At 58.0% G+C, this 57671-nt stretch carries 50 protein-coding genes and 2 pseudogenes (1 of these 52 running past the window's edge); 27 read left to right on the top strand and 25 right to left on the bottom strand.

All coding sequences use genetic code 11. The features are described 5' to 3' along the window. A protein-coding gene (locus KRR23_RS27975; protein WP_216745076.1) for an NRAMP family divalent metal transporter crosses the window boundary here: on the top strand, window positions 1–1061 show its 3' portion. The gene continues 235 nt to the left of window position 1, outside the view; only the last 1061 of its 1296 coding nucleotides appear in the window; its start codon lies off the left edge, out of view; it ends in the stop codon at window positions 1059–1061. Between the two features lie 86 nt (window positions 1062–1147). On the opposite strand, the gene KRR23_RS27970 is transcribed toward KRR23_RS27975, so the two are convergent. Beyond that, entirely contained in the window at window positions 1148–1585 is a 438-nt protein-coding gene (locus KRR23_RS27970) for a YciI family protein (protein WP_216745075.1), read from the bottom strand. Window positions 1586–1833: 248 nt separating this feature from the next. On the opposite strand from KRR23_RS27970, the gene KRR23_RS27965 reads away from it, so the two are divergent. The 4 genes from KRR23_RS27965 to KRR23_RS27950 all read left to right on the top strand — a co-directional run bounded on the left by KRR23_RS27965 (window position 1834) and on the right by KRR23_RS27950 (window position 3853). Beyond that, entirely contained in the window at window positions 1834–2127 is a 294-nt protein-coding gene (locus KRR23_RS27965) for a DUF6124 family protein (protein WP_216745074.1), read from the top strand. Between the two features lie 35 nt (window positions 2128–2162). Then, the gene (locus KRR23_RS27960; RefSeq protein ID WP_216745073.1) at window positions 2163–2420 is read left to right on the top strand and encodes a hypothetical protein; all 258 of its coding nucleotides are present in this window, start codon (window positions 2163–2165) and stop codon (window positions 2418–2420) included. 441 nt (window positions 2421–2861) lie between these two features. Beyond that, entirely contained in the window at window positions 2862–3449 is a 588-nt protein-coding gene (locus tag KRR23_RS27955; protein WP_216745082.1) for a DUF433 domain-containing protein, read from the top strand. Next, window positions 3446–3853, top strand: coding sequence for a hypothetical protein (locus KRR23_RS27950; RefSeq protein ID WP_216745072.1), 408 nt, complete (start codon window positions 3446–3448; stop codon window positions 3851–3853). The genes KRR23_RS27955 and KRR23_RS27950 overlap by 4 nt, the downstream gene beginning before the upstream one ends. A 213-nt stretch (window positions 3854–4066) precedes the next feature. On the opposite strand, the gene KRR23_RS27945 is transcribed toward KRR23_RS27950, so the two are convergent. Beyond that, window positions 4067–4993, bottom strand: a complete 927-nt coding sequence (locus KRR23_RS27945; RefSeq protein WP_216745071.1) for a YeeE/YedE thiosulfate transporter family protein — start codon at window positions 4991–4993, stop codon at window positions 4067–4069. Window positions 4994–5225: 232 nt separating this feature from the next. Between KRR23_RS27945 and KRR23_RS27940 the strand changes: the two genes are divergently transcribed. Further along, window positions 5226–6635 carry a DUF2252 domain-containing protein gene (locus KRR23_RS27940; RefSeq protein ID WP_216745070.1) on the top strand — a complete coding sequence of 470 codons (1410 nt, stop codon included), beginning with the start codon at window positions 5226–5228 and terminating at the stop codon, window positions 6633–6635. A 167-nt stretch (window positions 6636–6802) separates the two neighbouring features. Further along, entirely contained in the window at window positions 6803–8257 is a 1455-nt protein-coding gene (locus KRR23_RS27935; RefSeq protein WP_216745081.1) for a glycosyltransferase family 39 protein, read from the top strand. Between the two features lie 85 nt (window positions 8258–8342). Here the strand turns inward: KRR23_RS27935 and KRR23_RS27930 are convergent, their stop codons facing one another. Continuing rightward, the gene (locus tag KRR23_RS27930) at window positions 8343–9017 is read right to left on the bottom strand and encodes a histidine phosphatase family protein (RefSeq protein ID WP_216745069.1); all 675 of its coding nucleotides are present in this window, start codon (window positions 9015–9017) and stop codon (window positions 8343–8345) included. Between the two features lie 257 nt (window positions 9018–9274). Between KRR23_RS27930 and KRR23_RS27925 the strand changes: the two genes are divergently transcribed. After that, window positions 9275–11194, top strand: a complete 1920-nt coding sequence (locus KRR23_RS27925) for a methyl-accepting chemotaxis protein (RefSeq protein WP_216745068.1) — start codon at window positions 9275–9277, stop codon at window positions 11192–11194. 126 nt (window positions 11195–11320) lie between these two features. Here the strand turns inward: KRR23_RS27925 and KRR23_RS27920 are convergent, their stop codons facing one another. The 6 genes from KRR23_RS27920 to KRR23_RS27895 all read right to left on the bottom strand — a co-directional run bounded on the left by KRR23_RS27920 (window position 11321) and on the right by KRR23_RS27895 (window position 17476). Beyond that, the gene (locus KRR23_RS27920; protein ID WP_216745067.1) at window positions 11321–11689 is read right to left on the bottom strand and encodes a glyoxalase superfamily protein; all 369 of its coding nucleotides are present in this window, start codon (window positions 11687–11689) and stop codon (window positions 11321–11323) included. Between the two features lie 120 nt (window positions 11690–11809). After that, on the bottom strand, window positions 11810–13267 hold the full coding sequence (locus KRR23_RS27915; protein WP_216745066.1) for a D-aminoacylase: 1458 nt from the start codon (window positions 13265–13267) through the stop codon (window positions 11810–11812). 1 nt (window position 13268) lies between these two features. Further along, window positions 13269–14129 carry a MurR/RpiR family transcriptional regulator gene (locus KRR23_RS27910; protein ID WP_216745065.1) on the bottom strand — a complete coding sequence of 287 codons (861 nt, stop codon included), beginning with the start codon at window positions 14127–14129 and terminating at the stop codon, window positions 13269–13271. 16 nt (window positions 14130–14145) lie between these two features. Next, on the bottom strand, window positions 14146–15495 hold the full coding sequence (locus KRR23_RS27905; RefSeq protein WP_216745064.1) for a gluconate:H+ symporter: 1350 nt from the start codon (window positions 15493–15495) through the stop codon (window positions 14146–14148). A gap of 209 nt (window positions 15496–15704) precedes the next feature. Then, on the bottom strand, window positions 15705–16616 hold the full coding sequence (locus tag KRR23_RS27900) for a LysR family transcriptional regulator (protein WP_216745063.1): 912 nt from the start codon (window positions 16614–16616) through the stop codon (window positions 15705–15707). Between the two features lie 269 nt (window positions 16617–16885). Continuing rightward, window positions 16886–17476, bottom strand: a complete 591-nt coding sequence (locus tag KRR23_RS27895; RefSeq protein WP_216745062.1) for an NAD(P)H-dependent oxidoreductase — start codon at window positions 17474–17476, stop codon at window positions 16886–16888. 201 nt (window positions 17477–17677) lie between these two features. Here KRR23_RS27895 and KRR23_RS27890 point away from each other — a divergent pair, with 201 nt between their 5' ends. Next, window positions 17678–17992, top strand: a complete 315-nt coding sequence (locus KRR23_RS27890; RefSeq protein ID WP_216745061.1) for a putative quinol monooxygenase — start codon at window positions 17678–17680, stop codon at window positions 17990–17992. Here the strand turns inward: KRR23_RS27890 and KRR23_RS27885 are convergent. Further along, on the bottom strand, window positions 17982–18746 hold the full coding sequence (locus KRR23_RS27885) for a sulfite exporter TauE/SafE family protein (RefSeq protein ID WP_216745060.1): 765 nt from the start codon (window positions 18744–18746) through the stop codon (window positions 17982–17984). The genes KRR23_RS27890 and KRR23_RS27885 overlap by 11 nt on opposite strands. A 210-nt stretch (window positions 18747–18956) precedes the next feature. On the opposite strand from KRR23_RS27885, the gene KRR23_RS27880 reads away from it, so the two are divergent. Further along, window positions 18957–19850 (top strand): LysR substrate-binding domain-containing protein, encoded by an 894-nt coding sequence (locus KRR23_RS27880; RefSeq protein ID WP_216745059.1) that lies wholly within the window; start codon window positions 18957–18959, stop codon window positions 19848–19850. A 4-nt stretch (window positions 19851–19854) separates the two neighbouring features. Here KRR23_RS27880 and KRR23_RS27875 read toward each other — a convergent pair whose 3' ends face one another. Next, the gene (locus KRR23_RS27875) at window positions 19855–21270 is read right to left on the bottom strand and encodes an amino acid permease (RefSeq protein WP_216745058.1); all 1416 of its coding nucleotides are present in this window, start codon (window positions 21268–21270) and stop codon (window positions 19855–19857) included. A gap of 205 nt (window positions 21271–21475) precedes the next feature. Further along, window positions 21476–22726: a kynureninase gene (gene kynU, locus KRR23_RS27870; RefSeq protein WP_216745057.1), complete on the bottom strand. Its 1251-nt coding sequence runs from the start codon at window positions 22724–22726 to the stop codon at window positions 21476–21478. 177 nt (window positions 22727–22903) lie between these two features. Between kynU and KRR23_RS27865 the strand changes: the two genes are divergently transcribed. Next, window positions 22904–23377 carry an Lrp/AsnC family transcriptional regulator gene (locus KRR23_RS27865; RefSeq protein WP_216745056.1) on the top strand — a complete coding sequence of 158 codons (474 nt, stop codon included), beginning with the start codon at window positions 22904–22906 and terminating at the stop codon, window positions 23375–23377. Window positions 23378–23399: 22 nt separating this feature from the next. Here the strand turns inward: KRR23_RS27865 and KRR23_RS27860 are convergent, their stop codons facing one another. After that, on the bottom strand, window positions 23400–24413 hold the full coding sequence (locus tag KRR23_RS27860; RefSeq protein ID WP_216745055.1) for an AraC family transcriptional regulator: 1014 nt from the start codon (window positions 24411–24413) through the stop codon (window positions 23400–23402). Between the two features lie 383 nt (window positions 24414–24796). Here KRR23_RS27860 and antA point away from each other — a divergent pair, with 383 nt between their 5' ends. The 4 genes from antA (at window position 24797) to KRR23_RS27840 (ending at window position 29198) form a co-directional block, all read left to right on the top strand. Next, complete coding sequence (antA, locus tag KRR23_RS27855) at window positions 24797–26185, top strand: anthranilate 1,2-dioxygenase large subunit (protein ID WP_216745054.1); 1389 nt, start codon at window positions 24797–24799, stop codon at window positions 26183–26185. Window positions 26186–26187: 2 nt separating this feature from the next. Then, entirely contained in the window at window positions 26188–26679 is a 492-nt protein-coding gene (gene antB, locus KRR23_RS27850; protein WP_216745053.1) for an anthranilate 1,2-dioxygenase small subunit, read from the top strand. A gap of 18 nt (window positions 26680–26697) precedes the next feature. Beyond that, the gene (gene antC / locus KRR23_RS27845; protein ID WP_216745052.1) at window positions 26698–27720 is read left to right on the top strand and encodes an anthranilate 1,2-dioxygenase electron transfer component AntC; all 1023 of its coding nucleotides are present in this window, start codon (window positions 26698–26700) and stop codon (window positions 27718–27720) included. Between the two features lie 77 nt (window positions 27721–27797). Continuing rightward, a complete protein-coding gene (locus KRR23_RS27840) occupies window positions 27798–29198 on the top strand; it encodes an amino acid permease (protein ID WP_216745051.1) in 1401 nt (466 codons plus the stop codon). Between the two features lie 65 nt (window positions 29199–29263). On the opposite strand, the gene kynA is transcribed toward KRR23_RS27840, so the two are convergent. Then, on the bottom strand, window positions 29264–30118 hold the full coding sequence (gene kynA / locus KRR23_RS27835; protein WP_216745050.1) for a tryptophan 2,3-dioxygenase: 855 nt from the start codon (window positions 30116–30118) through the stop codon (window positions 29264–29266). Further along, the gene (gene kynB, locus KRR23_RS27830; protein ID WP_216745049.1) at window positions 30115–30780 is read right to left on the bottom strand and encodes an arylformamidase; all 666 of its coding nucleotides are present in this window, start codon (window positions 30778–30780) and stop codon (window positions 30115–30117) included. Before kynB ends, kynA begins: the two co-directional genes overlap by 4 nt. A gap of 221 nt (window positions 30781–31001) precedes the next feature. Between kynB and KRR23_RS27825 the strand changes: the two genes are divergently transcribed. From KRR23_RS27825 to KRR23_RS27815, 3 genes are all read left to right on the top strand, one after another. Continuing rightward, complete coding sequence (locus KRR23_RS27825) at window positions 31002–31577, top strand: NAD(P)H-dependent oxidoreductase (RefSeq protein ID WP_177474891.1); 576 nt, start codon at window positions 31002–31004, stop codon at window positions 31575–31577. A 53-nt stretch (window positions 31578–31630) separates the two neighbouring features. Further along, on the top strand, window positions 31631–32002 hold the full coding sequence (locus KRR23_RS27820; protein ID WP_216745048.1) for a MerR family transcriptional regulator: 372 nt from the start codon (window positions 31631–31633) through the stop codon (window positions 32000–32002). A 104-nt stretch (window positions 32003–32106) separates the two neighbouring features. Beyond that, window positions 32107–32451 (top strand): cupin domain-containing protein, encoded by a 345-nt coding sequence (locus KRR23_RS27815; protein ID WP_019691702.1) that lies wholly within the window; start codon window positions 32107–32109, stop codon window positions 32449–32451. 193 nt (window positions 32452–32644) lie between these two features. Here the strand turns inward: KRR23_RS27815 and mmsB are convergent, their stop codons facing one another. Further along, window positions 32645–33532 carry a 3-hydroxyisobutyrate dehydrogenase gene (gene mmsB, locus KRR23_RS27810; protein ID WP_216745047.1) on the bottom strand — a complete coding sequence of 296 codons (888 nt, stop codon included), beginning with the start codon at window positions 33530–33532 and terminating at the stop codon, window positions 32645–32647. A 10-nt stretch (window positions 33533–33542) separates the two neighbouring features. After that, on the bottom strand, window positions 33543–35066 hold the full coding sequence (locus KRR23_RS27805) for a CoA-acylating methylmalonate-semialdehyde dehydrogenase (protein WP_216745046.1): 1524 nt from the start codon (window positions 35064–35066) through the stop codon (window positions 33543–33545). A 150-nt stretch (window positions 35067–35216) separates the two neighbouring features. On the opposite strand from KRR23_RS27805, the gene KRR23_RS27800 reads away from it, so the two are divergent. After that, a complete protein-coding gene (locus KRR23_RS27800) occupies window positions 35217–36164 on the top strand; it encodes a LysR family transcriptional regulator (RefSeq protein ID WP_216745045.1) in 948 nt (315 codons plus the stop codon). 236 nt (window positions 36165–36400) lie between these two features. Here the strand turns inward: KRR23_RS27800 and KRR23_RS29240 are convergent. Next, a pseudogene (locus KRR23_RS29240) lies at window positions 36401–36490 on the bottom strand (hypothetical protein); the annotation flags it as partial. Between the two features lie 405 nt (window positions 36491–36895). Here KRR23_RS29240 and KRR23_RS27795 point away from each other — a divergent pair. Continuing rightward, window positions 36896–38782 (top strand): ATP-binding protein, encoded by a 1887-nt coding sequence (locus KRR23_RS27795; RefSeq protein WP_216745044.1) that lies wholly within the window; start codon window positions 36896–36898, stop codon window positions 38780–38782. Window positions 38783–38789: 7 nt separating this feature from the next. On the opposite strand, the gene KRR23_RS27790 is transcribed toward KRR23_RS27795, so the two are convergent. Then, the gene (locus tag KRR23_RS27790; RefSeq protein ID WP_216745043.1) at window positions 38790–39608 is read right to left on the bottom strand and encodes a cyclase family protein; all 819 of its coding nucleotides are present in this window, start codon (window positions 39606–39608) and stop codon (window positions 38790–38792) included. A 242-nt stretch (window positions 39609–39850) separates the two neighbouring features. Between KRR23_RS27790 and KRR23_RS29235 the strand changes: the two are divergent. From KRR23_RS29235 to KRR23_RS27780, 3 genes and pseudogenes are all read left to right on the top strand, one after another. Continuing rightward, a pseudogene (locus KRR23_RS29235) lies at window positions 39851–39946 on the top strand (IS5/IS1182 family transposase); the annotation flags it as partial. Window positions 39947–39973: 27 nt separating this feature from the next. After that, window positions 39974–40207 (top strand): GFA family protein, encoded by a 234-nt coding sequence (locus KRR23_RS27785; protein ID WP_216745042.1) that lies wholly within the window; start codon window positions 39974–39976, stop codon window positions 40205–40207. A gap of 225 nt (window positions 40208–40432) precedes the next feature. After that, window positions 40433–40996 (top strand): histidine phosphatase family protein, encoded by a 564-nt coding sequence (locus KRR23_RS27780; protein ID WP_216745041.1) that lies wholly within the window; start codon window positions 40433–40435, stop codon window positions 40994–40996. Between the two features lie 117 nt (window positions 40997–41113). Here KRR23_RS27780 and KRR23_RS27775 read toward each other — a convergent pair whose 3' ends face one another. Genes KRR23_RS27775 through KRR23_RS27765 form a run of 3 tightly spaced genes read right to left on the bottom strand, consistent with a single transcriptional unit; the run spans window position 41114 to window position 43463 of the window. Further along, window positions 41114–41617: an OmpA family protein gene (locus KRR23_RS27775; RefSeq protein WP_216745040.1), complete on the bottom strand. Its 504-nt coding sequence runs from the start codon at window positions 41615–41617 to the stop codon at window positions 41114–41116. A 5-nt stretch (window positions 41618–41622) separates the two neighbouring features. Continuing rightward, a complete protein-coding gene (locus KRR23_RS27770; protein ID WP_216745039.1) occupies window positions 41623–42891 on the bottom strand; it encodes a diguanylate cyclase in 1269 nt (422 codons plus the stop codon). Next, on the bottom strand, window positions 42888–43463 hold the full coding sequence (locus tag KRR23_RS27765) for a YfiR family protein (protein WP_216745038.1): 576 nt from the start codon (window positions 43461–43463) through the stop codon (window positions 42888–42890). The genes KRR23_RS27770 and KRR23_RS27765 overlap by 4 nt, the downstream gene beginning before the upstream one ends. A 350-nt stretch (window positions 43464–43813) precedes the next feature. Between KRR23_RS27765 and KRR23_RS27760 the strand changes: the two genes are divergently transcribed. From KRR23_RS27760 to KRR23_RS27745, 4 genes are all read left to right on the top strand, one after another. Continuing rightward, window positions 43814–44665, top strand: a complete 852-nt coding sequence (locus KRR23_RS27760) for a sugar phosphate isomerase/epimerase (protein ID WP_216745037.1) — start codon at window positions 43814–43816, stop codon at window positions 44663–44665. 12 nt (window positions 44666–44677) lie between these two features. Beyond that, window positions 44678–45736, top strand: a complete 1059-nt coding sequence (locus KRR23_RS27755; RefSeq protein ID WP_103319011.1) for an isopenicillin N synthase family oxygenase — start codon at window positions 44678–44680, stop codon at window positions 45734–45736. 42 nt (window positions 45737–45778) lie between these two features. Continuing rightward, window positions 45779–46579: an ABC transporter substrate-binding protein gene (locus tag KRR23_RS27750; protein ID WP_123585353.1), complete on the top strand. Its 801-nt coding sequence runs from the start codon at window positions 45779–45781 to the stop codon at window positions 46577–46579. A gap of 99 nt (window positions 46580–46678) precedes the next feature. Beyond that, the gene (locus KRR23_RS27745) at window positions 46679–48217 is read left to right on the top strand and encodes an amino acid ABC transporter permease/ATP-binding protein (RefSeq protein WP_216745036.1); all 1539 of its coding nucleotides are present in this window, start codon (window positions 46679–46681) and stop codon (window positions 48215–48217) included. Window positions 48218–48282: 65 nt separating this feature from the next. Here KRR23_RS27745 and recD read toward each other — a convergent pair whose 3' ends face one another. Genes recD through recC form a run of 3 tightly spaced genes read right to left on the bottom strand, consistent with a single transcriptional unit; the run spans window position 48283 to window position 57505 of the window. Then, window positions 48283–50370, bottom strand: a complete 2088-nt coding sequence (gene recD, locus KRR23_RS27740) for an exodeoxyribonuclease V subunit alpha (protein ID WP_216745035.1) — start codon at window positions 50368–50370, stop codon at window positions 48283–48285. Beyond that, the gene (recB, locus tag KRR23_RS27735; protein WP_216745034.1) at window positions 50367–54056 is read right to left on the bottom strand and encodes an exodeoxyribonuclease V subunit beta; all 3690 of its coding nucleotides are present in this window, start codon (window positions 54054–54056) and stop codon (window positions 50367–50369) included. The genes recD and recB overlap by 4 nt, the downstream gene beginning before the upstream one ends. Beyond that, on the bottom strand, window positions 54053–57505 hold the full coding sequence (gene recC / locus KRR23_RS27730) for an exodeoxyribonuclease V subunit gamma (protein ID WP_216745033.1): 3453 nt from the start codon (window positions 57503–57505) through the stop codon (window positions 54053–54055). The genes recB and recC overlap by 4 nt, the downstream gene beginning before the upstream one ends. Window positions 57506–57671 lie beyond the last annotated feature (166 nt).

The raw sequence follows: 57671 nt of genomic DNA, 5'->3' as shown, positions 1-57671 counted from the left end.
ACGGACTGGCAACCAATATTCGCCATCATTACCCCAAGCCCTTTCTACTCTCCATTGTCGGGCTACTGCTGATCGCCAATACCGTAAACATTGCCGCCGACGTCGCCGCAATGGGTAATGCGACGAAGTTGTTGATCGGTGGGCCGACTCACTTCTACGCCGTTGGCTTCGGGGTAGTTTCGTTACTGCTGCAGATGTTCATTCCCTACAGCCGCTATGTGCGCGTACTCAAGTGGCTGACCCTGGTATTGCTGGCTTACGTGGGCATAATTTTTGCGGTGCAGATCCCATGGGGCAAGGTCGCTCTGCAGACGGTATGGCCGCATCTGTCCTGGAAGCCGGAATACATCACCATCGTCGTGGCCATTTTCGGCACAACCATCAGCCCCTACCTTTTCTTCTGGCAGGCCTCCCAGGAAGTGGAAGAAATGGAGGCTCGTCCCGACGCAGACTCGCTGATCGGGGCTCCAGAGCAAGCAAAGGTCAATTTCCGGCGGATCCGAATCGACACGATCATTGGAATGGCATTCTCCAACATCATCGCGTTTTTCATCATGCTGACCACCGCCGTCACTCTTCACATGCACGGTTTGACCGATATCCAGACCTCCGAACAAGCGGCGAGTGCTCTGCGTCCCATCGCCGGAGAATTTTCCTTCTGGCTGTTCAGTGCCGGCATCATCGGCACCGGTTTGCTGGCCATACCGGTGCTGGCAGGTTCCGCCGCCTACGCAATGGCGGGGGCGTTTCAATGGAAAAACAGCCTGGCCGACGAGCCAAAAACCGCCAAAGGCTTCTACGGCGTCATTGCGGCAGCAACGCTGTTGGGCGTTCTGCTGTGCTTTGCGCCCATTGATCCGATCAAGGCTTTGCTGTGGAGCGCCGTGATCAACTGCGTCATGGCCGTACCGATCATGTTCACCATGATGTTCATGGCATCGCGCAAGGACATCATGGGTGAGTTCGTCATTCACCCAGGCTTGCGGATTCTGGGCTGGTGTTGTTCGCTGGCGATGGCATTGGCGGTCGTCGCGATGTTTTGGGGAATGCTCGCCGGTTGATCCTATTCAGCACCAACGCAATGAGGGCCAGATTTATTGTCGAGTACTCGCCTCAAATCAAGATAAATCGGCCCCCCCTTTATATTTCAGCACTTCTTCGCCTGCTCTTTCGCCTGCGCCCACACACGCTCTTCCTGCTCGCGCAGCTCCGGTGTGAACTCCGCACCGAAGTCCTCGGCCTCGAAAACCTGGCGAATTTCGATTTCAGCCTCTGTACCCGGCATCGGATTGGGGCAGCGTTTGACCCAGTCGATGGCTTCCTGCTTCGACTTCACCTGCCACAGCCAGTAGCCGGCGATCAGTTCCTTGGTTTCGGCGAACGGGCCGTCGATCACTGTGCGTTTCTCACCCGAGAAGCGCACGCGGGTGCCTTTGCTGCTGGGGTGCAGGCCTTCGCCGCCGAGGAGGATGCCGGCCTTGACCAGCTCTTCGTTGTAGTTGCCCATCGCGGTCAACAATTCCTGGCTGGGCATCACGCCGGCTTCGGAATCCTGGCTGGCTTTTATAATGATCATGAATCGCATCGTGTTATCTCCGTTTGATGTGAACTACTCACTACCTTGTCGAACGGTAGCGCCGCAAATCGACAGTCCTTCACTATATATTTCCACGCCGCCAAAAGGTCCTAGGACATTTCCCGCGAACAGCGGCGTCATTGATGAACTGGAAAGCCTCTCGCCGTGAAGATACCTTTGAATTGTCGCTGCAAATGAGCGACCGGTTGTGACAGGCCGTAAAAGTGTAGGCCTCTCGAGACTACCGGAGTTCCACCATGAAAAAGATCCCCCTCAATCTCCCCGAGAAAACCACCACTCCTGTAAGCAATCTCTTCACCCTCCTCCCCGACATCGACACCGAGACCCTGCTGATCCACACCAGCGAAACCCTCGCCTCGCTCAACGTCATGACCAGCGACCTGGCCTTCCAGCTCGAAGACTCGCGTCGCAACGTGGCGTTGGCGATTCAGCAGTTGATCGTGCTGGGCGAACTGCTGGTGAACCGGGCGCTGGAGCACTTCGACACGCCGGACGCATCGCACGAACCTCAACCCGCCGCTCACCACTGAGTCGTCACGTTCTGCTCATGAATGGAGGTTCTGCCATGACTCGATACATGCCCATCACCGGCATCGACTGCACTGTCGCATCCCTGTTGATCGACACCGAAGCGCCGCTGGACGTGCTGCATGAAACAGCCGCCTACCGCATCCGTACCGCGACACAGTTGTTGGAGATCGTCGCCACCGGCGAGGGGGTTCACAGTGAACTGGCCCGCGCGTTGGTGGTTTCACTGCGCGATGGTTGTGATTTGCTGGATGTCGTTGGGCGACGATTGCAGGCGCAGGTTTTGTCGGCGTGAAGAAGAAAGTGGCCCTCGCGGGCCACTTTTAGCAATTGAGTTCATCCGGACGATGCTCACGATAAGCCTCTGACTCAACGGAAGGTTTCACTTAACGTAACTTTCTGACGACCCAATCCGTGGATATCGCTTCGTAAAACTGCCTCGGCACCGTTCCTTCCGTGGTCAGGGTCAGACATTTCCCGCAAGCCAAAGCGTCGTGTGTGAACTTGTGCGGGATGAGCTGCAAACCTAATCTGGGCAAGCGATACAGACGGTTCGTCTCAAACCGATTGATCGAGATCGCCACTGCCACCAGACTCCACTTTCTGCACTACCCGCTGACAAGGAGGCCACATGCAACGCACTGCGCTACCCAGCCACCTTGTTGGCATTGGCTTGTACACCCCGGCAGAAGCCGCGCTTTACACCGGCATTCCGGCCGCTGACATCCGCCGCTGGTTGTTCGGGCATACCGCCCACGGCGCTCTGCATCCTGGCCTGTGGCCCTCCGAGCTGGCTGATTTGGGCGAGCCCATCCTGGGCTTTCACGACCTTCTCGAAATTCGCTTTGTTTACGCTTTCCGTAAACACGGCGTTAGCCTGCAAGCTATTCGCAGCGCTTCGCTGCAAGCAAAAGCGATGTTTGATCAGGCCTATCCCTTTACCTGCAAACGATTCCAAACAGACGGAGGGAGCATTTTCGCCACGGTTATGGATGAACTCGGCGATGACGCCTTGCTCGATCTGGTGAAAAGGCAATACGCCTTCAAACAGGTCATCACTCCGTCGCTCTATGAAGGCATTGATTACACAGGCTCAGGTACCGCTCAACGCTGGTACCCGATCAAACACAGCAAGGCCATTGTTCTCGACCCTTCCAGAAACTTTGGAAAACCTGTGCTTTCCGTTACAGGGATCGACACAGCAACTGTTTTCAGTGCTTATCAAGCCGAAGGGAACGATGCCAAGCGCGTTGCTCAACTTTACGAGATACCCGCCAGCGCAGTAGACGCGGCAGTTAATTTCGAGCTTAGGAATGTGGCTTGAACTTCCTGCTGGACAACAATCTCCCTCCCGCTCTGGCCCGCGCCCTTAACGAACTCTCCAAATCCGAAGGCCACACCGTGACGCCACTGCGGGACAAATTCCCACAGAGTGCGACTGATATAGCGTGGATTTCAACGTTGAGTGAAGAAGGTGGATGGGCCGTTATCTCACAGGACAAATTTACCAAAGGCGATATTGAAAAAAGAGCCTTTCGTGAATGCGGCCTTCCAATATTCTGCTTGGCCAGACATTGGGGGAATGAACCTTACTGGAGCAAAGCTCACAATCTGGTGCGGTGGTGGCCGGCAATCTTGATCCAGGCAGATCTGATAAACAGAGGCACAGCGTTCCGTGTGCCTTGGAAGTTCGCGACTCATGGAAAACTTGATCAGATAAAAACCTAAAGCCCAGCCCTACACCGCAATGCTGTTCACTTAAGGAAGTCTGGAGGCCTGAGAAGTATCTGTGGCGAGGGAGCTTGCTCCCGCTGGACTGCGTAGCAGGCCCAATTCAGGGCCGCTTCGCGCCCCAGCGGGAGCAAGCTCCCTCGCCACAACTGCGGATGCGCCTGAAACATCGGCTTAAGTGAACAGCATTAAGCCCTACACCGGACTTTTTCATTTCAGCGCGGTCCTGCCCCCCCACCACCGCTTCACCCACAACGTCCCCACAATCCCCACGACAATCGAGGCCAATGGCAACGTCGAGGTCAAATTCAGTGTCGGGAATACCAGCAAAATCTGTGAGTCGTTGCCGCCGAGCATCATCGACGCGCCGATGCCCATCAGCACCCCGGCCAATAAGTGTACGCATGCCTTGGACAGGTTGAACGGCTGGTAGCGGAAGGTCTTGCGGCGCAGGGTGAAGCTGAGCATGCCCACCAGCAGCATCACGAACACCACGACGCGCTGGCCGGTGAGGGTCGTTTGTTCGGGCATCCAGAACAGCTGTGACAGGTGGTAGAAGAACACGCTGGGCGTCCATTCCGGTTCGAAGGTGTACAGCGCGCTGGTCAGCGCCCCTAGCAACATGCTGGAGAACACCAGGTGTTTGTCGCCGTGAACATAAGCCAGAAACAGCAACGCCATCAGCACCACACCCAGGGTGAGCAGATAGTGGCTGCTGGAGATTTCGGGCATCAGCAGGGTTCTGTGCTCGGGCAACATGTTGAGCCGATACCAGAGCACAATCCCCAGCACCCAGCCAACAATCGTAAAGGCTTTATTGAGATTGCCGCAGGTGAGTTTGGTCAGGGTGCCGACACTGCAACCGTCGTTGAGCACCGAGGCGACGCCAAATAGCAGTCCGCCACCGATCAGCAACGGATACCCGACTTCTGGCGTGAACAATGGCTGGCTGATGCCGAAATGGCGATAAATCGGCGCCAGCAGCAGGCCGAACAGCCCGCAGGAAACCAGTGCCACGAACAAGGTGGGCCGACGCTTGAGCAGCAAAGCGCTGGCATTGACCAGGCACATGCCCATCCGCTGCGAAACCCAGCCAATCAGGAATGCAAGCAACCACGCGATCAGCAACGAAAGCACACGCCTCCTCACACCTCGGCAGGCCCATCGATGGATTAAAGACTAGTCGGCTTTTCAGTGGGCTCGCCAAGGCGACAACTACGCCATCGTATCGACCCGCTCAATGTTGTCAGCCAACGCAAAGACTGGCTAACAGCGGGATTCCTGCTAGCTTTCAAGCGAGTTCTACACTTCGCCCAGCGGCGCCTTTTCTGTCTGCGCCAGCCATTCAGCCCACCTCGAAAGGGACCTCATGACCACTCTCAAAGACCGTCTGAAGCAGGGCAAGGATGCGCGCAAGCAGTGCTCGCGCAATGCTCAGGCGCTGCTCGGCAAGACTGATCGCGACCCAGTGCCCTTGATCAAAGCCTCCAGTGCAGGGCGAATCCGCTCGCTGAACGAGTTGCGCTTCGGGCGCATGCTGGTTTCGCCGTTCGCCTTCTATCGTGGCAACGCCCTGCTGCATGCCCACGACCTGTCCGGGACGCCGGACATGGGGCTGCATTCAACCATTTGTGGCGATTGTCACCTGATGAACTTCGGTGGTTTTGGCACGCCGGAACGCAACCTGCTATTCAGCGTCAACGACTTCGATGAAGCTCACCCGGGTCCATGGGAATGGGACCTGAAACGGCTGGTGGCAAGCTTCCTGGTCGCCATTCGCGACCTGCGCCACGTTGCGTCAGTGGAGGAAGACATCTGTCGCCGTGTGGTCTCAGCCTATCAGGAGAGCATGGCCGAATGCGCCGAACAGAGTGCCCTGGAAATCTGGTACGACGCCCTCGGTTACAACGAATTGCTCAAACAGGAACCCTCCACCAGCACGCTGGAGCATGTGAAAAACGCCATTAACAAAGCCGAGCATCGCACCCACGCGGAACTGCTGCCCAAGATATGCCAGCGCGATAAACACGGCCGCTTGCTGATCCGTGATGATCTGCCATATATCTTCCATCTGCACAAAGACTCCACGCTACTGGACGCCAATGATGACTGGATGCGCGTGGACGATTGGCGACCCCCGTACGACACCCTCATGCACGATTACCGAGCCACACTGATGGGCGATCGTCGCGATTTGCTGGCGCGCTTCCAGGTCCAGGACCTGGCGTTCAAAGTCGTTGGGGTGGGCAGTGTCGGGACGCGCTGCCTGGTTGCGCTGCTGACCGACGATCAGGAGCGACCGCTGTTTTTGCAGCTCAAGGAAGCGCGCCGTTCGGTGATTGCCGATTACGTCAAAGCCAAATCGCGGATACGCCATGACGGCCAGCGCGTGGTTGAAGGCCAGCGCCTGATGCAGTCGGCCAGCGATCTGTTTCTCGGTTGGACCACCAGCCCCAACGGCCAGCACTTCTACGTGCGCCAGCTACGGGACATGAAAATATCGGCGGAGCTGGAAACCTTCGATGCCGAAACGTTTTCCGCGTATGGCCACATCTGCGGTAAAGCCCTGGCTCGAGCCCATGCCAAAGCCTCCGGTCAAGCTGCACAAATCAGCGGATACATTGGCAAGAGCGAGGACATGGCCAATGCACTGTTCAAGTACGCCAAGGCCTATTCCGACCAGAACGAGCGCGACTTCGAACGCTTTCAACGAGCCTGCCGCAAAGGCAAGCTACAGGCCCGTTCGGAAACTGATTTTGCCGCTGATCATCTGCCTTAGGTGCGCACCTCAATAAATACAAAGGGTGACCGACCCGGTTCTACTGAGCTATAAACCGGTCGTTCTTACGCATAATTTTTTCGATTCACATTTTGTTAAGAAGTGGCCTCGTATACTTCCGAGTCCTGTTTTACTCTCGGCCCTCATCCTTTGGTAGCCTGATGCCTATGTCACGCCCTGCCCCACTCCTGTTGTTACTTACCTGTCTGCTGTTCTTCTTCGCCCTTGGCAATCACCAGTTGCAAGGTTCCACCGAACCCCGCGTTGCCGGGATTGCGATGGAAATGCACCTGGATAACGACTGGGTGACGCCGCGTCTGTTCGGTCAACCCTTTCTGGAAAAACCACCGCTGAGCCTTTGGCTCGATGCCGGAGCGATCCGTGCGTTTGGTGGCACGCCATTGGCCGTGCGCCTGGCCTCGGCCTTCGCCGGGTTGTTCAGCGTGATGCTGCTGTACGCCATGCTGCGCCGATTTGGCCGTCCAACGACCATCGCCTGGGTTGCCGGGATCATGCTGGCGACCATGGCCAGTTACTGGGGCAACGTTCGCGGTGTTGGCGAAGATGCACTGCTGAGCCTGGGCGTAACCCTGGCGCTGCTGTCGTTCTATCAGGCTCATCGCCAACAAGCCGAACAGCGCGGAGCCTTGGGTAGCTGGCTGCTCTTCGCTGTCGGCATCGCCATCGCCACGTTGAGCAAAGGTGTGCTGGGCCTGGCAATGCCGGGGGTGGTGATCTTCGCCTACCTGCTGGCCGAAAGCCTGATCGACAAACGCTTCAGCCTGCCGCGCTGGATGGGGCCGGCACTGGCGACCCTGCTCGGGCTGATCCCTTTGGTGATCTGGCTGTTCATGCTCTATCAGCGCGGTGGCTCGCAGGCACTGGCCGAAGTGCTCCTGACCAACAGCGTCGGGCGCTTCAACGGCTCGTTCGTTGAAGCCGGCCACTACGAGCCGTTCTATTACTACCTGGCCAAACTGCCGGAAGCCTTCCTGCCGTGGAACATCCTGGTGTACCTGGGGTTGTGGCATTTCCGTAAGAGCCTGGTGAACAATCGCTACCTGCTGTTTTTTACGCTGTGGCTGCTCGCCCAGTTCTTCATGCTGACCCTCGCGTCGAGCAAGCGCACGGTGTACCTGATGTCGCTGACGCCGGCCGCCGCCGTACTGGCCGCAGAATATGCGGCAGTGCTATACGAGCGCTTGCGCAAGCACACCGAAGCATCAACTTTGCTCGGCAAAATCGCCCGCAATCGTCGCGGTATCGCAATCGGCATCATCAGCGTGCTGTTCGTCAGTTATCTGGCCGCGGCCCAATGGATCGTCCCGCGTGCTGACCGCAAACTGTCGTTCCTGCCATTGACCGAGCAAATCCAGACCATGCAGGCCAACGGACAAGAAGTTGCGCTGTATCAGGCGAACGAACGGACTGCCGGGGCAACGGTGTTCTACACCCACACCCTGCTCAAGGACTTGCAGACCGAAGCCGAGCTGACGGCATTTCTCGCCGCCTCTCCCACGCATGTGGCGCTGATTGCCGCCGAGACTGAGCCCAAGGCCCCGTTGAAGGTACTGAAGAAAATGCTGGTGGGGCGTCAGGATTACTATTTCGTCGCACAGTAAAACGGCCAGCAAAAAAAACGGCACCTGATGCAGGTGCCGTTTTTATTGCCTGGCAAAAGTAGCCTGGGAGGATCAACCCGCCGGGCTATTTGATATCGACTGATTGCCAGTCAGAGGCTTCGATCAGCCCCAGCAGTTTCGGCTGGGTTTGCGCGGTATCCAGCGTAAAAAACAGCGACGCGCCATACCCTGGGGTCGATGCTGGCAACTTCAGTTCTTTTTCCAGATCCGCCATGCACTCGCTGTGGGTGACCAGCACCAGGTTACGGCCGGCGACCTTGTGCGCCAGCACGTCACGCAGCATCGTGCCTTTGCAGTTGAAGAGCCAATCCTGGGCACTGCCGAGCGTATTGAACATATAGCGCGACGTTTGCGTGGTCCGCGTCAACGGACTGTTGTAGATATCGGCGTTAGTCAGGCCAAGGCGTGCGAATTGCGCACCGATCCCGACAGCCACCGCACGCGCGCGTTCGGTAATGCCATCGGCACTGTCCAGGCAAGGGGCGGTGGAGTGGTCGCATCGCTCAACGTGACGGATCAGCACAATCGTATCGCCCTTGGCCCAACTGGCCGCCAGGGCCTTGTCCCCCACAATGTTGCCGTGGGCCAGGTCCGCCGGACCGACTGGGCGCAGCAGCCAGAATGCCAACGCGATAACAAAGAGTGATGCCAGTAATGCAAGGGCAATGTATTTAGCGCGAGTGAGCCCACCCCGGTTCAGTGAACGCTTGATACCCGCAAGACCCAATCTTGAATCCACCTTCACACCGCCTCGGACACACGAATACCCAATTGTACGGGCAACATTAAAAGTCGACGCGTAACTACCCAGTGAAATGAATGTGAAAAAATGCTCAACCGACGAGCATGCCCCGTATTTTCTCGTTACGAAAAACGTTTCAGCTATCGCGCCTGCCGCCGATACACCCTCTACGAACACATTCTGCTGGCCTCCAAAAACAATAATCTTCCAGCCAACTGACGATAAGCAGCACAACGTTCCTGGAGGAATTTTTGATGAATAGCTGGTTCGCCAACATCAGCGTCAACCTGAAGCTGAGCCTGGGCTTCGGCCTGGTGCTGGCCCTTACGTGCATTCTCGCCCTGACCGGCTGGACCAGCCTGGGTGGGTTGATCGACCGCAGCAACTGGATGAGCGATATCACTCAGCTCAATGCGGGTCTGACCAAACTGCGGGTTACCCGTTTGCAGTACATGCTGGCCGACGGCGACGAAACCGTGGCACAGACCGTGCAAACCGCCCTCGACGGCTTCAAGGCCCAGCAGCAAAAACTGCTGTCGAGCCTCAAGAGCCCGGAAAACCTCAAGCTGCTCAATGAACAGGGCACAGTTATCGATGCCTACCAGCAATCGCTGAACAAAATGCGCAGCGCCTATCGGACCGTGAGCAGTGTGCGTCAGACCATGGGGCAGAATGCCGAAAGCGCCAACACGCTGATCAATGACATCGACACCCGCGTGCGCCAGATGCCCTTGAGCGATCAACGCTTCGAACAATTCCTGGCCATCACCGAAGCCAAGGAACAGTTTCAGCTCGCCCGCTACGAGGTTCGCGGTTACATCGCTGACAGCAATCCGGCCACCGAGCAAAAAGCCATCGCCCAGATGGACGCGGCCATCGCCAGCCTGAAAACACTCAACACGCATTTCGCCGACAGCCAGCAAGATGCGTTGCGTCAGCTGCAAAATGCCTTGCTCAATTACCGCAACGCATTGCAGGCCTACAAAGCGGCCAACAACGACGCCGTTGTGGCTCGCCAGGAAATGACTGTCCAGGGCAATGACATCGTTACGCGCAGTGACGCGCTGTATCAGATCCAGCTGGATCGCCGTGACGCCGAAAGCACTCAGGCGCGTACCCTGCAACTGATCAGTACGTTGCTGGCATTGCTGGTTGGCGTTCTCGCGGCCGTGATCATCACCCGACAGATCACCCGCCCACTGCGCGAAACCCTGGCAGTGGTCGAGCGCATCGCTGGCGGCGACCTGACCCATGATGTCCACGTCACCCGTCGTGACGAACTTGGCGTATTGCAGCAAGGCATCGCACGGATGGGCGTCACCCTGCGCGAACTGATCAGCGGTATCCGCGACGGCGTCACCCAGATCGCCAGCGCTGCCGAAGAGCTGTCGGCCGTCACCGAAGAAACCAGTGCCGGGGTCAACAGCCAGAAGATCGAAACCGATCAGGTTGCCACCGCCATGCACGAAATGACCGCCACCGTGCAGGAAGTCGCGCGCAACGCCGAAGAGGCGTCGCAGGCGGCAGCAGCGGCTGACGGTGAAGCCCGCGAAGGCGATAAAGTGGTCAACGAAGCGATCGCTCAGATCGAACGTCTGGCCAGTGAAGTGGTGCGTTCCACCGAAGCCATGACCGTGCTGCAACAGGAAAGCGACAAGATCGGCAGCGTCATGGACGTGATCAAGGCAGTGGCCGAACAGACCAACCTGCTGGCGCTCAATGCGGCCATTGAAGCGGCACGCGCCGGTGAAGCCGGTCGCGGTTTCGCCGTGGTCGCTGACGAAGTGCGCGGCCTGGCCCAACGCACGCAGAAATCCACCGAAGAAATCGAAGGCCTGGTCGCCGGCCTGCAGAACGGCACCCAGCAAGTCGCCGCCGTGATGAACAACAGCCGCAGCCTCACCGACAGCAGCGTCGAGCTGACCCGCAAGGCCGGTGTATCACTGGAAAACATCACCCGCACGGTGTCGAACATCCAGTCGATGAACCAGCAGATCGCCGCCGCTGCCGAGCAGCAAAGCGCGGTGGCCGAAGAGATCAGCCGCAGCATCATCAACGTGCGCGACGTCTCCGAGCAAACTGCCGCCGCCAGTGATGAAACCGCCGCGTCCAGCGTTGAACTGGCACGGTTGGGCAACCAGTTGCAGATGATGGTCAGCCACTTCAGGGTGTGATCGTCCACATTGCGCAAACCGGCTCTCACACATTTGCAGGAGTAGCCGGGCGGCGTTCCGTTTGCTAGCGATGGTGTCTATGAGATCGCCATCGCTGGCAAGCCATGCTCCTACAGGTGAGCGGCCTCAAGCACTGATCGCATTGGTAAACACCAACCGATTGCCAAACGGATCGCTGATGGTCATGTCCTGGCTCCCCCAGGGCATGGCCTGAATCTGTGGATGAGCGAAGCGGTATTCCTTGGCCAGCAATTGCTGCAGGAACGCTTCCAGCTCATCGGTCTCGATGCGCAACGCCGAACCCGGCGTAGCGTCACCGTGATGCTCGGACAGATGCAGCACGCATTCACCTCGCGACACCTGCAGGTAGAGCGGGAAGTTCGCCTCGAAACGGTGCTGCCAGTCGAGCGTGAAACCGAGGAAGTCGACGTAGAACTCCAGCGCCTTGGCTTCATCGAAGATCCGCAGGATCGGGGTGGTTTTACCGAAGCTCATTGCGCTACTCCCAAACTGAAAGGCCCCACTCTAAGTGGGTTGCATGACAGCGCTTCGGCTTGGGGAAGGCATTCTTTAACTGCACAGTGCCATCACTGTGACCAACCCCACAGATCGCTGTTACCTGAAGCCTGAACCGAGAGTTCCTTCACGCGCCAAAAACCGCCCTTCCCGACGTCCATTCGGCTGACCATCGATATAGCTGCGCCCCCCATTGACCCACACGCCGTCGATGCCTTCGGCCGAACGTTGCGGGTCGTTGAAATCCGCCACATCGCGCACACGCAACGGGTCGAACAGCACCAGATCCGCCCAATGCCCTTCGCGGATTTCGCCGCGCTCTTTCAGGCCGAACCGCGCCGCCGACAGCCCGGTCATCTTGTGCACCGCCGTGTGCAGCGGGAACAGTCCGAGATCACGGCTGAAGTGCCCCAGTACCCGTGGAAATGCGCCCCACAACCGCGGATGCGGGAACGGGTCTTCCGGCAAACCGTCGGAACCGATCATCGATAACGGGTGGGCCAGAATGCGCCGCACATCCGCCTCGTCCATCCCGTAATAGACCGCCCCGGCCGGCTGCAGGCGACGTGCCGCATCCAGCAACGGCACGCCCCACTCGGCGGCGATGTCCATCAGGTCGCGGCCGCCCACTTCAGGGTGTGGTGTCGACCAGGTGATGGTGATGCGAAACGCGTCCGTCACCTGCTTGAGATCCAGGGTCGAGGAGCTTGCTGCATACGGATAACAATCGCAGCCCACCGGGTGGGTTTTCGCTGCGTGCTCAAGGGACGCCAACAGCTGCGGACTGCGCCCCCAGTTGCCGGCGCCAGCGCATTTGAGATGGGAAATGATCACCGGACTTTTCGCGTGGCGAGCGATCTGGAATGCCTCGTCCATGGCCTCCAGCACCGGTTCGAATTCGCTGCGCAAATGGGTGGTGTAGACCGCGCCGAACGCCGTCAGCTCTTCAGTCAGTTGCATGACTTCATCGGTAGATGCCGAGAAGGCGCTGGCGTAGGCCAACCCTGTGGACAAGCCCAACGCACCCGCCTCCAGGCTCTCGCGCAGTTGCTCGCGCATCGCCGCAATTTCGCTCGGTGTGGCAGTGCGAAACAGGTCGTCCAGATGATTACTGCGCAGCGCCGTGTGACCCACCAACGCCGCTACATTCAAGGTTGGATTGGCCGCTTCGACTGCCGCGCGGTAATCGCTGAAGCACGGATAGACAAAGGCTGCGGACGTGCCAAGCAGGTTCATCGGGTCCGGCGGATCGCCGCGTAAACTCACCGGCGAGGCGCTGATCCCGCAATTGCCAACGATCACCGTGGTCACGCCCTGGCTGAGCTTGGGCAGCATCTGCGGCTGGCTGATCACCACTGTGTCGTCGTGGGTATGTACGTCAATGAAGCCTGGCGCGAGCACCCGGCCGGCCGCGTCGATTTCCTCATCAGCGCTAGCCTCCTGCAAATCACCGATGCGCGCGATACGCCCGTTCATAATCGCCACGTCGGCGGTATAACCCGGCGTGTTGCTGCCGTCGATGATCAGGGCGTTGCGGATCAGCGTGTGGTACTGCATGTCAGTCTCCCAGCGGCAGATGATCATCGCCGCCACGGTAGTCGTCGAGGGCGAGCTTGATCCGCCGCAGACGTTCTTGATTGTCTTCAGGACTTGCCAACGCCAGCTCGGTGGCAAGCACGTCGATGGCCAGCAACATGCCGTAGCGCGCCGCCGTCGGTTTGTAGATGAACGAGGTTTCGGCGCTTTGCAGCGGCAGCAGCACATCGGCCAATCGTGCCAGCGGCGAGTCGGCCAGGGTGATCGCCAGAATGCGTGTGCCGTAGCTGCGCGCCAACTCGACAGCCTCCAGCAGTTCCGGGGTGATGCCGGTCAGCGAACAGGCAATCAGCGCATGCTCCGCGCCCAGCGAAGCGGCGGTCACGCGCATCATCACCGGGTCATGACAGGCGGCAATCGGGTAGCCGAGGCGCACCAGCCGCACTTGCAGCTCATCGCTGCACAGCGTCGAACAACCGCCCATGCCGAACGCGTGAATCATCCGCGCCTTGCCCAGCAACTTCACTGCGTCGGCGAAACGCGACTCATCGAATGCCGACAAATGTTGACGCAGCGTCGACTCGATATCGCCGACGATCTGCCGATAAAACGCCGACTGTTCCGGCGTCCCCGCGGGGTCGAGAAAACGACTGCCGACCCCGCTGGCCTGGGCCAGTTGCAGGCGCAGATCGCGCAGGTCACGGCAGCCGACGCTGCGGGCAAAACGCGAGAGTGTCGCGCTGCTGACCTCGGCTCGCAGTGCCAGCTCGTCGAGGCTCGCCGAGGCGGCAAATCCCACATCGTCGAGCATCAATCGGGCAATCCGCCCTTCACCGGCGCTGAAGGAATCCTGACGCGCGCGAATCTGATAGAGGATGTCCATTTACCGCACCTGCTGTTCAAAGCACATAGGAAAGCCCCAGCGTCAGGCCGAAAGCGATCACCGAAATCAAGGTCTCGAGCACCGTCCAGGTCTTGAAGGTCTGGGTCACGGTCATATTGAAGTACTCCTTGATCAACCAGAAGCCACCGTCGTTGACATGAGAAAAGATAACCGAGCCTGCACCTGTCGCCAGCACCAGCAGCTCCGGATGGGGATAGCCCAGACCAATGGCCACCGGCGCCACAACGCCTGATGCGGTGGTCATGGCCACGGTCGCAGAACCGGTGGCGATACGCATCAATGCCGCGAACAGCCAGCCCATCAACAACGGCGACAAGTGAAACTCATGGGCCAGGCCGACGATCTGGTCAGTCACCCCGGCGTCCACCAGAATCCGGTTCAAGCCACCGCCGGCGCCCACCAGCAAGGTAATGCTGGCGGTTGGTGCCAGGCACTCATTGGTGAACTTGAGGATCGATTCACGGTTGAAACCCTGGGCCAGACCGAGGGTCCAGAAGCTCAGCAACGTCGCCAGCAACAGGGCGATCACCGAGTTGCCGATGAACAACAGAAACTGGTTAAAACCGCTGCCCGGCGTGGAGATCAGATTGGCCCAGCCGCCAATCAGCATCAGCACCACCGGCAGCAAAATCGTCGCCATGGTGATGCCGAAACCCGGCAAGCGGTCGCGCGGTTCGCGGTCGATGAATTGGTGTTCCAGAGGGTTTTCCGCAGGCAACTGGATACGCGGCACGATGAATTTGGCGTACAGAGGACCGGCAATGATCGCCGTCGGGATGCCGATCAGAATCGCGTAGAGCAACGTCTGCCCCACCGAAGCCTGATAGGCCTGCACCGCGAGCATCGCCGCCGGATGCGGCGGCACCAGCGCATGCACCACCGAGAGCCCGGCAACCATCGGCAAACCGACCATCAGAATCGACACGCCTACCCGCCGCGCCACGGTAAAGGCAATCGGCACCAGCAACACAAAACCGACTTCGAAGAACAGCGGCAGGCCCACCAGAAAGGCGATGCAGACCATCGCCCAATGCGCGTTTTTCTCGCCGAAACGCTCGATCAGCGTACGCGCCATCTGCTCGGCACCACCGGACTCGGCCATCATCTTGCCAAGCATCGTGCCCAGCGCCACCACCAGCGCAATGTGCCCCAGGGTTTTGCCGACGCCCGCTTCATACGCGCCCACCACTCCCGACGGCGGCATCCCGGCGAGCAGCGCCAAGCCAATGGAAACCATGGTAATGACAATGAACGGATTGAGTCGGTAACGGGCGATCAGAACGATCAGCGCAATGATGGCGATAGCGGCATAAACCAGCAGCCAATAGCCGAAGGACGGTGCCATGCGGTACTCCTCGAAAAGGGTCACGTCGATGTGTTGTGAAACCCATAAATCATTTCGAGGAGCAGCTTTCAAACCTGATGAAAGTAATTTTCGTGAAGAGACAAGAAATGTCGCTCACAGATATGCCATGTCGTGATTAATGAAAATGAGCGGTAAGTATTTTCATGGGGCAGAACGAGAACACCGACTGCTGCTGGTGATGGCAAGGATCAGCCTTCAAAAACCTCGTTCGCGTAACTCGCCAGCTTGCTCTGGATGAAGTCCAGGAAGCACTGAATACGCAAGGCCAGCTGCGAGTTGCGGTAGTACACCGCATTGATCGGCTGGCGATAGCCACTGTTGGCCTGCGCCAGCAGCAATTTCAGCCGTCCGGCCTTGATGTCATTGATGGTCATGAAATGCGACAGGCACACAATGCCCTGCCCCTCCAGCGCCAGCTGACGCAGGGTTTCACCGCTGGAGGCGCTGAGGCTCGGCTGAATCTGCCAGCGGTCACCGTGCACATGACGCAGCGGCCAGTGATTGAGGCTTTCGGTCTGGGTGAAGCCCAGCAACGAGTGGCCGGCCAGTTCGGCAACCGTGGTCGGCGTGCCGTGTTTTTCCAGGTACGCGGGGCTGGCGAGGATGTGCAGCGGGCTGCCCCCCAGCGAGCGCGCGTGCAGGGTCGAATCCGCCAGCGGCCCGATGCGGATCGCAATGTCGGTGCTTTGCTCCAGCAGGTCGATGATCAGGTCGTTGCTGTTGAGTTCCAGCTGGATGTCCGGGTACAGACGGCGGAACTCATCGATGTAAGGCACGATGGCATGCAGCATGAACGGCGACGCCGCATTGATCCGCAGCCGTCCGGAAGGTGTCTTGTGACGCGAGGACAGACGCTCTTCGAGCTCGTCCATCTGGTCGAGAATCAGCTTGGCCTGTTCGAAGAAGTACTTGCCCTCTTCGGTCAGGTCCATGCGCCGCGTGGTGCGGTTGATCAACGTGGTGTCGAGCTTGGCCTCCAGCCGCGACAGCGTGCGGCTGACCGCCGAGGGCGTTTGCCCAACCTGTTCGGCCGCCGCAGAAATCGAACCGCACTCGATCACACAGACGAAAATCTGCAACTCATCGGATCTGGCTTTCACGTATGTCCTTCCTATCGAATGCGCCTTGTGGTGGGAGTCAGGCATTCCTTGTGGCGAGGGGGCTTGTCGGAACGCCGCAACGCCCCGTTGGAGCGCGAAGCGGTCCTGACATCAGTCAACGCGTATTTTCAGACTGAGTGCGGATAGTGAGTTTACGACTGCTGCGCCCGAACGCGGACCGGCCCACGGGGGCAAGCCCCCTCGCCACAGGTAAAAACGCGCCACTGCTCAGGTGTTCGATAGTAGCCGGATACGAGGCATAACGCAGGTTACGCCGGCAAGTTGAACACTTGCTTGAGGTGCTGCTCGTAACGCGCGACGTCGGCTTCAATGTTCGGTCGCTTCATCACGTCGACACACAGGAAGGTCGGCAAGCCGCTCATGCCGAGGAAGGTGTTGGCCTTGTGAAACGGGAAGTAAACCGCGTCCACGCCCTTGGCCTCGAAGAAGTCGCTCGGGTCATCGAAAGCTTGTTGTGGTGCGTTCCAGGTCAGCGACAACATGTACTGTTTGCCCTGCACCAGGCCGCCACTGCCGTATTTCTGCGAAGCATCGGAACGGGTCCGGCCATCACTGGCGTAGAGGCTGCCGTGGCCTTCGGTGAAGACTTCGTCGATGTACTTTTTCACGATCCACGGCGCGCCCATCCACCAGCCCGGCATCTGGTAAATGATCACATCGGCCCAGAGGTACTTGGCGACTTCTTCAGCAATGTCATAGCCCTCGTCGATATGGGTCACTTTCACGTCGACACCGCCACGGTCCAGCACGCTCAAGGCGGCTTCGTGCAGGGTGGCGTTGTAGCGGCCGTCGGAGTGGGCGAATTTCTTGCCACCGTTGAGCAATAGTACTTTTTTCATGGGAAGCCTCATCAGGGTCCGATGCGCCGCGCTGTGGATAAGTCGCGGGATCGAGAAGTTTCAAAGTTGATGGCGGCAGGGTATCGATGCCCCTTCCCATGAATAAGCCCGAAGTCGGTAAAATACATTTGACCAAAACGCACGAATCACCAGCAGATTGTTGCCGTAGGATTTTCTCAACCCTGACTTGAGGAGTTCTGCATGAGCGAACAACACGGTTTCATCCTGCACGCCAAAACCCGCCCGGAAAAAGCCGAAGCCTTCGAAGCCCTGCTCCGCGCTTACGTCGAACCCAGTCGCGCCGAACCCGGCTGCATCGAGTACCACATGCTGCGCGATCAGCAGGACCCGACGCTGTTTATCTTCTACGAGATCTGGCAATCCCGGGCTCACCTGGACGTGCACTCGAACCTGCCGCACATGCAGCAGTTTTTCGAGAACCGCATGGATTACCTGGAACGCGATTTCGATATCCGCCGCATCGACATGCTCAGCCCGTCTTCAGCTAGCCGCTGATCAGCAGATGGCCGCCGAGTATTCCAATGCCGACGAAGAACACCCGCTTGAACAGCACGGCGCTGATCCGCTCTCGCAACCATTGCCCCAGCAGCATGCCGAGCAGCGCCGGGATCAGCGCCAGCAGTGAAGCACTCAATTCGCCGCCACCCAACGCTCCGCGCCACAACAAAGCGGCCGCGAGTGCCAGGGTCGACACGGTGAACGACAGGCCCAGCGCCTGCACCAGTTGATCCTTGTTCAACCCCAGCGCTTGCAGATATGGCACCGTCGGAATCACAAAGACTCCGGTGGCCGAGGTGATAATCCCGGTCAGCGCACCACACAGCGGGCCGAGCCAAGGTTCGGTTTTGCTGCCGACCCGCAAGGTTGGCAGAAACAATCCGCTCAAGGCATAGAGCAACAGTGCCGCACCGAGCCCCCGCACCACCCATTGCCCGCCCTCGCCCCCCAACCACAACGTACCCGCGCCGGTGCCGACGAATATCGCCAGCAGCATGGGCCACAGCCGTTTGACCAGTGGACGCAAGTGCCCGCCGAATGCCAGTTGCCAGACATTGGTCAGCGTCGCCGGAATGATCAGCAATGCCGCAGCCTGTGCTGGTTCCATAGCCAGACCGAGCAAGCCCATGGCAACGGTCGGCAACCCAAGGCCGATCACCCCTTTGATTATCCCGGCCATCAGAAAGGTGATGACCACCAATAAAGACAGGGCCAGACCGAGGTTTTGATAGAACGCGAGAGGAGTATTCATGGCGTTATCCTGGGCCTTTCGAATGCCCCTGAAAATCTGCCATATACTGAGCCTGCCTCTTGTTTTGACAGAGCCTAGATGCCTTGATCGTTCCCATGCTCTGCGTGGGAATGCAGCCCGTGACGCTCCGCGTCACCTGCCGAAGCGGACGCAGAGCGTCCAATGAGGCATTCCCACGCGGGAGCGTGGGAACGAGCTTTAGGAACTCCCATGCACTTCGACCTGATCGACCTCAAGCTCTACCTGAACATCCTCGACGCCGGCAACATCACTGCCGGCGCTGCCCGCAGTCATCTGTCACTGGCGGCGGCGAGTGCGCGAATTCGTGCGATGGAAGCTTCGCTGGGTACAGCATTTTTCGAGCGTGGCCGCCGGGGTATCAGCCCTACCCCGGCCGGCAAGGCGCTGGCGCAACATGCCCGAGTATTGCTGCAACAGGCCGAACGGATGCAACAGGATCTGGCGGAATACGCCAAAGGCGTCAAAGGCCAGGTGCGGCTGCTGTGCAACACCACGGCGATCAGCGAATACCTGCCCGAGTTGCTGGCGGACTTTCTGTGTGAACACCCCAACCTCGATATCGACCTGCAAGAACTGCCAAGCCTGCGCATCACCCATGCCTTGCGTCAGGGGGCGGCCGACCTCGGTATCGTTTCCGATGCGGCGGACACCCATGACCTCGACACCCGAGCATTCCGCGATGATCCGCTGGTGCTGATCATGCCGAGCGATCATCCGTTGGCCGAGCATGAACCGCCGACGTTCAGCGAGACCTTGTCTCACGATTACGTTGGGCTGAACGCCAACAGCGCATTGGCGATCTATCTGGAAGAGCAGGCCCTGCACGCCGGGCTGCGCATGCAGATCCGCATTCGCGCCGATGGCTTCGACGGGGTGATTCGGATGGTCGCCCATGGCGCGGGATTGGCGATTGTGCCGTTGGCGGCCGTCGAGCATTGGGCGGGAGGGAAAGCGTTCAAACTTCTCGCGCTGAACGAACCCTGGGCCCAGCGAAAACTGCTGCTGTGCGCACGCTCGTTCGACGCTCTGCCCCGTTACGCCAAAGCCCTGCTGGAAGCGTTACAACCCCAGCAGGGCGTCTAGCAGGTTATTCCTGAGTTTTTGGCAACGGGCTCAACGCAGCACTGGCCTTGGCTTTTCTGAAGAAAAGACCATAAACCAGCGAGAGGATCAACAGAAAAGGCACACCAAACACCAGGGTCATCTTGAACGCTTCGGTGAAGTAGGTGGTGATCATCACCGCGCCCATCAGTACCAGCCCCAACAGCGTGGTGTAAGGAAACAGACGCATGCGGAACGACAGTTTCCGCTCGCCGTGACGCTCGTGGTAGCGACGGAAACAGTAGTGCGTGAGGAAGATCATGAACCAGGTGAAGATCGCGCCAAACATGGAAATCGCCATCATCAAGGTGAAGGAGCTTTCCGGGTACATCACGTTCAGCAGCGTCGCCAGTGCAATGCCCGAACTCGACAACAGCAAGGCATTGAGCGGGATGCCGCTCTTGCTCAACGCGCCCATCGCCTTGGGTGCGTAACCGCCCCGGGACAGGCTGAACATCATCCGCGTGGTGATGTAGAGCTGACTGTTCATCGCCGACAACGCGGCAATCAGAATCACGAAATTCATCACCCCGGTGGCACCGGGAATGCCGATGGTTTGCATGACCGTGACGAACGGACTCTGCGCATGACCTGCCTGAACCCACGGCACGATCGCCAACATCAGGGCCAGGGTCAGCAGGTAAAACACCACCAGCCGCACGATGGTCGAGCGAAAGGCTTTCTTCACCGCCCGCTCCGGATCCTCGGCTTCACCGGCGGCCACCGCGATCATTTCCACGCTCAGGTAGCTGAAGATCGACACGATCACCGCCACCCACATCCCTTGCAGACCATTGGGGAAAAACCCGCCATGGCTGGTGTAGTTATGCACGCCGTAATCCGGATTTCCGGAACCGAACACCACATACACCGCGAGGATGATAAAGCCGACAATCGCGCCGATCTTGATGGTCGAGAACCAGTACTCGAACGTGCCGAAGGTCTTCACGCTGATGGCGTTGAGCACGATCAGAATGCTCGAGAACGAGACGATCCAGAGGAATGAAGGCACGTTGGCGAACCAGTACTTCATGTACATCGCAACCGCGGTCACTTCCGTGCCGACCGCCAACACAATCGCCGCCCAGTAGGCGTAGCGCACCAGGAACCCGGCCAACGGGCTGATATAGAATTCGGCATACGCGCCGAACGAACCCGAGGTCGAGTGAGCCACGGTCATTTCCGCCAGACAGCCCATCAACAGCAGCGTGATGATCGCGCCAATGGCATAGCTGAGCAGCACACTCGGCCCGGCATAGCCGATGGCGTAGGCGCTGCCCATGAACAGGCCGGTGCCTATCGCACCGCCAATCGCGATCATGCTCATCTGCCCCGAAGTGAGCTGGCGCCTGAGGCCATGCTCACGGTTGGAGATGGTTTCAAAACCGAGGGTGTCGGTCATTTCTCTGTCCTCTGAATATTGTGTTTTTTTAGAGAGCACATCGTTTGGATAAACCGGGTCACACGGTCGAACTAAACCCTGTGGCGAGGGAGCTTGCTCCCGCTTGAGTGCGCAGCACTCACAAAATCGGTACTCACTGCGAAGATTTTTGGGCCGCTACGCAGCCCAGCGGGAGCAAGCTCCCTCGCCACGGACAGTGCTGGACTCAGGTGACGCTGTGGCGGATCTGGAACTGCGCTTGCGCCCAGGTTTTCTGATCGAGAATCTCGCCAAGGATCTGCACCGCATCGAAGACTTCGGTGAAGCTGGTGTACAGCGGGGTGAAACCGAAGCGCATGATCCGCGGCTCGCGGTAATCACCGATCACGCCTTGGGCGATCAAGGCCTGAATCACCGCGTAGCCTTGCGGGTGTTCGAAGCTGACATGGCTGCCACGCCTGGCGTGTTCACGCGGGGTGATCAGTTTCAAGTCGTGAGCGGCGCAGCGCTGCTCCACCAGCTGGATAAACAGGTCGGTCAGTGCCAGGGATTTGCGGCGCAGGCTGGGCATGTCGGTCTGGGCGAAAATATCCAGACCGCACTCGACCATCGCCAACGAGGTGATCGGTTGAGTGCCGCACAAGTAGCGAGCAATACCGCTGCTCGGCTCGTAGCCTGAGGCCATGTCGAACTGTCGGGAATGACCGAACCAGCCGGACAACGGCTGCGTGACCAGATCGCACAGCTGTGGCGAAACCCAGACAAACGCTTGCGAACCGGGGCCGCCGTTGAGGTACTTGTAGGTGCAACCGATGGCGTAATCCGCGCCCGCCTGACGCAGGTCGACCGGAACCGCACCGGCGGAATGCGCCAGGTCCCAGATCGCCAGCGCGCCACATTCGTGGGTCAGCGCGGTCATGGCCTGCATGTCGTGCATGTAGCCGGTCTTGTAGTTGACGTGGGTGAGCATGACCACCGCGGTGTCCTGATCAATCGCCTGCGCCAGTTCTTCCGGGCTGTCGACCAGACGCAAGCTATAGCCCTGCTGGAGCAAATCCATCAGCCCTTCGGCGATGTACAAATCCGTCGGGAAGTTGCTCGACTCACTGACAATCACCCGCCGCGTCGGCGCCCGCATCGCCTGAACACGCAGAGCCGCGCCGAGGACCTTGAACAGATTGATCGAGGTGGTATCGGTGACCACCACTTCGCCCTCAGCGGCGCCAATCAACCCGGCCAACCGATTGCCCAGACGCTCTGGCAGGTCGCGCCAACCCGCGCTGTTCCAGCTGCGGATCAAGCCATTGCCCCACTCCTCGGCGATGACCGCCTGAGCACGCTCAAGCGCCGCAACCGGACGCGCGCCAAGGGAGTTGCCGTCGAGGTAAATCACGCCTTCGGGGAGCGCAAACTGGTGACGCAAATGAGCCAAAGGGTCTTGCGCATCAAGCGCCAGGCAATCGTTTCTTGTGATCATTGTCGGTCCTGTTCTCTAGATGACATGCCGCCGTGTTTTGGGCATTTTTTTCGCCGGCACAATGAGCAAATAATGAACGAAGCTTTGGAGAATTTTCGTGCAAAGTGGACGGCCATATAGTAGTTATCTCGAAGATAATTCGAATCCAACTCCAAAAATCGCGGATTTATTCAAGCCATGACTCTCGACTCGACAGACCTGCGGATCCTGCATTACTTGCAGCAGGACGGGCGTATCAGCAATCAGGAATTGGCGGAGAAAGTCGCGCTGTCGCCGTCGGCCTGCCTGCGCCGTTTGCGGCTGCTGGAAAGCGAGGGAATCATCACCGGCTATCGCGCGGTGCTGAACGCCGAACGGCTGGGCATCGAGCTGGAAGCTATCGTCCATGTGTCGTTGCGACAGGACGTCGAGGACTGGCACGAGACGTTTATCAAGAAAGTACAAGGGTGGCCGGAAGTCGCCACCGCGTACGTGATTACCGGGGCCAGCAACTATGTGCTGCGGGTTCAGGCGCGCAACCTGAAGCACTTCTCGGATTTCATCGTCAACAAGCTGAATCGCACCGCGGGGGTGACCGATATTCGCTCGGAAATCGTCCTGCAGAAAATCAAGGAACGGGACGAACTGCTCGATCTGGTCGCCCGCAAATAAGCCGTTACTGACTGCCTCTGCGTCAAAGCCCGCGCATGCGCCGGGCCTCGTTGCGCTGTAAGGTTGCGCTGGGGGATTCGTCGAACAACTTGCGGTACTCGGCGGAAAAACGCCCCATGTGGGTGAACCCCCAGCCCATGGCAATTTCCGAGATATTGCGCGCCAGACCCTGCTCAAGAATGTTCTGGCGCACCGCATTCAAGCGGTACTTTTTCAGGTAGGCCATCGGCGACAAGGCGAAGTACTTCCTGAACGCCTCGAACAACTTGAACCGCGAAACCCCGGCTGCCGCTTCGATGTCTTCCAGGTGCAGCACTTCGCGGGCGTTGTCGTGAATGTACTGTTTGGCCCTGATCAGGTAGTGCGGCAACTTCACGCCCAACACGTCCCGCAGCTCATCGGAGTAATTGTTCGGCTGGGCGAGGATCAGGCCTTTGATCAACGAGCTTTCAATATCCCGCGTGAAGGCCACCTGCTCAAAAAGCGCGCTGCTGCGCTCAAGTTCAGCGATAAAATACCGTGCCATCCGCCACCACGAGGCCGACGCACCGTCTACCGCATCCATCACCGACTCGAAGCGCAGCGGTGCATCCAGTGGGCGCTGCAACATCCCCTCCAGGGATTCGCTCATGGCCGCCCGAGTGATCACCACCTGAACCTTGCGGCAGTCACCGGAGATCGCCAGCATCTGGCTTTCATTTGGCGAGATGATCACGCCTTGATCGCGATTGGATTTGAGTAGCGTGCCGTTCTTGCTCAGCTCCTGCTCACCGACCAAAGGCAGACTGAGGCTGTAACTGCTGAAGTGCTCGGCGTCTTCGATATCGACGGTCACGTCGGTGCCGTATTCGATAGTGCCCAGGGTCGTGGCCATCGACTTGAAGACGTTGGCGGTGTGATGAAAACGGATCCGTTCGGGCGTCGCGGTTTCGAGACGGTGCGGCCCGCAGATCCCTGACATCCAGGTCCGCGCGCCCTCAAGGTCATAGTGATCGATACGAATATCGCGAAACTGCGGATCGGCTTTGCTACTCATCACGGCGCACCCACGGCAATATTTTTTCAGCACGCTCTGACGGCGCGCCTCTGACTTGAGTCGAGCAAGTTCCAGACCACTGAACGCCTGCGCCAACCCAGTGGATAGCAATCATCGACTAAGTGGATAACGCGGCGGTTCCGGGACCGAAGCTCACCTTCAAACAACGCTCAAGGCTGCCCAAGACAGTACCTCAATGCTGCAAACAGGGGCGGCCGTTCATCGAATGGTGCAAAGCCTTGAGTATTACCTGCCCACCTCGATGCACGGGGTGTTACCCGAACTTTGTGGACTGCCTTCGTCGACAAACCGGATAGACCCCGCCCCGCCCCACTCTCTCTAATGAGTGCACCGATTGACCTGAATAAAAAAGGTGCACACCCATGAGTGGCGAAAAAAACCTCGAACAGTGGAAAGCGTTCATTGAAGGCTGTCTGGACTTCCGTCCGGCAGAAGGCGTATTCCGCATCGCTCGGGATATTTTTACCGAGCCGCAACTGTTCGATCTGGAGATGGAGCTGATCTTCGAGAAGAACTGGATCTACGCCTGCCACGAAAGCGAGTTGGCCAACAATCACGACTTCGTCACGATGCGCGCCGGTCGCCAGCCGATGATCATCACCCGTGATGGCGACGGCCAACTCAACGCACTGATCAACGCCTGTCAGCATCGCGGCACCACATTGACCCGCGTCGGCAAAGGCAACCAATCGACCTTTACCTGCCCGTTCCACGCCTGGTGCTACAAAAGCGACGGACGCCTGGTCAAGGTCAAGGCCCCCGGCGAATACCCGGAGGGTTTCGACAAAGCCACTCGCGGTTTGAAAAAGGCCCGCATCCAGAGCTACAAGGGCTTCGTGTTCATCAGCCTGGATGTTCATGCGGATAACAGCCTCGAAGACTTCCTCGGCGATGCCAAAGTGTTCTTCGACATGATGGTCGCCCAATCGCCTACCGGTGAACTGGAAGTACTGCCCGGCAAGTCGGCCTACACCTACGACGGTAACTGGAAACTGCAAAACGAGAACGGCCTGGACGGCTATCACGTCAGCACGGTCCACTATAACTACGTGGCCACGGTGCAACACCGCCAGCAGGTCGACAGCGAGAACGGCACCCGCGCCAGCGGCACGCTCGACTACAGCAAACTGGGGGCCGGCGACGCCAATACCGATGACGGCTGGTTCGCCTTCAATAACGGTCACAGCGTGCTGTTCAGCGACATGCCCAACCCGACAGTGCGTTCCGGCTACGCGACGATCATGCCTCGCCTGATCGAGGAACACGGTCAGGAAAAAGCCGAATGGATGATGCATCGGCTGCGCAACCTGAACATCTACCCCAGCCTGTTTTTCCTCGATCAGATCAGCTCGCAGCTACGGATCATCCGCCCCGTGGCCTGGAACAAGACCGAAATCATCAGCCAGTGCCTGGGCGTGAAAAACGAGTCGGATGCGGATCGGGAAAACCGGATTCGGCAATTCGAAGATTTCTTCAACGTGTCCGGACTCGGCACGCCGGATGACCTGGTGGAGTTTCGCGAAGCCCAGCGCGGTTTCCAGGCGCGGCTCGAACGCTGGAGCGATATCTCGCGTGGCAGCCACCAGTGGGCAACCGGCGCCACGCCCAACAGCGAGGCGATCGGCATCGCACCGGCCATGACCGGCACCGAATTCACCCACGAAGGGCTTTACGTCAACCAGCACAGCAACTGGCAGAAATTTCTGCTCGACGGCCTGGACGCGAAATCCCTGAAGCTACGTGAGGTGTGAACATGAATCCGCAATTGCAGTACCAGATCGAGCAGTTTTTCTACCGCAAATCCGAACTCTGCGACGCCAAGGACTGGGACGCCTACATCCAGCTATTTGACGAGCAGAGTGAGTTCCACCTGCCGCAATGGGACTCCGAACACGTCTACACCCGCGACCCCAAGCGCGAAATGTCGTTGATCTACTACACCAACCGCTCAGGCCTGGAAGACCGCGTGTTCCGCCTGCGCACCGGTAAAGCCGCGTCGGCCACGCCAATGCCGCGCACCCTGCACCTGATCAACAACGTGCGGATCAGCGAACTCGAGAGCGGTGAGCTGGAGGTGCGGCTGAACTGGCACACCCTGTTTTATCGCCTGGCCACCTCAGAGCAGTTCTACGGGAACGCGACCTATCGCCTCAAGCCTCACGCGGACAGCTGGCTGATTACCCGCAAACACGTGTTGCTGCTCAACGACACCATCAACTCGGTGCTCGATTTCTACCACCTCTGAAGCTATGGAGACCGGGGCATGAACCATAAGGTCGCGTTCAGTTTTGCCGACGGCAAAACACTGTTTTTTCCCGTGCAGGCCAACGAAATATTGCTCGATGCCGCCCTGCGCAACGGCATCAATATTCCGTTGGATTGCCGCGAAGGTGTCTGCGGAACCTGTCAGGGCCGCTGCGAATCCGGCGACTACAGCCAGGATTATGTGGATGAGGAAGCCCTCACCAGCCTCGACCTGCAGCAACGCAAGATGCTCACTTGTCAGACGCGGGTGAAGTCCGATGCCGCGTTCTATTTCGATTTCGCCTCCAGCCTGTGCAATGCCGCAGGGCCTGAGCAGCTCAGCGGTACGGTCACGCATGTACGTCAGGTCTCGGCCAGCACCGCGATCCTGCATCTGGATTTGGGCGCGGGCACCCAGCCACTGGATTTCCTGCCGGGGCAATATGCGCGCCTGTTGATTCCAGGGACCATGAGCAAGCGCTCCTACTCCTTCGCCAACCGCCCAAGTAGCAGCAATCAGCTGCAATTTCTGATTCGCCTGTTACCCGACGGGGTGATGAGCAATTACATTCGTGAACGCTGCCAGGTCGGCGATGAAATCGTTCTGGAAGCACCGTTGGGCGCGTTCTATCTTCGTCACATCGCCCGGCCGCTGATTCTGGTGGCCGGTGGCACCGGACTGTCCGCGCTGCTGGGCATGCTCGACGAAATCGCCGCCCGCGGTTGCGAACAGCCTGTGCATTTGTACTACGGTGTACGGGACGCGGCCGATCTGTGCGAAGGCGAACGGATCAGTGCCTATGCTCAACGCATTCCGGGGTTTCGCTACACGCCAGTGGTCAGCGACCCGTCACCGGGCTGGGAGGGAAAACGCGGCTACATTGCCGAGCATTTCGATGCCAGCGAACTGCGCGATGCTGCTGTCGACATGTATGTCTGCGGGCCGCCGCCGATGGTCGAGTCGATCAAAAGCTGGCTGCAGGACCAAACCCTCGACAACGTGCAGCTGTATTACGAAAAGTTCACTGAAAGTAACGTCTGAGGCTCACAAACGCGTGCCAATTGAATAAGCTGTCGACCTGCAACAAAGCCTGACCATAACAACTAGAAGGTATCCAGATGGCGGATGAACAACTGCAACAGGGTGTACTGAAGCGGGGGCTGAAAAACAGGCATATTCAGCTGATCGCACTGGGCGGCGCGATTGGTACAGGGCTGTTTCTCGGCTCCGCCGGCGTGCTCAAATCGGCAGGCCCGTCGATGATCCTCGGCTATGCCATTGCCGGTTTCATCGCCTTTCTGATCATGCGCCAACTGGGAGAGATGATTGTCGAGGAGCCGGTCGCCGGTTCCTTCAGCCATTTTGCGCACAACTACTGGGGTGGTTTTGCCGGCTTCCTGTCCGGCTGGAACTACTGGGTGCTGTATGTGCTGGTGGGCATGGCCGAGCTGACCGCCGTTGGCAAATACGTGCAGTTCTGGTGGCCCGAGGTCCCCACCTGGGTCAGCGCGGCGGTGTTCTTCGTACTGGTCAACCTGATCAACACGATGAACGTCAAAGTCTTCGGTGAAATGGAGTTCTGGTTCGCCATCATCAAGGTGGTGGCAATCATCGGCATGATCGCCCTCGGCTGTTACATGCTGGTCAGCGGCACCGGCGGCCCGCAGGCCTCGGTGAGCAACCTGTGGAGCCACGGCGGTTTCTTCCCCAATGGCACCAACGGTTTGCTGATGGCGATGGCGTTCATCATGTTCTCCTTTGGCGGCCTGGAACTGGTCGGCATCACTGCCGCCGAAGCCAGCGAACCGAGGAAAGTCATTCCCAAGGCGATCAATCAGGTGGTTTACCGCGTATTGATCTTCTACGTTGGCGCACTCACCGTGCTGCTGTCGCTGTACCCATGGGACCAACTGCTTCAGACGCTGGGCGCGTCCGGAGATGCCTACAGCGGCAGTCCGTTTGTGCAGATTTTCGCCTTGATCGGCAGCAACACCGCAGCGCAGATCCTGAATTTCGTGGTGCTGACCGCGGCGCTCTCGGTCTACAACAGTGGCGTCTATTGCAACAGCCGCATGCTCTACGGCCTGGCAGAACAAGGCGACGCACCGAAGACGCTGATGAGATTGAACAAACAGGGCGTACCGTTACTGGCGCTGGGCGTATCGGCGCTGATCACGATGTTGTGTGTGGTGGTCAACTACGTCGCCCCGAATGAAGCGCTTGAGTTGCTGTTCGCGCTGGTGGTCGCTTCGTTGATGATCAACTGGGCGATGATCAGCCTGACTCACCTGAAGTTTCGCAAAGCCATGGGCCAACGCGGCATCGTCCCGGGCTTCAAGGCATTCTGGTCGCCATACACCAATTACCTGTGCCTGGCGTTCATGGCCATGATCATCTACGTGATGTTGTTGATTCCCGGGGTGCGTGCGTCAGTCTACGCGATCCCGGTCTGGGTGCTGATCCTGTTCGTGTTCTACCGGATTCGGGTCGCCAGAACTCGCGCGTTATCGGTCGCTTAATAGCCTTCAGCCGGTCGACAAAAAGCCCCGGCATTCAATGAATGCCGGGGCTTTTGTGTTTCTGGTCAGAGGGTCGAACGCACGCGCCACAACTCCGGGAACAGCACGGTATCGAGCATCTTGCGCAGATAACCGACACCTTCGGTGCCGCCGGTACCCGGTTGGAAGCCGATGATCCGCTCAACCGTGGTGACATGGCGGAAGCGCCATTGACGGAACGAGTCCTCAAGGTCGATCAGTTTCTCCGCCAACTGGTAGAGATCCCAATACCGCGAAGGATCGGTGTAGACCACACGCCAGGCGGCTTCGACCGAAGCGTCATAAGCAGTCGGGCTGGCCGGGTCGCGCTCGAAGCGCTGCGGATCAATCGCCAACCCTGCGCTGACCATCAACCGAATCGCCTCGTCATACAGCGACGGCGTGGCAATCGCCTTTTCCAGCTCCGCCAACAGCTCGGGCCGGTGGGCATGCGGACGCAACAGCGTTGCACTTTTGTTGCCGAGGATGAATTCGATCTCGCGGTACTGGAACGACTGGAAGCCCGATGACTGGCCCAGAAACGGCCGGATCGCGTGGTATTCGGTAGGCGTCATGGTCGCCAGCACCGTCCAGGCATGCACCAGTTGATCGAAGATCCGCGACACTCGCGCCAGCATCTTGAACGCCGGCGGCAACTCGCCCAGCCTGACGTGTTCGCGAGCGGCCTTGAGCTCGTGCAGCATCAGCTTCATCCACAGCTCGGACGTCTGATGCTGGATGATGAACAGCATCTCGTTATGGTCCGGGGACAGAGGGTGCTGGGCACTGAGAATCTTCCCCAGATCCAGGTAATCGCCGTAGCTCATGGAGTCGGAAAAATTCAGCTCGGCGTTATGCCACTCTTCCGGCTGGTTTGACGAAGAATAGGGACATTGGCTCATTGAGCAGGCTCCTCAAGTGGCGGTTTGTGCAGTGGACGCAAAATAGCCCTGACCGGGCTCGCGTCCAGGTTGGCAAACCGCAGCGGCAGCGCAATCAGTTCATAGTCGCCTTCCGGCACGTCATCGAGCACGATGCCCTCAAGGATCGCCATGCCATGGCGGGCCACTGCGTTGTGCGAATCCATGGTCTTGGACTGTTGAGGGTCCAGCGACGGTGTATCGATACCGATCAGCCGCACGCCAAGGCTCGACAGCAGATCGACGGTTTCTTTGGCTACAGCCGTGAAGTCCGGATCCCAGGCCGTTAGCGGCGCCTGTTGATAAGTGCGCAGCAAGACGCGCTCGGGCAGATCGGCAAGGCGTCCTTCCAGTTGCCCGGGCTGAACCAGCCGATCGCTATCCAGGCAATGCAAGACGCGACACGGACCGATGTAGACATCCAGCGATACATCGCCAATGGCCGCGCCGTCGGCGCTGTAATGCAGCGGCGCATCGACATGCGCGCCGGTATGAGGAGACAGGGTGATGCGGCCGACATTCACCGGGCACTCGGGGCCGAAGGTCCAGACGCGCTCTTCCTGAAACGGCGTATCACCCGGCCACGTCGGTGTTGCGGTGCTCAAGGGCGGGCTGATATCCCACCACGACATTGTTTTTTTCATTGCATAGCTCTCGGCAACTCTCGCGTGAATGATACGAGTGATGCCTGTGAAGATTCTTGCGAAATCCGTCGGGAACGCCCAAATGTTTCGCACTTACTGCCAAGAACCTGAAGTTTAGCGGGTGAAAATTTCAATGCCCGAAACAGGCACCCGGGCGACGCTTGACTCTCCCCCAAGGGGCCGACTTTATCCTTATCGCTTTGCTACCCAGGGACAAAGTGATGAGCAAACGGATACTGGTGATTCTCGGCCATCCATCAAGCCACAGTTTCTGCGGTGCCCTCACCGACCGCTATGTACAGGCGGCAAAAAACGCCGGGCATGAGGTCCGTGAGTTACGCCTGGGAACCTTGAGGTTCGACCCGATATTGCGCGAGGGCTATCAACAGATTCAGCCGCTGGAAGACGATCTGCTGAAAGCTCAGGCGGATATCATCTGGGCGGAACACCTGACCTTTGTCTATCCGATCTGGTGGGGGGCGATTCCGGCGTTACTCAAGGGCTTTTTCGACCGAACATTTCTTCCCGGTTTCGCCTTCAAGTACCGCCAGGGCAAAGCCTTCCCGGACAAACTCCTGCACGGGCGCACAGCCGACTTGCTGGTGACCATGGATACACCGCCCTGGTACTACCGCTGGATCTATCGCATGCCCGGACTGCATCAGATGCGCAAAACCACACTGGCGTTCTGCGGCATCACACCGCTAAAAACCCTGACCTTCGGCCCGATCCTGGGCTCGAGTGAGCATCAACGGGAACTCTGGCTCATGCAGGCGCAGGCTATCGGTGCTGGCTGAGTCTCGCGGATAATCGCGCGGATCAACGGAGACACTCACAAAAGGGATTTTTCATGTTCATCGGCAAAGCCGCGCAACTGTCGGGCACGACCGTCAAAAGCATTCGCCATTACGAGGACATCGGCCTCCTGCCGCCCGCGCGACGCCAAGGCAAATACCGTCTCTATGATCAGCAAAGCGTCGAGCTATTGACCTTCATCAAATGCGCTCAACAACTGGGGTTCAGGCTAAAGGAATTGCAGGCGATGCTTCAGGGCCAACGTGGGCAGCCACTGCCGTGGCATCTGGCGCATCAGGCGATTGCCGATAAAAAGCAGGAGTTGGCGGACAAAATTACAGCGTTGGCCCGCCAATACGTGCAATTGACTGAGTTCGAAGCCAGCCTGAAGCAGGCTCAATCTGACTGTCCGCTTGAGCAGGTTTGATCGATAGCGCGTTTCTGGACAGCTGAGTGTCGAGCACAGACAACTGACACCGAGCCGGGCGCTATAGGGTGCGACTTCAGTCCTGCCTAACGCTCGGAGTCAGCATGTCCAAACCCATTACCGTTCTTCGCGATACCCATCCACTGCCAGTGCTTGACGCCTGCAAATGGGAAAAACTCGAAGGTGACCCGCACACCGTCAACCTCAACGCCTACACCAGCGAAGACGGCAGCAAGATCATGGGCACCTGGATCTGCACACCGGGCAAGTGGTACGTGGAGTATGTGAAGTGGGAGTACTGCCACTTCCAGGAAGGCTACTGCGTGATCACCCCGGACGGCATGGAACCAATCCATCTGCGCGCGGGCGATATTTTCGTCATTGAGCCGGGCATGAAAGGTACGTGGGAAGTGGTCGAGACCGTGCGCAAGTATTTCGTGTTTGCCTGATACAGCCATAAAAAACCGAGAGCCCACCCGACGTGGGCTCTCGGAAAGTATCGATGGAATACTCCGTATTTGTGGCGAGGGAGCTTGCTCCCGCTGGGGCGCGAAGCGGCCCTAAAAATGGGACTGCTATGCAGTCCAGCGGGAGCAAGCTCCCTCGCCACATACGTCCCTCGTCACAGTCCCGGAAAAACCCCTAGTGGGGTTTGCGATAGCTGTTGATGATTGCCGAAAAATCCTTGCCGCCTTCGCCACGCTGACTCATTGCCTGATACAGCTGCTGAGCCACCGCGCCGAGCATCACCGGTTGATGCGCCTGACGCGCAGCTTCAGTCGCCAGCCCCAGGTCCTTGAGCATCAATTCGGCACCAAAACCGCCGGTATAACCGCGCGATGCCGGTGCTGTTTCGACAATGCCCGGCCACGGGTTGTACATCTCCGAACTCCAGCAACGGCCGGTCGAACTGTTGATGATCCCCGCCAGCACCTGAGTGTCGATGCCCAAGGCATCGCCAAGGGCCATCGCTTCGCTGACGCCGACCATGGAAATAGCCAACAACAGGTTGTTGCAGATCTTGGCGATTTGCCCGGTGCCGACTTCACCGCAATGCACAATGTTGCGGCCCATCTGCGCCAGTACCGGTTGCAGGGTGGCGAACAATTCCGGCGTAGCACCGACCATGAACGTCAGCGTCCCGGCCGCAGCGCCACCGGTGCCACCGGAAACCGGCGCATCCGCCATGGCTACACCTTGCCTGGCCGCAGCGGCGGCGACATCGCGGGCGGTTTGCGGGTCGATGGTGCTGCAATCCACTGCCGGAACACCTTTGGCGATCCCGGCCAGCACGCCGTCTTCACCCAGCCAGACGCTGCGCACATGGACAGCCGCCGGCAGCATGGTAATCACCAGTTCTGCGCCTTGGGCGGCCTCACGCGCCGTGGCGCTGATAGTGCCGCCCAGTTGCGCCAGTTCTGCGAGTACGGCTTTGTTCAGGTCGACCAGGTTCAGCGAATGGCCAGCCTTGATCAGGTTGCGCGCCATCGGCGCGCCCATGTTGCCGAGACCGATAAAAGCAATTTTCATGTCCGGCTCCTTAACGCAAATTGATGGTTGTGTTCACACCGTCATTGACGCTGTCATCGTCGAACCAGCGACTGGTGACGGTCTTGGTTTGAGTGTAGAACTGCACCACTTGCTTGCCATACGGACCGAGGTCGCCGAGCTTGGAACCCCGCGAACCGGTGAAGCTGAAAAACGGAACCGGCACCGGGATCGGGATATTGATGCCAACCTGACCGACGTCGATTTCATTCTGGAATTTACGCGCCGCCGCACCACTCTGGGTGAACAGGCCGGTGCCGTTACCGAACGGGTTGGCGTTGACCAGCGCAATGGCCTGATCGAGGGTGTCGACCTCCAGTACCACCAGCACCGGACCGAAGATTTCCTGGGTGTAGATCTGCATGTCGGTGGTCACGCCGGAGAACAGGGTCGGGCCGACAAAGTTGCCTTTTTCGTACCCAGGGACGGTGATATCACGACCATCGAGCTCCAGTTTTGCGCCTTCCTTGATGCCGCTTTCGATCAGCTCAAGAATCCGCGCCTTGGCCCGTTTCGAAATCACCGGGCCGACGTCAGTGCCTGGCTCGCTGCCGGCATTCACTTTGAGGTTTTGCGCCAATGCCTTGAGGTCAGGCAGCCACTGCTTGGCCGCGCCCACCAGCACCACCACCGAGGTGGCCATGCAGCGTTGACCGGCGGCGCCGAAACCGGCACCGACCAGCGCATTGAGGGCTTGCTCACGATTGGCATCGGGCAGTACCACCGCGTGGTTCTTGGCGCCCATCATCGATTGCACGCGTTTGCCGTGTTTGCCGGCCAGGTCGTAGACGTGAGTACCGACTGCCGTCGAACCGACGAACGATACGGCCTTGATGTCTTTGTGGGTGCAGAGTGCATCCACCACATCCTTGCCGCCGTGAACCACGTTGAGCACGCCGGCTGGAATGCCCGCCTCGATGGCCAGTTCCACCAGCAGCATAGTCGACATCGGGTCCTGTTCGGATGGCTTGAGCACGAAGGTGTTGCCGCAGGCGATGGCCATCGGGAACATCCACAGCGGGATCATCGCCGGGAAGTTGAACGGCGTGATGCCGGCGCAGACGCCGATCGGCTGGCGCAGGGTGTAGGTATCAACACCACCTGCCACGTTTTCAGCGAATTCGCCCATTTGCAGGCTGCCGATGGAGCACGCGTGCTCGACCACTTCCAGGCCACGGAAGATATCGCCTTCAGCGTCGGCAATGGTTTTACCCTGCTCGGCACTGAGGACCACGGCGATGCGCTTGGAGTGCTCGCGAATCAACGCCTGAAGCTTGAGCATGATGCGCATCCGCGCGCCGATCGGTGTCAGCTTCCAGGTCTGGAAGGCACGATGAGCGGCACTGATCGCCGCGTCGACTTCCGCAGGCGTAGCAAACGGCACTTTAGCCAGCACTTGCTGGGTCGCCGGATTGACGATGTCGTGCCACTCGGTGGTCTGGGACTCGACCCATTGGCCGTCGATCAACAGCTTGACCTTTTGCACAGTGGTTTCTGGCGTGAGCGATGCGTTCATGACGGTCTCCTGGACTTGTTGTTATGCAGGGAGCCAAGGCGAGAAAAGTCGCCTTGTAATGAGGCGTGTGTCGCGAGTTGGTTGTCGGACTGTTTTTGGAGTATAGATGTGCAAACTTCTAATAAGAACGCACATAAAAGCCGGTCCAACATGCAAAAAAACATCACATCGTTAGGCTCGTTGAACTGGGACGACCTGAAGTTTTTCCTCGAGGTCGCCCGCACCCGCAAGGCCAGCAGCGCTGCCAAACGCCTAGCCGTGGATTACACCACCGTGTCACGGCGGATCAGTTCGCTGGAAGGTGCATTGGGGACATTGTTGTTCGAAAAATCACGGACCAATGGCTTTGTATTGACCGCCGAGGGCCAGCGTTTACTGGGTTATGCCGAATCCATAGAAAGCACGCTGCACATGGCGTGCGAGCAGGTGTCCGGCTCAGGCGTGGCCTTATCCGGCCACGTGCGTATGGGTTGCACCGAAGGTTTCGGGAGCTTTTTCATCACCCCGCAACTCAGCCACTTCGTCGATGCCTATCCGGCGATTTCAGTTGATATCCTGCCGCTGCCGCACTTCATCAGCTTGTCCAAGCGCGAGGCAGATATTGTCATCGCCCTGGAACGCCCGGAACACGGCCCTTACGTCTGCTGCAAACTCTGCGACTATCGTTTGCAGCTGTACGCGACCCAGGATTACCTCAACCAACACCCGCCCATCCGCCGCCCGGCAGATTTGGGCAAGCATCAGTTCATCAGTTATGTCGACGATCTGGCATTCAGCTCGGAGCTGCTGTACCTGGCGAATGTACTGCCCGGCGCCAGCGCCAACCTGCGCAGCACCAGCGTGATTGCGCAATTCGTGGCCGCGCAGCAAGGCCGTTCGCTGGCAATTCTGCCGTGTTTCCTCGCGGCCCAGGATCCACGACTGCTGCCAGTGCTGCCGGAGGAAATCAACATCACCCGGCAGTTCTGGATGTACTGCCGCGAAGACCTGCGCAAGCTCAAGCGAATCACTTTGTTGTGGGACTACATCCGCGCCGTGACCGAGCAGAATCAAGCGCTATTGATGGGGGAAACCCGAACGATGTACTTCGCCGACTGACAGCCCTTCAAGGAATCAGGTAGCGGCGTCGTAACGAGCTCCGCAGACCTTTGCCAAGGTTGAATGACAGGGATTTGGACGCAACTTGTGACATCGAAGGGCATTTCCAGCCACCTCAAAGACCCCACTTCCAGAGGCCTGTGTAATCGCGATAAGAACTGAACGAGCCCCATGCAGGCACACCCGATGAGGCTCAGGCGCAAGGACCTGCACTTTGAGTACTATCACGACGACGGACAACCGCTGATCAGCGGTTCGTCAGGGTCGCTTTCGAGAAATGTGACCAGCACTTCCATTCCCATTCGAGGGGGGCGCAATGTCACAGCCTCTACTGGCGGATAATCCCAGCCAGCAACTACTCTTGTCGTCAAATCTGCCGGTCTGGCAGTAGAACGCAATTGCTCGACTTTACGCTATTCGAACCCTAACTCAGGCAGATAAGGATCATCTGTTTGTCTTAGCTGCGTAATTGCATGGACTTGACCACACAGTTGGATTTATAGCCGCAGGCGTGTAGTTCGGACACTTACGCCTATTCAGGCAGGAGGCTCTGTGGATACGCCCACAAAGAACACAGCTTATTCCCCTCTGAAATAAAGGCTGTCATCCTCGGAAAGCCATGAAAAATAAAAAAAATGGTTTCCCGTCACCACTCAAACTATGCTCCGCACCATGGACGCCCAGAGCACAGTTTTGATGCTCGGGCTTTGAGAGCACGGAGGCTCTGATGTATGTTCAAGCTCAGACGGAAAACATGGGTTTTACTATTGACCTATATCATGGGTGTCAGTGGTTATATCTACTACCTCTACGTTGAGACTAAAGGAATCCTCACTGAAAACGTTAACAACAAGCTGCTGGATGCAGCGTTGGGCGCTTCGGCGATCCTTGGCGACCGCTACCATGATAATCTGATCAACAAACAGTCAAAATCGGAAGCGGAAGATCTGGATGCTATTCAACGACTCTCCAAATTTAATGAGTCAATGAGTACTGCCTTTGTCTACACCGTAGTTAAACGCTCGGGAGTAGCTTATCTAGCCAGCTCCAGCGCATCAAAAAAAGAGATCCAAGATAAGAACTTCGTACGTTTTTTTGATCCCTATCCCGATGCCAGCCAGGCTTTGGTCGAAAGCTTTGAGCGCACCGAGCCCACCTGGATCGATTACTCGGATCATTGGGGAGACTTTCGCGCCGTCTTCATCCCATTAAAGTCGCAGGACGGTACGACATATATTGCCGGCGCGGAGATGACGCTGGCGGACTACCGCCACCAACTTAATCAAGACTCCCTGCACCATATTATCCTGGCCATTCTGGTATTTCTCACCTTCAGCCTCTTGTTCGTGATCGACTTAATACGCGTACGTGCTCACCTCCAGCAACTGCAAATAAACGAAGAGGTATTGAGGCAGGCAAAAAACGCCGCCGAGGATGCCAATCGTTCAAAAACCAGATTTTTGTCCACCATGAGTCATGAAATCCGCACGCCCATGTACGGTGTCATCGGTGCGACCGAGTTGCTGGCTGGCCCCTCCTTGAATCCGGAGCAAAGCAGTCTGCTCAAAACGATTCATACGAGCGGACGAACCCTGCTATCTCTTATCGATAACATTCTTGACCTCGCAAAAATCGAAGCGGGAAAACTTGAATTGAAGCCGCGCGTATTCGAAGTGCGAACCTTGGTTTTGTCCAGTATTGAAATAGTCCGACAAAATATCCAGGACAAACCCATAGTACTTGAAGTCCAAGTCTCACCGGATGTACCTCTCATAGTTAAAACCGATGCCGATTGTCTTCGCCAGATATTGATCAACTTGCTGGGCAATGCGCTCAAATTCACCGAAACCGGAAAGGTATCGCTCTCGGTCACGGCTAGCGGATACGGCCCTCAAGCGCGACTCAGCTTTTCGATACGCGACACCGGCATAGGTATCCCTGCAGAACTGCAAGACGGTCTGTTCAAGCCCTTTGCTCAATTTGAAGGGGCGACCAATCAACGCTTTACAGGGAGTGGGCTCGGCCTTTCCATCTGCAAAAATCTGGTCGAGGCGCAGAATGGGGTTTTATCTTTTACCAGTCAGTTTGGCGTCGGCTCAACTTTCTCCTTCTCACTCCCAATGGAGCCTTTTTCAGTTTCAGAAATACCCATTGGTGATGGGTATACAGTGGTTGATTTCGACCCGTCTTTTGCCAGTCATTACCCGCTCGATATCCTGCTGGTGGAGAATCATCCGGTGAATCAGAAGGTTGCCATGGCGATGTTACAGAAGTTGGGCTATACGCCCAACCTTGCGTCAAATGGTCTGGAGGCGATCAATGCATATTTAACTTCGACTCCGCATGTCATTTTAATGGACATCAACATGCCCATTATGGATGGACTGGAGGCCATCCATGAAATCCGAAAACTACCACTGGGCGATACGTGCTACATCGTTGCTTTCACCGCGAGCGCGTTTTCGAGCGAGACAGAACGGTTTAGGGGCGCTAGTGCCAATGATATTTTAACCAAACCGGCGAGCTTTCAGGCCTTGACCAAGGTGCTTCAGCGCGCAACCATCTGCCAACAGCAGTTCCACACCCACACTCCGCTAGTTAATATTAGCTCAAGTTAAAATGGACTCAGGGCACAAATGCCATCACGGAAGCAGGAGACCCCGACCCATCTTTCAGTCGAAGCACGCCAATGACCAGTGTTGTACCTTTCGCTGGAAGCTGATCCAGGTTAGTCAGGCACTCTAGAACGATTCCATCTTTCGCCAGAACCTGACGATTGGTGGCGAATACCGTGTCCTGCCCTGGATCAGCTCCATGCGTATCGATACCGACGCCCGCAATCTGGCGTTCTTCAAGCAGAAATTTCGCCGCTGCGGCGCCGACACCCGGAAAGTGTGGGCCTTGAGCATCTTGATTGATAAAGCGTTTAGGATCGTTCCACAGGGCTTGCCACCCGGTATAAAACAGCACTACAGAACCTTGGTCGATGCGACCATGATCGTGCTCCCATTTTTCGAGATCTTGAATGCCGATCACATAGTCAGGGTTATCCCGGGCTTGAGCCCGTAGATCAATCATAACAGCCGGTCGGACTAGAGACTCCGGCTGATAACCATCAATCCCAATAGCATTGGGGTGAAAACTATTGGGCGCGTTCATGTGGGTTGCACTGTGTTCACCGATACTAAAGCGCCGCAGGTAGTAACCGTCTTTTTTCTGGGAGGCCACCACATCGAATGTGACCGGAGGGTCGTGAGGCCAAAGTGGTATAGATGGGCTAATGATGTGACTGAGGTCAATTACCTTTCGAAACTGAATACTCTGCATTCCTTTGTCTCCCTTATCCTCTGCGAAACTTTCAGCGACACCGACCGACAGCAAAGCAGTCAGTATGCCAATAGACGCCTGTTTAAAATAGCTCTTGTTTTGCGTTGATATAGCCATGACGATTGCGCACTCTCCCGATCATTAAGGAATTCCAGTCCTCGCGTCCAGCTGTGTCCGTCTATTCTATGCTCGTTAATCCTAAAGAGGTTTCTGTATTGGAGAGTATCAATATCAATCCTTTCAATACATCACCGGCCTCCGTAAAGTGATTAATCAGACGACTAGTCTCGGTGCTGTACTAAATCCCTTGAAATATCGATTTCTGTAGCATCCCGCGCCATCACAGTCAGGAGGCCACGATGGCAAAACGGTATGAACTCCCCGGCGCAGCCTGGGATTGGGTTGCAGATATTTTCACTGCAATCTGCCGTGGCGGACGCCCGCGGGCAGATGATCCGCGGTGCCGCAAAAAGAACGCGCTGATGGCTACCGTCAGCCATGCCGCTCTGAAGATCCTTCGGGGCCAGGAATGGCTGAGCTTGTACCAGTGGAATACCGGAAAGGCCGAGCACTATTTCTGCTCGAAGTGCGGGATCTATACGTTCAACAGACGGCGCATGGACTCTGATCTGTACAGCGTCTACGCCTACTGTCTGGACGGTCTCGACTTGGCGACGTTGCCGGTGCGGCAAGTGGCCGGGAAAAATCGGCCGTGATTATCCGCCTCAACGAAGTGCTCCCCCAGGGAAATGAAGTGGCAGGTGCCTTTGGGGGTATGGGGCTCGTTCACGCAAGCTGCAATTGTCGCTCCCTTCACCTAACGTCCAGATGATAATCTCACGCCTCAATGTGCGGTTTATACCGGCACGATCACCATGCTTCAAATGCCCGCCGGGTGCATTTTCTGCACTCCTGGGGCAGTAAAACAAGGACGTAAACACATGAGCAGGGAGATCATCCTGATGCGCCATGGGCAGCCGAATCTGGCCGTGACCAACAAGGTTTCAGCGCTTGGTATGAAACGCTGGATCGAGCAATACAACCTATCCGAAATCATCAACCAGCCCGCCCCAGAGGCGAGTGTGCAACTGGCCGCTACCGCCCAAGTGATTGTATCGAGCAGTGCGCCTCGGGCTCTGACATCCGTTCGGGCGTTGGGCCTTCAGCCCACACTGGTAGACGCGATTTTCTGCGAGGCGCAGCTGCCCCATGGCCGCTGGACACTGCCGCGTCTTTCACCGTTTACGTGGGCATTTATCCTTCGAGTCTCATGGTTATGCGGCTTCTCAGGGACGGTCGAGTCTTTCCGTCAGGCCAGGATTCGGGCCAACGAGGCCGCTCAACAACTTCGATCCCTTGCGAGCGCAGGACCGGTCCTGTTGCTCGGTCATGGAGTCATGAATCGAATGATCGCCAAGCAGTTGGAGGCTGCCGGATGGACTCGCCAGAAACGCAATGGCAACCGTTACTGGAGCGCAATGGTCTATCGAATGAATCAGAGTTAAGGCACGTCGATAGCAACCGGGACACACCCGGCTTATGACATGCAAATGCATCCGTGAAGTGACTGAGCAGAATCAGGCGCTATTGATGGGGGAAACCCGCACGATGCACTTCGCCGACTAGTCCGCGATCACCACAATCGATACCCGGCGATTCTCGGTGCGTCCGGCGGTGGTGGTGTTGGATGCCACCGGCTCGGCGCTGCCAAGGCCGCGCAGTCGAATGTTCTCCTCGCGCAGGCCAACGCTGGTCAGCACCGCGCCGACACTCTTGGCGCGGCGAAGGGAAAGCTGCTCGTTATAGGCCTCTTTACCCGACCCGTCAGTGTGACCATCGACCCGTACACGCTCAATGCCGGCACCATGCAACGCCTTGCCGATTCGCTCGACGATTTCGGTACTTTGGGCGTTCAGGTGATCAACGTCGCTGCCAAACAGTACCTTGCCCGACAAACCGAAGGCCCAGCCCTCCTCGGTCAATTCGAAACCCTGTTGCTTGAGCACCGCAACCTGCGCCGGTGTGAGGCCTTTTTGCGGTGCAGTTTGGCATCCGGTCAATGCCAGCACGGCCATGAGCAAGGTAAAGGTAAAGAATCGCAGGGAACGCTGGGTCAGTGAAAACAAGGCTGTTAACTCCTGGTTTGAACGTTGGCGACAAGGTGCTCCGACCCTGCCGTGTATTGCCCGCCTCGGGCGAGGCGTTTGGCTTGATACATTGCCGCATCGGCGGCATCGAGCAGGGTACCGGGTGTGGCGCCATGATCCGGATAAATGGCAATGCCAACGCTGAGTGAGGTCAACACCTGGGTATCACCTGGCAACTGAACCGGCAGCTCCATGCTGGCGATAATTTTTTCGGCAATTCGTTCGGCGTCTTCGGTTTTGTGCAACGGCGTCAACAGCACAGCAAACTCGTCACCGCCCAAGCGGGCGACCAGATCCTCTTCGCGCAATTGCGCCCGGACTCGGGTTGCCACGGCAACCAGCACGGCATCGCCAGCAGCGTGGCCGAAGTTGTCATTGATACCCTTGAACCGATCGCTATCGAGAAACAGCACGGCAACCCGTTCATCGTGTTTGTTGGCATTGCGTAACGCGCGAATCAGTCGACCTTCGAAAAACGCCCGGTTCGGCAAACCGGTGAGGCTGTCATGGCTGGCCTGATGGGCCAGCGTTTCGTTTTCGCTTTGCAGGTGGGTTTGCCAGGACTCCAGCTCATCAAGCAAGGCATTGAAGTCGTTGCCCAGACTATCGAGTTCGGCAATGCGTGCTGGCGGCACACGACGATCGAGGACCCGCTCCTGGCGCGCTGCGTGAGCGACCTCGGCCAGGCTGCGCAGTGGGCCGGTAATCCCGCGTAGCTGACGGCGTGCCAGATACAACGCGACCCAGGCGCTGACTGCCGTACACAAGACAATCCCGGCCAGACCGCTGAGCAAAAAGCGCATCAGACTGCCGCCATGCCCGGTCAGCAGGATGCTGCCGATTTCCTGACCTTGATGGAGGATCGGCATATTGATCGGCTTTTCCAGAAGCGTTCGGGCGATCTGCATTTCCAGTTCGGAAACCAGACCGGTTTCCGGTCGCTGCCAACGAGCGAGCAGTTGGTCCTTTTCATCGAACACCTGGGCATCGGCCACTTCTTCTGTGGACGCGATCAGCGCCAGCGCTTCGGTCGCCGCCACGTTGTCGTTGAACACCACTGCGGCTTCCACGGTGTAACTGATCGAACGGGCAATCAGCTGCAGGTTGTGATCGGCATACACTCGCAAGGCCAGTACCCCAAGCAGGGTCAGGGACAGACTGGCCATGGCCACGCCAACCAGCGCAACGATCAGGTGTCCACGGCCAATGACCGATTGCAAAGTTGGGCGGTTGCCGGACCTGAACAGGCTCATGGGGCCGCCACTTTACGGCGAGAGAGTTGCAAGACGCTGGGGTGAATGCGCACACCACTGCGGGCCACCGAATCGAGGTTGACCTCAAACGAGACTTGATGGTCACTGACCCGCAGGCAGAACAGGCTGCCTACCGTGCATTGATCGCCCCCCTCGCTGATACTCAGCACCGGATGGCCTGTCAAAGAAGCGAAGAGCGTGTTGCGCTCTTCATTGGTCAGTTTACCGATGTAGATTGCGTCACACTCACTGGCGATCGCCGGGTAATTGGCTAACAGTCGCCGAACGACCACCGGGCGACCCGTGGCTTGAGTGGTGCCTTTGACCAAATCGTCGGTGTACTCGGTGGGACCGACCACGCACAAATGCAATTGCGCTGGCTCCACTGGCCAGCGAGCGTAGCTGAGGATTCCCAACACCACTTGAGTGACCGACATGGCGCGCTGATCAGCCATGCTCGCTGGCGCCTGCGACTCGGCGAATACAGGAAGGCTCAGCAAACAGAAAAGGCCGGCCAGCAGCAGTTGCTTCCAGCCAGCAATGCGTTCTGTCGTCCAGACAGCCAGCTTCATGCGGGAATTCTCGTTGATCGTCATGGATGATGCCGCAACGATAGCATATCCGGTGAAATGCTCACGAAAGCAGCGAGTATTGATAGGCGCCTATTTGTTTATAAAATCCTGAAGTAACAATTTGGGGTTTCCTATTTTTCTCTGTTTCACCCCATGTCTACCATCAGCACCAACGTGACCTGTAACCGCACTGCGGTCCTAATAACAATAAAAGCTGACAGCGACGTAAGTGAGAGCGGATCCACCGAGATTCGACTCATGAAAACCTTTTGCTACTGCCATAACAGCTCGATTCGGTCATGCACCGGCGTCGAGCCTTGAGTAGTTGAAGGCGTCGTGGAGGTTCACCGATGAAACTGGAAATATTTCGTACCCTCTGGGGCTATAGCGCGAGCAAGGCTCAGGCACTCGATGAGTTGCTGGAAGCCGGCTTCGATGGCATGGAAGCTCGCCTGCCGCTGGACGTCCGCGAACGAGCCGAGTTCGGCGCCTTTCTCAAAGCCAATGCACTGGCTTACATCAGCACCGTGTTTACCGCTTATGACGTGCTGCCGGAACAATCCGCGTCGCCCACCGAACACCTTCTTGATCTGGACAAAAAACTCGCTTGGGCTGCCGAGCTCAATCCACGCTTCGTCAATGTGCTGGCCGGCAATGACCGTTGGCCGCTGTCGCAGCAGGTAGAGTTCTTCGGCCAGGCCATGGCGCTTGCACGCAAGCACGGGCAATTCTGCAGCTTCGAAACCCACCGCTCACGTTCACTGTTCAACCCTTGGCTGACGCTTGAACTGATCCGGCAGCTTCCCGACTTGCGGTTCACCAGCGATATCAGCCATTGGGTCGTGACGTGCGAGCGGTTGTTGAATGATCCGGCGGATGACCTGAGTGCCTTCGTCGAGCGCGTACACCATATCCAGGCCCGCGTCGGTTATGACCAAGGCCCGCAGGTTCCCCATCCCGCCGCCCCGGAATACGCCCGGGAACTGGCCTTCCATCAACAGCACTGGGAAGCCATCTGGCGCTCCCAGCAGGCTCGCGGCTATCAGGTCAGCACCCTGACGCCTGAGTTCGGTGCCGACGGCTATTTGCACCACTTGCCCTTCACCAATGTGCCGGTCGCCGACCTGTGGTCGCTGAATATCTGGATGGCCAACACAGAGCGCGAACACTTCGATCGCTTCAATCACTCAACCCTCGTGTGAGGTGCTTGCAACATGTCCGAGCAGATCAATAACACTACGCCCCAAGCGAACTTCAAGAGCATTCCGGTGGTGGATATCGCCGGTCTGTTCAGCATCGAACGGGAACATCGGCTGGTCGTCGCAGAGCAACTCGGGGTGGCCGCCAGTGACGTCGGCTTTCTCTATATCACCAGCCACGGCATCGATCCGCAGTTGATCACCAACTTGCGCCAGGCAGCCAAGGACTATTTCGATCAGTCCCTGGAAACCAAGATGCAGCACTACATCGGCACCTCGAAGACTCACAAGGGCTTTGTCCCGGAAGGTGAAGAGGTTTACGCCAAGGGCAAACCGGATCATAAGGAAGCCTTCGACATCGGCTTCGAAGTCCCGGAAAACGATCCGCTGGTGCTGGCTAACACTCCGCTGCTCGGACCGAATGAATGGCCATCGTTGCCAGGTTTCAAGGAAGCCGTACAGGCCTACTACGCCGCGATCTTCGCCCTCGGTCGACGGCTGTTCGGTGGCTTCGCCCTGGCATTGGGCCTGGAGGAGGACTATTTCGACAGCATGGTCACCCGGCCGCCCTCGAAGCTGCGGCTGATCCACTACCCGTTCGACGGCACGGCTCAGGATGCACCTGGGATTGGTGCACATACCGACTACGAGTGCTTCACCATTTTGCTGGCTGACAAACCCGGGCTGGAGGTGATGAACAATCTTGGCCAGTGGATCGATGCACCGCCTATTCCAGGGGCGTTCGTGGTGAACATCGGCGACATGCTCGAAGTCATGACCGCGGGTGCATTCGTTGCGACGGCTCACCGTGTCCGCAGTGTCAGCGAAGAGCGCTACTCCTTCCCTCTGTTCTATGCCTGCGACTTCCATACCCAGATCAAACCCCTGCCGGGCTTCGCCAAGACCGGGCAGGAGTATGAGCAGATCGCCATTGGCGAACACATGTACAGCCAGGCGCTGCAGACTTACCAATACCTGCGCAAGCGGGTGGAAAACGGAGAAATCACGTTGCCGGAGAAGGCGCGTAAGCCTTCGAGCTTCGGGCACCTGAAAAATCAGACACAACCGTCCTGATCATTGCTGTCGGCCACTACTTTCTAATCGGAGTCACCGAAAATGCTTTACAAAAATAACCGTGCTGCCCGTTTGTCCCTGCTCGCCGCCAGCCTGTTCTGTGCAACTGCCAGCATGGCTTCCGCCGCCACACCGGGTCAGTTGAAAATCGGCATGGAAATCACCTACCCGCCGTTCGAATCCTATGATAGCCAGAAGAATATCGTCGGCTCCGATCCGGAACTGGCTCAAGCCCTGGCCAAGCAGATGCAAGCCAAGGCGGAGTTCGTCGATACCAAGTTTCCCAATCTGATCTCCGGCCTGAACTCCGGGCACTACGACGCGATCATCTCCGGCATGTACATCACGCCAGAGCGTCAGACTCAAGCGATGACCATTGGCTACGCCGTAACGGGCGCGGCAATCATGGCGCCGAAAGACAGCACGCTGAATGCACAAACCCCAGAAGACCTCTGCGGCCTGAAAGTCGGACTGGAACAAGGCACCACCTGGGTCGCTCAATTGAAGAAACTCTCGGCCGACTATTGCGTACCGAACAACAAGGGCGCCATCACTGTCAGCGAGTTCCCATCGGCACCGGAAGTGACTCAGGCCCTGCTGTCGAAAAACATCCAGGCCCAAATGGAAATCGCCGGCGCAGCGAAGATGATCGCCGAACACACCAACGGTCGTGTGGTGGTCACCTCCCAGCATCTGGTCTATCCGCAAACCCTCGGCATCTTCGTCAAGAAAGGCAATGACGAGACCTATCAGGCGCTGCTCAAGGCGTTTGATGGCGCGAAAAAAAGCGGTGACTACGCAGCTATTCTGAAGAAGTACAACCTGGAAGAAGCGTCCAACTAAGGCGACGCCCCTTCGCGGGCCAGCACACGCTTACAAAAGTACCGTTCCCTGTTCGGGAGCGGCTTACCCGCGAAGATTTCAATGCGGTTCGAGGTACTTATGCAATTCGATTGGTCGTACTTTTTCTCCCTGTTCGCAGACTCCGCCTTCTGGCAAGCCTGCGTCACCGTAATCGAACTCAGTGCCCTGGCCTGGTTCATCGGCATGCTGCTGGGCTTTCTGCTGGCCTCGGCCAAACTGTCGACTTCGGCCTGGCTCAGACTTCCGGCGACCGCGTATATCTGGTTCTTCCGCAGCATTCCGCTGCTGGTGCTGGTGGTCTTCGTCTACAACCTGCCGCAGTTGTTCCCGATGACCGGCTCGGTCCTGTCCAACCCGTTCTACTCCGGGTTGTTCGCGCTGGTGATCACCGAAGCGGCGTATATGGCAGAGATCCATCGCGGTGGCCTGATTTCGGTCGCCAAGGGTCAGAAAGAGGCCGGGCGCGCGCTGGGTATCGGCTTTCTGGGCTTGCAGCGTTTGATCGTGATTCCTCAGGCTTTTCGCATTTCCCTGCCGACCTTGATCAACGAATACATCACGGTGGTGAAACTGACGTCGCTGATCTCGGTGATCTCCCTGACCGAACTGCTGACCGTCGGCCAGCGCCTGTACGCGCAGAACTTCCTGGTCATGGAAACCCTCGGCGCAGTAGCGGTGTATTACGTGTTTATCGTCAGCGTGTTCGGCTGGTTTTTGCAGCGACTGGAACACCATCTGGATCTGAACCAACGCAAGCCGCAAACCCTCGACGAAACCGCCGTAAGCCGACTCAAGGCCGAGTCCCAACCGCTGACCAGCACTGCCGGCCTCCCGGTCAATCGCGGTGCGGTACCGGTTCTACAACTGGAGAAGATCCACAAGCGCTATGGCAATCACGAAGTGCTCAAGGGCATTGACCTGACTGTCGGCAGTGGCCAGGTGATTTCGATCATCGGCCCGTCAGGCTCAGGTAAAACGTCGTTGATTCGCACCATCAATGGACTGGAAAGTATTGATCAAGGCGAGATCATGCTATTTGGCGAAAGCTTCATCGGTTCCAACGACACCCCCAACAGCGCGAAGGTTCGTAGTGGCGTGCGGCATATCGGGATGGTATTCCAGAACTTCAACCTGTTTCCCCATCGCTGCATTCTCGACAACATCACTCTGGCGCCGCGCTTCCACGGCAGCGCAAAACCCTTGAGTGAACAATGCGCCTATGCGCTGCTGGACAAGGTCGGACTGCTGGCCCACGCACACAAGTATCCGCATCAGCTTTCCGGCGGTCAGCAACAACGGGTAGCGATTGCCCGGGCATTGGCCATGGAACCGAAGATCATGCTGTTCGACGAACCGACTTCGGCCCTCGATCCGGAACTGGTGGGCGATGTATTGAATGTGATCCGCGATTTGGCCAAAGAAGGCATGACCATGCTGATCGTGACCCACGAGATGGACTTCGCGATGTCGATTTCCGATCGGGTGATTTTCATGGAAAACGGGAATATTCAGCTGGATGCAAGCCCGTACGCCATACGCAATGCGCGGGCCGGGGAACGAGTCCGGCGCTTCATGGGCCTGACCGCCCAGACCGAAATGCTGCTGGCAGCGGAGTAGACCTCGGAGCAGACCAGGTCTTGGTGGCGATAGGTCAAATCCTCTCGCCACCACACTGCACCCGCTCACCCCAGCTCCAGCATCAACCCGCTCAAGCGCTTGACCTTGCGTCGTACGGCTTCTTCAAAAATCCCGGTACGTGGTTCGATCAGGCTGAACCAGTTCTTGGCGCGAGTGATTCCGGTGTAGATCAGCTCTTTGGTCAGCACCGGGTTCAGTGCATCGGGAAGGATCAACGCCGTGTGCGCGAACTCGGAGCCTTGGGATTTGTGCACGGTCATGGCGTAGACGGTTTCCACGTCATTGAGTCGGCTGGGCAAAACAAACCTGACACCGCCCTGACCATCGTTACGCGCAAAAGCGACGCGCAGCACCTGGCGCCCAACCTCCTGGCCATCGCGCTCAGGCAATTTCAGGGCGATACCGATGTCGCCATTCATCAGGCCCAGACCGTAATCGTTGCGGGTCATCAGCACCGGACGCCCTTCGTACCATTGCTGATCACTGTCAATCAGTCGCGCCTTCAGCAGCGCGCCGGTAATCCGCTGATTCAGCCCCTCGACACCCCATGGCCCCTTACGCACGGCACACAGCAGTTGGAACGCATCAAAGGCTTGCAAGACATTGCGTGCCCACTCGATCCAGCAAGGATCGTCGGGAAGTGAGTTGAAGGACGGACGCTGGTTGCGCAAGAGACTCAAGTAATGTCGATATCCCTGCGGGCCTTCGCCCTGGCCTTCGAGCAATAGACGCTCCAGCGCCCTGTCCTGCTCCCCCTTGAGGGACAGCGAAAAAAGATCGGCATGACTACGAGCAGCCAGCAGCTTGCGGGCCTCATCGGCCTGCTGCTGATTGACCCAGCGCGCCAGTTGACCAATACCGCTGCCTTCGCCAAATCGCCGCGAATGACGCAGCATCACGACCTGCTGGGCCAGCGGGTGAGTGGCGTCGGTGTCTTCCTGCAAACCGCTGGAACCAAGATTTTCACCACTGACGGCCTCCAACCAGTCGCGGGTCTGCGGGCTGTACCAACCGGCCTCGGCATCGCGGCACAGATCACCGAGAACGGCGCCAGCCTCCACCGACGCCAACTGATCCTTGTCACCGAGCAAGACCAACCGGGCATGCGTCGGCAACGCATCAAGCAGATTGGCCATCATCTCCAGGTCGATCATCGAGGCTTCGTCGACCACCAGCACATCCAGCGGCAGGCGATTGCCGGCGTGATGGCGGAAATGCCGGGTTCCCGGCCGGCTGCCGAGCAGACGGTGGACCGTGGTCACGTCAGAGGGGATTTTGTCCCTGACGTTCTCGGCAACTTGCAGTGTGCGAACTTGCTGGCTGATGGACTCTGTCAGCCGTGCGGCGGCCTTGCCCGTGGGGGCGGCAAGTCGAATTCGCAGTGGCTTGCCCGCCTCCACGGCTGGCGCCTGGAGCAGGGCCAGCAAACGCACGACCGTGGTGGTTTTACCGGTTCCAGGCCCGCCCGTAACGATGCTGAATGCACCACGGGTGGCCAGGGCACAGGCGAGTTTCTGCCAATCGATCTGCGCGCTGGAACTGGCCTGGCCAAACAGGCCACTCAGGCGTTCGGACAGGTCATCAGGTGTCGGTTCATGGACGATAAGTCGTTGGCGTAGCGCACTGTCGATGCGCCGTTCGTACGTCCAGTAACGGCGTAAATACAGTCGCTTGCCAGACAATACCAATGGGCGCTGCTGCGATTCATCACGCCCATCGACAGCCAGCGCCACAAGACTGCTGGACGCCAGTACCTTGCACCAGTGTGCTCCCTCCAATGCTTCAAGCAATTGCGATGGCAACAACAGGGTTCCGGTCTGCAGATCGCCTTCCGGCGGCAGGGATAGCGCGAAGTCCGGCTCCTTGAGCGTCTCGAACAGATCGAGGCACACATGCCCGTGTCCCAGTTGATGGCTGGTCAAGGCTGCCGCCAGCAATACCAGCGGATCGCCATCGGGTGCCAGTTCGTGGAGGAAGGCAACAAAGGCTTTGTCCAAGGCCCGAAGCCAGCCACGCTCGACCCAGCGTTCAAGCAACAGCAGCAGGTCATCGGCACGGCTCAGCGGCGTCAGTTGCGCAAGGCTCTCGGCCGTCAACGGCGTGGGTAACAAATCGGCAAAGGAACGGCTCATAGCAATACACCCTGCTCCCAGGCCGGTTCAGGCTTGGGTTCTGGTTTTCCCTGGAACAGCCGGTCCAGTCGTTCGATCAATTCCCGTGGCGGACGAGTGAAATACACGCCTTGGCCAGGTGCCCGGGTGCCGCGCAGGAACAGGTACAAGGCGCCGCCCATGTGCCGGTCATAGTCGTAGTCGGTGAGTCGCGCCTTGAGCTGGCGATGCAGCGCCAGTAGATACAACACGTATTGCAGGTCATAGCGATGATCGAGCATCGATTGTTCCATTGCCTGCTCGGTATAGGCCGAATCGTCAGCACCGAGCCAGTTGGACTTGTAATCCGCAACGTAGTAACGCCCGGCGTGCTCGAACGTCAGGTCGATAAAGCCTTTGAACATGCCATTCAGCAGTATGGGCTCGGCAACGACACGAGAAGCGCTGGCATGGGTGTATTGGCGCACCAGTTCGTCGAGCTTCAACACATCGACTTTATGGCTGGCAAACCAGAATTCCATTTCGACCCGGTACTCGGTCAGTTGCTCGAACACCACCGGCGGTTGCTCGGCACCGATGCATAACGGCGCTTGCAACAAGTGCTGCAGCCAGTCGCGCAGGGTATTGATCCAGCCCTCCCAGCCGCGGCGGTTGCAGCGGCGCGCAATGGCGTTTTCGATGGATTTCGGGTCTGCGGCGAAACCTTCGTCACCCGCCCACTCCAATAATCCATGGAGGAAAGTCCCGGGATTCGGCCCGCGCGGGAAGCGGTGGATATCACCACCGCTGGCGAGCACTTCGCGTGGCGCATCGGGATCAAGTCGCTCGTCGTCAAAAAGCTTTTGCGCTTGCGGGCTTTCCGGCGCTTCGTCGCTGCCAGCGCTCAGGCTATCGCCAATGCGCAATGCACTGTAGGAGGCGATCCACCAGTTCTCGGCAGCCTTGCGCTTCGGTATCAGCGGTGCGAGCAACGTTGCCTCATTGCGTGGCGGGAGAAAACGTTCGGTTGTGGCTTCAGGCATCTCGCCATAGCTCAATGCGCCGCAGTTTTGCTGCAAGTCTTCCAGCCAACGCTTCAGCGCCGTCGATTCGGCCAGCTTCTCGCCGCCACCCAGCAGATAGCCCAATGCCGACAGGTGCAGTACCGAGCTGTTGTTACTACCGCGCTTGAGGTCGGTGACACCCAGCCAGCAAGCATGCTGGGCTCGGGTCAAGGCCACATAGAGCAGACGCAAATCTTCAGCCAGGCGCTCATCGTCCGCCAGGGCAATCAACTCGGGGGTTGGGCTCAACGTTATCTGGGCTTGCCCGTTCGCGTCGTGGTAGTGCATCGGCAATCGACTGCCGTCCACCGGTTTTGCCGAACAAATGAACGGCAGAAAAACCAGCGGATACTCAAGGCCTTTGGACTTGTGGATGGTCACTACCTTGACCAGTTGCTCGTCGCTTTCCAGACGCAGAATCTGCTCTTCGCCGGCCTGCCCGGACAACGCCAGATGCTCGGACAAATGACGGATCAGGGCTTGCTCGCCATCAAGCTCGGCGGCTGCTTGTTGCAACAGCTCCGAGAGATGCAGCAAGTTGGTCAGTATCCGCTCACCATCGCTTCGGGCAATCAAGGCCTGAGGCAATTCGAAATCGTGCAGCAACCGGCGCAACATTGGCAGGATGCCCTGACTGCGCCAGATCACCCGATACTCGCGAAACTGCATGACGCGCTTCTCCCAGGCCAGCTCATCCTGGTTCAAACGTTCCAGTTCTGTCAGCGACAGGTTCAAGGTGATGCTGGCCAGCGCTGCACGCAGTGGTCGCTCGACATCCGGCTCGGCGCAGGCCTTTAGCCAACTCAACAGGTCGTGAGCCTCCTGGGCCGCGAACACCGAGTCCTTGTCCGATAGATAAACACTGCGCACGCCTCGCACGGACAATTCGTTGCGTACCGCCTGGGCCTCTTTACCATCGCGTACCAGAATCGCGATATCTGCCGGTAGTAACCCCTGTAGATCCTCTGCCCCCCGGACAAAACCCGCACGCCGCTGCTGACCGCTATTGAGCAATGCAGTGATTTCACTGGCGCAAGCTGCAGCCAGTTGCTGTCGGTACACAACACCGGACAATGGTTGCTCGCTGGACAGCTGCCAGATATTCAACGCGGGTACGGCCTGACCGTTGATCTGCAAAGACTCTTTGCGGCCTTGAGATTCAACCGGCAAAAATGGAACCGGGTTTTCGCCGTTTTTTTCGCGAAACAGAAACGCTCCACGCCCCTGCTCACGGGCTTCGGCACGCTGGAACACGTGGTTCACCGCATCGACCATCCCGTGACTGGAGCGGAAGTTGGTGCCCAGGGTATGCAAGCGACCACTCGTTGCCTGGCGCGCGCGCAAGTAGGTATAGATATCGGCGCCACGGAAGGCATAGATCGCTTGTTTAGGGTCGCCGATCAGAAACAGCCCACATTCGGGGTTGTTGTCTTCAATACGATAGATACTTTCGAAGATCCGGTACTGGACCGGGTCGGTGTCCTGGAATTCGTCGATCAACGCGACGGGAAACTGCTCGCGGATCAACGTCGCCAGACGCTCGCCACCTTCGGCTCGCAATGCAGCATCGAGCCTTAGCAACATGTCGTCGAAACCCATTTCAGCACGCCGACGCTTCTCTTCTTCAAAGCGTGCACCCACCCACTGCGCAGCATGTTTCAGGACTGCGGCGTCCGGAGTCGGCAATTCATCGAGACTGGCTTTCAGGCCGGGCATGGCGTCCAGGCCGGGGTGGCTTGGTGCCTGACCTTTCCAGGCCTCAGCCATGCCATCGGGTGTCAGACGATTGAAGCCGGTGCCAATATCCAGTTGTTCAAGGCTGTCATCCTCGGCCCAAGTACTGATTTTCTCGAACCAGGGCTCGAAGTAACGCGCTTGCATCTTGCGCCCGTCGACAGACTTGCTGGCGACGCCTTGCAGACAGATCTCACGCAACTCCTGCGCCCATTGTCGCCAAGGCGCCTTGAGCTCCAGCAACGCATCACGTCGAGCTTGCAGGCACTCCGTGATCAGCTCGGCAGGTTCTTTTCCTTCAGCGCTATCACGCTCACTGGCGAACAACCCGCGCACTCGTGACAGCAAGGCGGCCGGGCCGCCCCAATGGCTGCGAACCCAGTTCAGCGCATCACCTTGCATCGGGTAGCAAAACAGTCGCCAGTAATCGCGCAGAACTTCACCGAGCAGATCGCTGTGATCAACTTCGAGGGTTTGAGTGAACAGACTGCCACTGTCGAACGCGTGCTCGCGCAGCATCCGTTGGCACCAACTGTGAATCGTCGAAACTGCCGCCTCATCCATCCACTGCGCGGCGATGTCCAAACGGTTCGCACAGCCGGACCACTGTTCGGGACTGAACTGCCCACGCAACTCGGCAATCAGGCTGTCAGGTGCTGGTGTTTCGTCGCGGAAAAACCGCGCAGCCTCGGCAAGACGTGTACGGATCCGCTCACGCAGCTCCTTGGTCGCGGCATCAGTAAAGGTCACCACGAGGATTTGCGGTGGCAGGAGTTCACGACCAAAACCGGCAGACTCGTCACCGTGCCCAAGCACCAACCGCAAGTAGAGCGCGGAAATGGTGAATGTCTTGCCGGTGCCGGCACTGGCTTCGATCAGTTGACTACCGCGAAGCGGGAAGGCTAATGCCAGAGGGACTTTCGCTGTCATGAGTGCGACTCCTCACTGGTCAATGAGCACCAAGGGGCTTCGAGCAGCGGACGGTAGAGCGCGTCACACCAATCGACAAAGGTTTCGTCGGCAATCAGGGCGTTGTAATCGGCAAACTGGCGAGCCAGTGCAGGGCTTTCGCGGCGCTCGCCATCGGTGGTCTGGCCGTCGCCTTCATAGGCCTTGCGAGCGGCAGCCTCGGCTTTGAGCGGATCAGTCTGCCCCAGCCAGGCGAAAGCCGTTTTTACCGCTATGGGCAATGGCTGGCGCATACCTGATTGCCAGGCCTGTAACAGATTACCCAAGGTTTTCAGTGCGGCATCTTGCTCGATAGGGGCGAGCAGCAAGGTATCGTCACTGGCCACCAATCCTGTCGTCATCGACAAGCCGCTCGCGCAAGCCACCAGGTGGTTAACCCAAGGACGAGTCAAACGATGCCACTTGCGGGTCTTGATCGAACCGATGCTGTTGGGGATCGTAGTGACAGCCAGCAACCCGCCATCGCTGCGTTGATGAAGACCGCTGAGCCAGCCTTCCAGGCTCACTCCCTGCAATTTGAGCGTCACCGGCAAAGCACTGTTTTGCGGTGTTGGCCACAACACCAGCAACTGTTGATAACGATGCAGCAGATCCGGTAGCGGCTCGATCAACTCACGTTGCAAGCACTCGCCGAAACCGGCCATTGGCAGCAAGCCGCTGTCCTGCAACCTTTTAGCCTGGGCATGCAGAGCTTGTTCAGGTTGATCAGGGCTAGCCAGCGCAGCTTCAAGCAAGCTATCGCTCAGACTGTAGCGTTGCAGAGTATCGAGCACGAAGGGCTCTTCATCTGCCAAAGGCGCTTGAGCCGCTTCGAAAAACACCTTGAGACGCTGACTGAAAAAATGCCGCACGGGGTTGCGCAGGAAATCCTGTAGTTGACCAAGGCTCAGCGGCTCTTCCTGAACATAAGCATCAAGTACTTCCAAGGCTGGAGTGTTGTCATGTTGCTCATGCAACAGCTGCCATTCCCGGGCATAGCTGAACAGTTGATCGCCTTCATGGAAATAACGAGCACTGAAGGGTTGTAACGGATGCTCCTGGGTCATCGCCTCAAGGAGTTCTTTAGTGCCTTCGGCGGTATTCCAGCCGTTAGCCAGATGGTCACGCAGCTGACCGATCAATACCGATGCAGGGCGCTCGCTATTGTCGCGAATACTGCGCCCGACCCAACTGATGTAAAGCTGATCCCGCGCCGAGAGCAAGGCTTCGAGCAATAGATAGCGATCATCCTCTCGCCGAGACCGATCACCGGGGCGGTAATCGCTGCCCATCAGATCGAAATCCAGTGGCGGTTGTGCACGCGGATAATCACCGTCGTTCATACCCAGCAGGCAAACGAGCTTGAACGGGATTGCCCGCATCGGCATCAACGTGCAGAAGTTTACTGCGCCGGCCAGGAAGCGTTGGGACAAACGCCCCTGATCGAGACCAGCCAACCAGGCTTCACGGACCACCGTCAGCGGCAGCTCATCCAGTAAACCAACCGATTCGCAGGTCTCCAGCCAGGTTTCGCGGAGCAACTCGAGTTGGGCCAGCAGATAGTCATCATGCTCATTGCTGGCCAGGAAAAATAGCTGCATCAACGCTTGCAGACGCGTGCCCCATTGCTCAGGCGATGCCGGTTGTGAGAGCTCCTCGTGAGCAATCTGCAAAGCATCGAGTAAAGCTACCAATGGGCCGATCAGTGCCGCATCCAGCCCGCCGATCTCATCATAAGGTTCGATGCCATCGCAGGAATGACCACTGCCAACGGCATACCCCAGAAGCATGCGACGCAAACCAAAACGCCAACTGTTTTGCTCAAGCTCATCAGGTAAACCAAGACCGGCGCGCTGTTCGGCGTTCATACCCCAGCGAACGCCAGCCCCTTCGATCCAGCGATGCAAGGTCGGCAGGTCGCGCTCCTCTACGCCAAATCGGGCGCGCAATGCCGGGACATCCAACAAGTCGAGAATCTCGCTGACCGGGAAACGGCTGTCAGGCAGTTTAAGCAAATGCTCGACCGCGATCAGTAGCGGGTCACGACCACGCTGCCCCTGGTCGGTCAGCGTGAAAGGGATAAAGCGCCGATCTTCCCGCTCAAGTTGACCGAACACGGCGCGGATGTGTGGAGCGTAACTGTCGATGTCCGGAACCATCACGATCACATCGCGTGGGCGCAACTGCGGGTCTGCGCTAAAGCGTGCGAGCAACTGATCGTGGAGTATCTCCACTTCACGCTGTGCGCTATGGGCAATGTGAAAACGGATCGACTCGTCCTGCTTCAGATCGACTGCAGGCCAGAGCAAGCGGGTTTCATTCAGCGGGCGCAACTCGAGGATGTCGTCCTGCAATTGATTGAGCATGTTCAACGGCTGGCTTTCGCTGAAAAGGTCGATACGTCCATCGCGAAAAGCTGATCGATAGCTGTTGGGATCGTCATAACTGTCGAGCAGGTTGATGTAGTCGCGCCCTTGCTTGCCCCAGGCTGCCAGCAGCGGGTGAGCATGTTGATGCAGGGTTTGTGGGTCAAGTACGACCGGCATGCCGGTCTTGCGCGCCTGTCGCTTGTACTGATGCCTTAAAAGGTCTTTACCGGCGACGATGTCTGCCCAGTGGTGACGACATGGGTTATGCACACAGAGCAGAACCTGGCTGAAGCGAGCTAATCCTGCGAGTGCTTCCAGGGCTTGGGCAGGTAGCGAAGAAATGCCGAAAACGATCACCCGTGAAGGTAATCCCTTAGGTGCGGTGTCCAGGCCAGTGATTGTCTCGATGAAACGTTGGTGAACACCTGCACGGCTTTGCGCCATGCCTTGCTCACCGACATCCAGCAACAGCGCACGCCACAACTCAGCCTGCCAGCAGTTGGCCGATGTGAGCGGTTTGCTCTCACCTCTACCGTTACGCAGTTGATGGCGACCCGCTGCCCAATCTTCCAGCCAGTCCGCCCGGTACACTTGATACTGGTCAAACAGATCCGCAAGCCGCTCAGCGAGCTGATAGCGTTTACGCAGATCGGTATCGTGAGTCAGGAAGCGTTGCAGTGGTTCGAAATGTGGTTGATCGATCAGCTCTGGCAACAGGCGCATCAATCGCCAGGTTAGAGGGGCTTTGTCCAGCAATGATTTCGCTGGAATTTCATCACGCCCGAGCACTGATCGATAAAGTTGCCACATAAAGCTACCGGGTAACTGCACATCAATCGCCGCAGCGATGCCACAGCCGCCCATGTCGTCATCTTCAGGGTCTTCGGCCAATGCCAGCTTCAGCCATTGGGCAATACCGTTGCTCTGCACTAGAGCGATTTCATTTTCCAGGGGGGCAAGCGGATAACGCCGCATCCAGCTGACCACCAGGCTACGCAGTTCGTCCAGGCGGTTGCCGTGAACCACCATAAAACCAGCACTGAGGAACGAGGCGTCCGCCATAAGGGCTTCCTTGGAGAAATGCAAAAGCTAGGGCCGAACCTTAGCATTGTCAGGTGAGTGTGACAGCCGTGAGCCGTCCGATGTTGCTGTACGAACTTTCTCGCAGGCAAAACAAAACCCCAACTGCTTTCGCAATTGGGGTTTCGGAATTTAATCTTGACGATGA

This window comes from Pseudomonas sp. CVAP#3, from assembly GCF_018986375.1.
Lineage (GTDB): Bacteria > Pseudomonadota > Gammaproteobacteria > Pseudomonadales > Pseudomonadaceae > Aquipseudomonas > Aquipseudomonas helvetica.
The sequence above is the reverse complement of the archived record's forward strand: the minus strand, read 5'-3'. Positions and strand labels throughout refer to the sequence as shown.

Bases quoted from the DNA above. Each gene is read 5' to 3' on its own strand.
- KRR23_RS27970 (WP_216745075.1), bottom strand. From the start codon at position 1,585: ATGCGATTCATGATCATTATAAAAGCCAGCCAGGATTCCGAAGCCGGC.
- KRR23_RS27965 (WP_216745074.1), top strand. From the start codon at position 1,834: ATGAAAAAGATCCCCCTCAATCTCCCCGAGAAAACCACCACTCCTGTA.
- KRR23_RS27960 (WP_216745073.1), top strand. From the start codon at position 2,163: ATGACTCGATACATGCCCATCACCGGCATCGACTGCACTGTCGCATCC.
- KRR23_RS27940 (WP_216745070.1), top strand. From the start codon at position 5,226: ATGACCACTCTCAAAGACCGTCTGAAGCAGGGCAAGGATGCGCGCAAG.
- KRR23_RS27935 (WP_216745081.1), top strand. From the start codon at position 6,803: ATGTCACGCCCTGCCCCACTCCTGTTGTTACTTACCTGTCTGCTGTTC.
- KRR23_RS27925 (WP_216745068.1), top strand. From the start codon at position 9,275: ATGAATAGCTGGTTCGCCAACATCAGCGTCAACCTGAAGCTGAGCCTG.
- KRR23_RS27920 (WP_216745067.1), bottom strand. From the start codon at position 11,689: ATGAGCTTCGGTAAAACCACCCCGATCCTGCGGATCTTCGATGAAGCC.
- KRR23_RS27915 (WP_216745066.1), bottom strand. From the start codon at position 13,267: ATGCAGTACCACACGCTGATCCGCAACGCCCTGATCATCGACGGCAGC.
- KRR23_RS27910 (WP_216745065.1), bottom strand. From the start codon at position 14,129: ATGGACATCCTCTATCAGATTCGCGCGCGTCAGGATTCCTTCAGCGCC.
- KRR23_RS27905 (WP_216745064.1), bottom strand. From the start codon at position 15,495: ATGGCACCGTCCTTCGGCTATTGGCTGCTGGTTTATGCCGCTATCGCC.
- KRR23_RS27895 (WP_216745062.1), bottom strand. From the start codon at position 17,476: ATGAAAAAAGTACTATTGCTCAACGGTGGCAAGAAATTCGCCCACTCC.
- KRR23_RS27890 (WP_216745061.1), top strand. From the start codon at position 17,678: ATGAGCGAACAACACGGTTTCATCCTGCACGCCAAAACCCGCCCGGAA.
- KRR23_RS27885 (WP_216745060.1), bottom strand. From the start codon at position 18,746: ATGAATACTCCTCTCGCGTTCTATCAAAACCTCGGTCTGGCCCTGTCT.
- KRR23_RS27880 (WP_216745059.1), top strand. From the start codon at position 18,957: ATGCACTTCGACCTGATCGACCTCAAGCTCTACCTGAACATCCTCGAC.
- KRR23_RS27875 (WP_216745058.1), bottom strand. From the start codon at position 21,270: ATGACCGACACCCTCGGTTTTGAAACCATCTCCAACCGTGAGCATGGC.
- kynU (WP_216745057.1), bottom strand. From the start codon at position 22,726: ATGATCACAAGAAACGATTGCCTGGCGCTTGATGCGCAAGACCCTTTG.
- KRR23_RS27865 (WP_216745056.1), top strand. From the start codon at position 22,904: ATGACTCTCGACTCGACAGACCTGCGGATCCTGCATTACTTGCAGCAG.
- KRR23_RS27860 (WP_216745055.1), bottom strand. From the start codon at position 24,413: ATGAGTAGCAAAGCCGATCCGCAGTTTCGCGATATTCGTATCGATCAC.
- antA (WP_216745054.1), top strand. From the start codon at position 24,797: ATGAGTGGCGAAAAAAACCTCGAACAGTGGAAAGCGTTCATTGAAGGC.
- antB (WP_216745053.1), top strand. From the start codon at position 26,188: ATGAATCCGCAATTGCAGTACCAGATCGAGCAGTTTTTCTACCGCAAA.
- antC (WP_216745052.1), top strand. From the start codon at position 26,698: ATGAACCATAAGGTCGCGTTCAGTTTTGCCGACGGCAAAACACTGTTT.
- KRR23_RS27840 (WP_216745051.1), top strand. From the start codon at position 27,798: ATGGCGGATGAACAACTGCAACAGGGTGTACTGAAGCGGGGGCTGAAA.
- kynA (WP_216745050.1), bottom strand. From the start codon at position 30,118: ATGAGCCAATGTCCCTATTCTTCGTCAAACCAGCCGGAAGAGTGGCAT.
- kynB (WP_216745049.1), bottom strand. From the start codon at position 30,780: ATGAAAAAAACAATGTCGTGGTGGGATATCAGCCCGCCCTTGAGCACC.
- KRR23_RS27825 (WP_177474891.1), top strand. From the start codon at position 31,002: ATGAGCAAACGGATACTGGTGATTCTCGGCCATCCATCAAGCCACAGT.
- KRR23_RS27820 (WP_216745048.1), top strand. From the start codon at position 31,631: ATGTTCATCGGCAAAGCCGCGCAACTGTCGGGCACGACCGTCAAAAGC.
- KRR23_RS27815 (WP_019691702.1), top strand. From the start codon at position 32,107: ATGTCCAAACCCATTACCGTTCTTCGCGATACCCATCCACTGCCAGTG.
- mmsB (WP_216745047.1), bottom strand. From the start codon at position 33,532: ATGAAAATTGCTTTTATCGGTCTCGGCAACATGGGCGCGCCGATGGCG.
- KRR23_RS27805 (WP_216745046.1), bottom strand. From the start codon at position 35,066: ATGAACGCATCGCTCACGCCAGAAACCACTGTGCAAAAGGTCAAGCTG.
- KRR23_RS27800 (WP_216745045.1), top strand. From the start codon at position 35,217: ATGCAAAAAAACATCACATCGTTAGGCTCGTTGAACTGGGACGACCTG.
- KRR23_RS27795 (WP_216745044.1), top strand. From the start codon at position 36,896: ATGTTCAAGCTCAGACGGAAAACATGGGTTTTACTATTGACCTATATC.
- KRR23_RS27790 (WP_216745043.1), bottom strand. From the start codon at position 39,608: ATGGCTATATCAACGCAAAACAAGAGCTATTTTAAACAGGCGTCTATT.
- KRR23_RS27785 (WP_216745042.1), top strand. From the start codon at position 39,974: ATGGCTACCGTCAGCCATGCCGCTCTGAAGATCCTTCGGGGCCAGGAA.
- KRR23_RS27780 (WP_216745041.1), top strand. From the start codon at position 40,433: ATGAGCAGGGAGATCATCCTGATGCGCCATGGGCAGCCGAATCTGGCC.
- KRR23_RS27770 (WP_216745039.1), bottom strand. From the start codon at position 42,891: ATGAGCCTGTTCAGGTCCGGCAACCGCCCAACTTTGCAATCGGTCATT.
- KRR23_RS27765 (WP_216745038.1), bottom strand. From the start codon at position 43,463: ATGAAGCTGGCTGTCTGGACGACAGAACGCATTGCTGGCTGGAAGCAA.
- KRR23_RS27760 (WP_216745037.1), top strand. From the start codon at position 43,814: ATGAAACTGGAAATATTTCGTACCCTCTGGGGCTATAGCGCGAGCAAG.
- KRR23_RS27755 (WP_103319011.1), top strand. From the start codon at position 44,678: ATGTCCGAGCAGATCAATAACACTACGCCCCAAGCGAACTTCAAGAGC.
- KRR23_RS27750 (WP_123585353.1), top strand. From the start codon at position 45,779: ATGCTTTACAAAAATAACCGTGCTGCCCGTTTGTCCCTGCTCGCCGCC.
- KRR23_RS27745 (WP_216745036.1), top strand. From the start codon at position 46,679: ATGCAATTCGATTGGTCGTACTTTTTCTCCCTGTTCGCAGACTCCGCC.
- recD (WP_216745035.1), bottom strand. From the start codon at position 50,370: ATGAGCCGTTCCTTTGCCGATTTGTTACCCACGCCGTTGACGGCCGAG.
- recB (WP_216745034.1), bottom strand. From the start codon at position 54,056: ATGACAGCGAAAGTCCCTCTGGCATTAGCCTTCCCGCTTCGCGGTAGT.
- recC (WP_216745033.1), bottom strand. From the start codon at position 57,505: ATGGCGGACGCCTCGTTCCTCAGTGCTGGTTTTATGGTGGTTCACGGC.